The organism is Sphingomonas sp. STIS6.2, assembly GCF_000732685.2.
Taxonomy (GTDB): Bacteria; Pseudomonadota; Alphaproteobacteria; order Sphingomonadales; family Sphingomonadaceae; genus Sphingomonas; species Sphingomonas aerolata.
Map to the genome: position 1 here is coordinate 15,321 of NZ_JPDP02000056.1, position 55,236 is coordinate 70,556.

A 55,236-nucleotide genomic window follows, 5' to 3' on the forward strand; every position below is an offset into this window, starting at 1 on the left:
ATGGACTGGACGCGGGCGGAGATCGCGGCGCTGTTCGACTTGCCGTTCGACGACCTCATGTACCGGGCGCAGACCGTGCACCGGGCGCATCATGCGGTGAGCGAGGTGCAGCTGTGCACGCTCTTGTCGATCAAGACCGGCGGCTGCCCCGAGGATTGCGGCTATTGTTCGCAGTCGGCGAGCGCGGACACGCAGCTGAAGGCGGAAAAGCTGATGGACGTCGATGCCGTGCTCGCCGACGCCGCGCACGCCAAGGCGGCGGGATCGCAGCGCTTCTGCATGGGGGCGGCGTGGCGCAACCCGAAGCCGCGCGACATGCCGAAGGTCGTCGCGATGGTCGAGGGCGTCCGCGCGATGGGGCTGGAGACGTGCATGACGCTCGGCATGCTCGATGCGGAGCAGGCGCGGCAGCTCGCCGATGCGGGGCTCGATTACTACAACCACAATATCGACACCTCGCCGGAGAATTACGGCAACGTGATCACCACGCGGACGTTCGAGGACCGGCTGGAGACGCTGGCCAACGTGCGCGATGCGGGGATTTCGGTGTGCTGCGGCGGGATCGTCGGGATGGGTGAGACCCGCGGCGACCGCGTCGGCTTCGTCCATGCGCTCGCCACGCTGCCGCGGCATCCCGAGAGCGTGCCGGTCAACGCGCTGGTGCCGGTCAAGGGGACGGTGCTCGGCAACATGCTCGCCGACACGCCGCTCGCGAAGATCGACGATATCGAGTTCGTGCGGACCGTCGCGGTCGCCCGGATCACGATGCCGCTGAGCATGGTGCGGCTGTCGGCGGGGCGCGAGAGCATGTCCGAGGCGACCCAGGCGCTGTGTTTCATGGCGGGGGCGAATTCGATCTTCACCGGCGACACGCTGCTGACGACGGGCAATGCGGGCGACAGCGCGGATGCGGCGTTGCTGGCCAAGCTGGGGATGACGCCGATGGTCGGGCCGGAGCCGATGCGCGAGGCCAAGACATGCTGCTGATCGCACTTTTGATGGCCGCCGCGCCGATGCAGCCCCAGTCGCAGGCGCAGGCGCAGGCGCAGATGACCCGGTCCGCGGGCAGCAGCTATGCGCAGGCGGATGCGGCGATGACCGCGCAGTGGAAGCGGACCTATGCCTATATGAAGCGGCGCGATGCGCAGGACACGTCGCGTGGCGGTGGCTTCGGGTTTGCGGGATCGCTGCTCGAAAGCCAGCGCGCGTGGCTGAAGTTCCGCGATACGCAGTGCGTGATCGAGGGCGGGCAATATGCCGGCGGGTCGGCGCAGGGGATGACGATCGCCGGCTGTCGCACCGGCCTGACCAAGGCACGGACCGCGCAGCTCAAATCGATGATCTGGTACCAGTAAATACACGTCCGCACCCGGCGCCAAGCCGGGGAGACGGCACAGTTTAGGGCGAGAGATGTTCAAGAAAATCCTGGTCGCCAATCGCGGCGAGATCGCATGCCGCGTGATGCGCACCGCCAAGGCGATGGGGATCAAGACCGTCGCGGTCTATTCCGACGCCGACGTGCGCAGCCCGCACGTGTTGATGGCGGACGAGAGCGTGCGGCTGGGGCCCGCGCCCGCGGCGGAGAGCTATCTCAAGGCCGAACTGATCCTGCTGGCGGCGAAGGAGACGGGCGCGGACTGTATCCATCCGGGCTATGGCTTCCTGTCCGAGCGCGAGAGCTTCGCGCGGGCGTGTGCGGAGGCGGGGATCGCCTTCGTCGGGCCGCCGCCCGCGGCGATCGCGGCGATGGGCGACAAGATCGAATCGAAGAAGCTCGCCAAGGCGGCGGGCGTCAACGTCGTGCCGGGCTATCTCGGCGAGATCGACAGCACCGATCACGCGGTCGAGATCGCCGGCGGCATCGGCTATCCGGTGATGATGAAGGCGTCGGCGGGCGGCGGCGGCAAGGGCATGCGGCTGGCCTATAGCGAGCAGGACGTCCGCGAAGGCTTCGAGGCGACCAAGCGCGAGGGGCTGGCGTCGTTCGGCGACGACCGCGTGTTCATCGAGAAGTTCATCGAAAGCCCGCGGCATATCGAGATCCAGCTGATCGGCGACCAGCATGGCAACATCGTCTATCTCAACGAGCGCGAATGCTCGATCCAGCGGCGGCACCAGAAGGTCGTCGAGGAGGCGCCGTCGCCGTTCGTCACGCCCAAGATGCGCAAGGCGATGGGCGAGCAGGCGGTCGCGCTGGCGCGGGCGGTCGGCTATTATTCGGCCGGGACGGTCGAGCTGATCGTGTCGGGCGCGGACACGAGCGGCGAGGGGTTCTACTTCCTCGAGATGAACACGCGGCTCCAGGTCGAGCATCCGGTGACCGAGGAGATTACCGGGCTCGATCTGGTCGAGCTGATGATCCGGGTCGCGGCGGGCGAGCCGCTGGGGTTCGCGCAGGACGAGGTGAAGCTGAACGGCTGGTCGATCGAGAACCGGGTCTATGCGGAGGATCCGTATCGCGGGTTCCTGCCGAGCATCGGGCGGCTGGTGCGGTATAATCCGCCCCTCCCGTTCGCCCTGAGCGAGGGTGCTTCGACTTCGCTCAGCACGAACGGGGGAGGGGATGTGGACTCCGCCGAACCCCGCGTGCGCGTCGACGATGGCGTGCGCGAGGGGGGCGAGGTCAGCATGTTCTATGACCCGATGATCGCCAAGCTGATCACCTGGGCGCCGACGCGCGAGGGGGCGGTCGCGGCGCAGATCGCGGCGCTCGACGCGTTCGAGCTGGAGGGGCCGGGGAACAACATCGATTTCCTGTCGGCGATCATGCAGCATCCGCGCTTCCAGTCGGGGGCGCTGACGACCGGGTTCATCGCCGAGGAATATCCCGACGGGTTCCACGGCGCGCCTGCGGATGCGGCGTTGCTGACGACGCTGGCCGCGGTTGCCGCCTTTGCCGCGACGGCAGAAGCCGACCGCGCGCGGCGGATCGACGGGCAGCTCGGGCGGCGGTTGCGCCCGCCTGCGGACTGGGTGGTGACGATCGGCGGGACCGATCACGACGTGCGCGTGTCGACCGACGGGATTTCGGTCGATGGCGTCGAGCTCGACCTGTCGCTCGAATATACGCCGGGGGACCGGATGGTGATGGTCGAGGGCGACGAGCATCTGACGATCCGGATCGCGAAGGCGCGTGCCGGGTTCAGGCTGACGACGCGCGGCGCGAGCCATGTCGCGCGCGTGCTGCCCGCGCGGGTCGCGCCCTATGCCGCGCACCTGATCGAGAAGGTCGCGCCCGATCTGTCGAAATTCCTGATCTGCCCGATGCCGGGGCTGCTGGTGCGGCTCGACGTCGCGGCGGGGGACCGGGTCGAGGCGGGGCAGGCGCTTGCGGTGGTCGAGGCGATGAAGATGGAGAATATCCTGCGCGCGGAGAAGACCGGCGTGGTGAAGTCGGTATCGGCCGCGGCGGGGGACAGCCTGGCGGTGGATCAGGTGATTTTGGAGCTGGAATAGGTTTCAGCTCTTGTGTCCCCGCGCAGGCGGGGACCCAGACTGGGCTCCCGCCTTCGCGGGAGAACAAGGGGTCCACCACCCCGGCGGAGGCCGGGGTCCAGTTGGGGGACGTGGCTAGGCTAGCGCTGCGCGTCGTTACTCGAGCCTTCCCATCTGGGCCCCGGCCTTCGCCGGGGTGGTTTGGTTTGTGGTGGGGTGGGGCTACCGCCGCACGCATTGTGCGCCACCCCGGCGGAGGCCGGGGTCCAGTTGGGGGACGTGGCTGGCTAGCGCTGCGCGTCGTCACTTCAGCTTTCCCAACTGGGCCCCGGCCGACGCCGGGGTGGTTCGTAGGGGTGGGGCAGCGTAGGGGTGCGCCATCCGGGCGGGGAGCCATCGCGGCGGGCTCTCCCGTTTTTGGCTGTGACGCTGTAGAGCCGGGCGGATGATCGTTCCCCGCTATTTCGCCGCGTTGCTGCTGCTCGTGTCCGCTCTGCCTGCCGTCGCGCAGGACGAGGCGAAGGTGGCCTCGGTGGCGGCGGGGCTGACGCGGGCGTCGGCGGAGTTGCAGGCGGTCGACGATGCCGCGGTCGAGGCGCGTGACGATGCGGCGCGGCAGGCGTTGCGGACGCGGGCGGAGGCGGTGCAGGCGACCGCGGCGGAGGCGGTGCGCGTGCTGACGCCCGAAATGGCGCTGGTCCAGGCGCGGGTGACCGAGCTGGGCGCGGCGACGCCGGGGGTGGTCGAGGCGCCCGAGATCCGCCAGCAGCGCCGGCTGCTCGCGCAGAGCCAGTCGGCGATCGATTCGGCGATCAAGCGCGCGCGGCTGATCGGGGTCGAGGCCAAGCAGCAGATCGACGATATCGGTGCGGCCGAGGCGGAGGAGCTGGGCCAGCAATTGTCCGAGCGCAGCGCGTCGCCGCTGTCGCCGACTTTGTGGACCGCGATCGTCGATCACCTGCCGCGCGACACCGCGCGGCTGAACCGGTTCGCGGCGACCGGCGCGCGCCAGTTCGTCCAGCGGTTCGACATGCAGGCGGCGATCATCGCGCTGACCGGGCTGCTCACAGCACTGGTGCTGCTCGTGCCGGTGCGCGGTGCGCTCCACCGGCTGGGGCGCGGCTATGCGACCGATCATGCGCCGGGGGGGCGGATCCGGCGGTCTGCCTATGCGCTGTGGCTGGTGGTGATCGGCACGATGTTGCCCGGATTCGCCGCGCTGGCGTTCGTCCAGTCGCTGCGCTGGTCCGCCCTGCTGTCGCCCGCGTTCGACCAGATCGCGACGCGTTTCGTCGGATTGTCGTTCTTTGCGGCCTTCCTGTCGGCGTTGGGCGGCGCGTTGCTGTTGCGCGCGCAGCCGAGCTGGCGGCTGTTGCCGATCGGCGACAGCGCAGCGCAGACGCTGCGCCCCTTCACCTGGGCGGCGGCGGGGTTGGTGTTCTTCGGCCAGCTGCTGATCACGGCCAACGCGCTGGTCGGCGCGAGTGCGGCGGCGTCGACCGCGGCGAACGCGCTGATCGCGCTGCTCCACCTGGCGCTGATCGCCGGCGTGCTGGTCGCGCTCGGGCGGCTGAGGGCGGCGGCCCAGCCCGATCCCGAGAAGCCCGCCCGCAACAGCCTGCTCGCGATCGTCGCGCTGGTCGTGTGGCTGGCGGTGCTGGTCGCGTTCGTCGCGACGCTGACCGGATACGTCAATTTCGCGCTGAAGACCGCGCAGTGGATGGTGTGGGGGGCGATCGTCGGCGCGACGCTGTACCTGATGATGACCTTCACCGACGACGCCTGCCGTGCCGCGCTGTCGAGCAGCAACCGGATCGGCCGCAGCGCGAACAGCGGCTTCGGGGTCGGCAACCGGACGGTCGACCAGATCGGCGTCCTGCTGTCGGCGGTGCTGCGGCTGATGCTGATCATGCTGGCGTTCGGCGCGGTGATGGCGCCGTTCGGGGCGGGCGTGACGTCGGTGTTCGAGCTGTTCGGGACGCTTGCGGGCGGGATCACGGTCGGCGAGATCACGATATCGCCGGGCGCGGTGCTGCGGTCGATCGCGGTGCTGTTCGTTGCGCTGGCGATCATGCGCGGGCTGCAGCACTGGCTGGTCAACAGCTACCTGCCGACGACCGCGATGGACGCGGGCGCGCAGAATTCGGTGACGATGGTCGCGCGCTACGCGGGGATCATTGCCGCGGTGCTGTGGGCGCTCGCCGCGCTCGGGATCGGGATGGAGAAGCTGGCGGTGGTGCTCGGTGCGCTGTCGGTGGGCATCGGCTTCGGCCTGCAGGCGATCACGCAGAATTTCGTGTCGGGGCTGATCCTGCTCGCCGAGCGGCCGGTCAAGATCGGCGACTGGGTGCGGATCGGCAACCAGGAGGGTGACGTCAAGCGGATCAACGTGCGGTCGACCGAGATCCAGGTCGCCGACCGATCGACGCTGATCGTCCCCAATTCGGAGCTTATCACCAAGACGATCCAGAACATGACGCTGGCCGCGCCGATCGGGCGGATCCAGCTGCAATTCTCGGTCCCGATCGAGAGCGATCTCGACGCGGTGCGGACGATGCTGTTCACCGCCTTTGCCGACCAGAGCGAGGTGCTCGACGATCCCGAGGTGAAGGTGTTCATCGATTCGGTCGATGGCGGGCGCGCGAAGCTCAACTGCTTCGCCTATGTCGCGAGCCCGCGCGATGCCTATCCGGTGCGCAGCGCGCTGCTGTTCACGCTGTTGCGCCAGTTCCGCGAGGCGGGGATCGATCTGGGCGCGACGACGACGCGGATGGAGCTGATCGGGACGCCGCCCGCCGTCGGGGCTGCCGGAATCATGGCCGGACCGACCGACGCGGCGCGGTGAAGCGGCATAATCCTGCGACAATTGGCCCCTAGGTGCCGGGGTCAGGTCGATGGGATGTCAGGGTTATGCGTACACTGGGTTTGATGCTGGCGGTGAGCCTGCCGGCGATGGCGGCGGCGCAACAGGCGCCCGCGCCGGTGCCGGCGACAGAGGCCGCGCAGACGGACGGCGCCGCAGCCGAGCCGGAGGATAGCGTCGAGGGCGAGGAGATCGTCGTCACCGGATCGCGCAAGCTGCCCGGATCGGTGGTCGGCGACATTCCGCCCGATCAGACTTTGGGGCAGGCGGACATCCGCTCCTACGGCGTCAGTTCGGTGTCCGACCTGCTCGCCGAACTCAGCCCGCAGACGACGAGCGGGCGCGGCAGCGGGGGCGCGCCGGTGGTGCTGCTCAACGGGCGGCGCATCTCGAGCTTTTCCGAAATCCGCGACATCCCGACCGAGGCGATCCAGCGCGTCGAGATCCTGCCCGAGGAGGTCGCGCTGAAATATGGCTATCGCGCGGACCAGAAGGTCGTGAACTTCGTGCTGCGCCGCCGCTTTCGCGCGGTGACCGCGGAGGCGATCGACCGGATGCCGACCGAGGGGGGGACGAATACGCCGCAGGCCAAGCTCGACCTGCTGACGATCGCGCGCGACCGGCGGGTCAACCTGCATGCCGAATATACGACGAGTTCGGCGCTGACCGAGGCGGAGCGCGACATCGTGCCGATCGCGGGGGGCAACGGCAGCGGGGCGGTGGGAGCGGGCGGCACGGTCGTCGATCCGACGCCGTTCCGCACGCTGCAGGGCCAGACGAGCACCTTCACCGCGAACAGCGTCTATGCGCGCAACATCTTCGGCAATGTCGGCGCGACGATCAACGGACGGCTCGAATCGACCGACAGCCGCAGCCTGAACGGCCTGCCCGTCGCCGCGCTGACGCTGGCGGACGGGAGCGTGATCAACCGCGCGCTCGACGATCCGGGCTTCCTGCCGCTGGCGCAGCGCGCGTCGTCGATCGCGGCGCATCTGGGCACGACGCTGAACGGCGATGTCGGCACGTGGCGCTGGACAGTGACGGGCAATTACGATCGCAGCGATACGCAGACCTTCACCGATACCGGCGTCGATGCGAGTGCGTTCAATGCGCGGCTGGCGGCGGGTGATCCGACCGCGGTGCCGCTGGGCGCGCTGACCGCGGCGGATATCGGCGCGGCGGCGGGCAACCGTGCCTATGCGACGCAGAGCATCGGCGGGATCGACGCGGTCGCCAATGGCCGGCTGTTCGCGCTGCCTGCGGGCGACGTGTCGACGACGCTCAAGCTGGGCGCGGAGACCGCCGATTTCGACAGCCGGTCGGATCGCGGCGGGTTCGCGCAGCGCGGGCAGGTGGCGCGCGACACGGTCAACGGCCAAGTCAATGTCGACCTGCCGATCGCGAGCCGGTCGAAGGACGTGCTGCCGTTCCTCGGCACGCTGTCGGCGAACTTCAACCTGGCGCAGGATCATTTGTCGGATTTCGGCACGCTGACCACGCTTGGTTACGGCGCGAACTGGGCGCCGATCCCGGCGGTGCGGCTGATCGCGTCGGTGACCGACACCGACCAGGCGCCGACCGCGCAGCAGCTGGGGAATCCGTCGATCACGACGCCCAATGTCCGCGTGTTCGATTATGTCCAGGGCACGACCGCGACGGTGACGACGATCAGCGGCGGCAATCCCGGGCTGAGCGCGGACAATAACCGCGTGACCAAGCTGGGGCTGACGGTGAAGCCCTGGGCGGGGCGCGAGGTGACGCTGACCGCCAATTATGTCGACAGCCGGACCGACAATCCGATCGCCGCCTTCCCGGCCGCGACCGCGGCGATCGAGGCGGCGTTCCCCGACCGGTTCGTCCGCGATGCGACGGGCGCACTGTTACAGGTCGACCGGCGGCCGATCAATTTCGCGCGCAGCGAACGCTCCGAACTGCGCTGGGGGATCAATTTCTCCGCGCCGCTGAAGTCGAAGATCCAGCGCGAGCTCGAGGCGTTTCGCGCGGGGACGGGGCCCAATCCGTTTGCCGGGATGCAGCCGCCGGGCGGCGGGCGGCCGCGTGGTGAAGGCGGGCGGGGTGAAGGCGCGCGGGGTGAAGGACCGCGGAGCGAAGGCGCCGGGCCGGGTGAAGGACGTGGCGGCGGTGGCCCGGGTGGTCCGGGCGGCGGGGGCGGCGGCTTCGGGCGCGGCGGGCGCGGGCAGGGCGGCGGGCGTGTCCAGTTCGCGCTGTATCACACCTGGCGCTTTACCGACCGCGTGCTGGTCGCGGAGGGCGGGCCGAGCCTGAACCTGCTCGACGGCGATGCGATCGGCAATAATGGCGGGTCGGCGCGGCACAGCCTCGAGGCGCAGGCGGGCTATAGCAACAACGGCCTCGGCGCGCGGCTGTCGGCGAATTACGCGGCGGGGACCCGGGTCGATGGCGGGACCGCGGCGGCACCCGAGACGCTCAATTTCGGCGGGCTGGCGACCGCAAATATGCGGCTGTTCGCGGATCTGGGGCAGCGGCTCGAATGGGTGAAGGCGCGGCCGTGGCTGCGCGGGATGCGCGTCACGCTGTCGGTCGACAATGTGTTCAACACGCGGCAGCGGGTGACGGATGCGAGCGGGGCGGTGCCGAATACCTATCAGCCGGATTATCTGGATCCGCTGGGGCGGACGGTGCGGCTGAGTGTGCGGAAGCTGTTTTTCTGAGGCTCGCGTCATCCTGACGGAAGTCAGGATCCAGGGTAACGGAGCGCTGTTCTGCTTGGCTCTGGATCCTGACTTTCGTCAGGATGACGGAAGGCCGATCTTGCTCGCGAGCCAGCGGGCGGCGGCTTCGGGGGTCTGTTTGTCGGTGTCGCGGTCGACCTGGTAGTTGGCGGTGCGCATCGCCTCGACCGGGATGCGGCCGACAAGCGGGCGGAGCGCGGCGGTGAAGCGCGCGTCGTTCGCGCGGGCGGGGGCGACCATCAGGATCGCGTCATAGCCGGGGATCGCGTGGCGCGGGTCGGTGAGCACGGTCAGCGTGTCCGCGGCGATCCGGCCGTCCGAGGAAAAGGCGGAGATGACGTCCGCCTTCCCGCTCTGCAGCGCGCGGTACATGAAGGTCGGGCTGTACGGCGTGGTGCGCGCGAAGCGGAGCGGATAGGCGCGTTTCACCGCCGCCCATTCGGGGCGTTCGAGGAATTCGAGGTCGCTGCCGAGCGTCAGGCCGGGCGCGGCCTTCACCAGATCGTCGAGGCTCGCGATGCGCTGGCGGCGCGCAGGCTCCGCCTTCATCGCAAAGGCATAGGCGTTCTCGAACCCGAGCGAGCCGACCAGGCCGACGCCGTGCGTGCTCTTCGCCCAAGCGCCGATATCGGCGACCATCTTCGTGCGCTCGGGCACGTCGCTGCGCTTCATCTCATTGGCCCAGATCGTGCCGGCATAATCGACATAGACGTCGATATCGCCGCCTGAGAGCGCACCGAAGACGAGCGCTGAGCCCAGCCCGTCGCGATAGGTGACGGTGTAGCCCGCGCGTGTCAGCCGGTCGCCGATCAGCCGCGCGAGGATATATTGCTCGGAAAAATTCTTCGCGCCGACGACGACCGTCCGGTCGCCGCCGCCGCCGCGCGGCCAGAGCGGCGCGGTGGCGAGCGCGGTCCCTGTGACCAGCATCGCGGCGCTCGCGATCCAGAGCCAGCGGCGGCGCGCGCGGATGCCCTGTTCGATCCCGCCGATCAGCGCGTCGACGATAAGCGCGAGCGCCGCTGCGCTGACGCAGCCGGCGAGGACCAGCGCCCAGTTCTGCGTCTGGAGCCCGGCGAAGATCAGGTCGCCCAGACTCGGCTGGCCGACCGTGGTCGACAGCGTCGCCGCGCCGATCGTCCAGACCGCGGCGGTGCGGATGCCGGCGACGACGACGGGGGCGGCGAGCGGGGCCTCGACGAGGCGGAGCTTCTGCGCGGGCGTCATGCCGACCGCGTCGGCGGCCTGCGATACCGCGGGATCGAGCCCCTGCAGCCCCGCGACCGCGTTGCGGAGGATCGGCAGCAGCGCATAGAGCGTGAGCGCGATCAGCGAGGGGAGGAAGCCCAAGGCCGGGATCCCGCCGCCGACCAGCGCGGACAGGCTGAGCAGCAGCGGATAGAAGAGCGCGAGCAGCGCGAGGCTGGGGACCGTCTGGACGAGGCTGGCGAAGCCCAATGCGACGCGCGCGACCGCGGCGTTGCGCGCGGACCAGATGGCGAGCGGCAGGCTGATCGCGACGCCGAGCAGCAGCGCCGCCGCGGAGAGCAGGACGTGGCTGGCGAGCAGCGGCGGCACGCGGGTCAGCGCGTCGAGGAACGCACTCATGCGACGAGCGCCCGGAGGCGGTCGGCCTGCGCGCGCGGGACCTGGACCAAAGCCTGGGCGTCGTCGCCGCCCTCACCCGCGACGAGCGCGGCGGGGGTCGCATCGGCGACGATCCGCCCGGCCTTCATGACGAGCACGCGGTCGGCGAGCAGCAAGGCCTCCGCCATGTCGTGCGTGACGAGGATGGTGGTGAGGCCCAGCCGGTCGTGCAGCTCGCGGATGCGCGTGCCGAGCGCGTCGCGGGTGACGGGATCGAGCGCGCCGAACGCCTCGTCGAGGAGCAGGAGCCTTGCCCCCGGCGCGAGCGCGCGGGCGATGCCGACGCGCTGGCGCTGGCCGCCCGACAGCGCGTCGGGCAGACGTCCGGCGATGTCGCGCGGCAGGTCGACGAGATCGAGCAGCGCGCCGACATCGGCCTCGTCGCCGCGGCCGGCGATGCGCAGCCCGATCGCGATGTTCTCGGCGATCGTCATGTGCGGGAACAGGCCGATATTCTGGAAGACATAGCCGACCCGGCGGCGCAGCGCGGGCGCGGGGCCGTGCGTGACGTCGGTGCCGTCGAGCAGGACGCGGCCGTCGCTGGGCTCGACGAGGCGGTTGATCGTCTTGAGGAGGGTCGACTTGCCCGATCCCGACGTGCCGACGAGCGCGACGAAGCTGCCGCCCGCAATGTCGAGCGAGACCGCATCGACCGCGATCGTCGCGCCGTAAGCCTTGGTGACGCGTTCGAAAGCGAGCGCTGGAGATTGATCTGGCATCTGGGCGCAGGATGCGGGAAACATACCGCAAAATCAAACGGAGAGGATCGGCCATGAGCCAGCAGAGCATATTCATCACCGGCGGCGGATCGGGGATCGGCCGCGCGACCGCTTTGCTGTTCGCGCGCAAGGGCTGGCGGGTTGGGTTGGCCGACGTCAGCGCCGCGGGGCTGGCCGAGACCGCGGCGTTGCTGCCCGAGGGGGCGTCGACCTATGTGATGGACGTGCGCGACCGCGAGGCGTGGGTGGCGTCGCTCGATGCGTTCACGACCCTGACGGGCGGGCGGCTCGACGTGCTGTTCAACAATGCCGGGATCGGCTCTGGCGGGCCGCTCGCGACGACCGACTTCGCCGAGATCGACCGGGTGGTCGGCGTCAACCTGGTCGGCGTGCTGAACGGCGCGAAGATCGGTCATGGCTATCTGAAGCGGACGCCGGGATCGTGCCTGCTCAACACCGCATCGGCGTCGGCTATCTATGGCTCGTCGGGGCTGGCGCCCTATTCGGCGACCAAGTTCGGGGTGCGCGCGATCACCGAGGCGCTCGACGGCGAATGGGCGGGCGACGGGATCAAGGTGCGCGCGATCGTGCCGAGCTTCATCGACACGCCGCTGTTGAACACGACCGCGGGGGGATCGAACCGGTCGATCCGCGAGACGGTGACGGGCGCGGGGCTCGAGCTGACCGGGGTCGAGGCGGTCGCCGACGCGGCCTGGGCGGCGGTGCACGGCAATGCGGTCCACACCTATGTCGGCAAGACGGCGCACCGCATGGCATTCGCCGCGCGCTGGATGCCGGGGTCGCTGCGCAAGCGGATGCGGCGGAGTGTGAAGCGCTAGGGGGGCTTCCGTCATCCCGGGTTTGATCCGGGACCCAGAGTCACGGGCGTTGCCGTTTGGGGCTCTGGGTCCTGACTTTCGTCAGGATGACGGGGGGGGCGTCAGGATGACGGAAGGGGTCAGGATGACGGTTCGGCGGTCAGGAGTCGCCGACGATGGCGTCGATCGCTTCGGCCATTTCGATGTCGCGGGGGGAGAGGCCGCCGGCGTCGTGGGTGGTGAGCAGGATCTCGACGCGGTTCCAGACATTCTTCCATTCGGGATGATGGTTGGCGCGCTCGGCGATCAGCGCGACCTGGGTCATGAAGCCGAATGCCTCGACGAAATCGGCGAACACGATCGTCCGCGTGATCGCGTCGCGGCCATCGTCATAATCCCACTCGTCGAGCCCATCGAGCGCCTCGGCCCGCTCGGTCTCGTTCAGTGCCTCGATCATTCGCGTACCCTTGCAGCTATGGATCGCCAACGCGTATGGCTGGAGCCATGAGCGGGCAAGCGACAATCCATGGTGATACGCAGGGGCTCGCGCCCGATGCGGCTGCGATCGAGGCGATCGGGCGCGCGACGATCGCGCGGCTGCCCGCCGAATTCCGCGTGCATCTGGGCGACGTCGTCTTCGCTATCGAGGAATTCGCCGACGAGGAGACGCTGGCAGAGCTCGGCATCGAGCATCCGCTCGACCTGTCGGGGGTGTATCAGGGGCGGCCGCTGGGCGAGAAATCGTCGATGGATAGTGGCGCGATGCCCGACCGCATCACCTTGTACCGGCGGGCGATCCTCGAGGAATGGATCGAGACGGGGGTGCGGCTCGACGATCTGGTCGCGCATGTCACGATCCACGAGATCGGGCATCATTTCGGGCTGAGCGACGACGACATGCATGCGCTGGAAGACGCCGCGGCGTGAGCCTGGCGTTTCGCCGTGTCGCCTGCGACCGCGGCGGACGGCGGCTGTTCGACGACGTGTCGTTCGCGCTGGCGGCGGGCGAGGCGGCGGTCGTCGCGGGGCCGAACGGTGTCGGCAAATCGAGTCTGATCCGGATCGCCGCGGGGCTGTTGCCGCCCGCCGAGGGTGCGGTGACCGCGACCGGGCGCATCGCGCTGCTCGCCGAGGCGGCGGCGCTGGATGCGGAGCGCACAGTGAGCGAGGGGCTGACATTCTGGGCGGCGCTCGACGGGGCGGACGCGGCGGCGGTGGCGCAGGCGCTCGACGCCGTCGGGCTCGCGGCGCTCGCGGGGGTGCCGGGGCGGATGTTGTCGACCGGGCAGCGGCGACGGGTGGCGATGGCGCGCGTGGTCGCGTCGGGCGCGCCGATCTGGCTGCTCGACGAGCCGGGCAACGGGCTGGATGCGGCGTCGCTCGCGCGGCTCGAGGCGCTGATCGCGCGGCACCGGGATGCTGGCGGGATCGTGCTGGCCGCGACGCATCTGCCGCTGGCGATCCCGGGGGCGCAGACGATCGTCCTGTCGGGTGAGGAGGCGGCGTGATGCTGGCGCTGACCTTGCGCGACGTGCGGCGCGGCTATGCGGGGGGCGGGGCGGCGCTGGTCGTCGCGTTCTTCCTGCTGGTCGCGGTGCTGTTTCCGTTTGCGATCGGGCCCGATGCGGCGGTGCTCGCGCGGGTCGGGGGCGGGGTGATCTGGGCGGCGGCGTTGCTCGCGGCCTTGCTGCCGGTCGAGCGGCTGGTGGGGCCGGATCTGGAGAGCGGGGTGCTCGATCAGTTGCGGGTGCGCGGGGTGTCGCTGGCGCTGGTCGCGGCCTGCAAGATCTTAGCGCATTGGGTGGCGTTCGCGCCGCCGCTGATGCTGGCGGCGGTGATCGCGGCGGGGTTGCTCGACCTGTCGGGGGCGACCTTGGTGCGGGTCGAGATCGGGCTGGCGATCGGGACGCCGGGGCTCGCCGCGCTCGCGGTCGCGACGGGGGCGCTGGTCGCGGGGTTGCGCGGCGGGAGTGCGGTGGCGGGGCTGGTGATGCTGCCGCTCGCGGTGCCGTTGCTGATCTTTGGCGCGGGGGCGCTCGATCCGGTCGGCGGGGCGGGGGCGTTCAAGCTGCTCGGCGCGGTTAGCCTGGTGCTGGTGGCGGGGGCGCCGTTCGTGGCGGGGGCGGCGATGCGGGCGGGGATGGAGTAGGTTGGTGTTGGGGCTGGTGCTTCGACTTCGCTCAGCACGAACGGATCTTGGGGTTTGGGGCGGGGGTGTGCTTCGACTTCGCTCAGCACGAACGGTTTGGGGGTGGTCCCGCGTCAGTCGCGGGACCAGCGGGCCCAGATGGCGGTGGGGAGGGTGAGGCCGCGGGTTTCCTCGCGGACGCCGAGTTCGCCGGCCTCGACCTTGCCCGGCAGGTCGGCGAAGACCTGGTTCAGCAGTTCGCCGATCGCGAGCGCGGACATGCGGACCGCGTAGACGGTCAGGAACAGGAAGCGCGAATTCTCGTCGAGCAGCTTGCGGCAGTCGGCGATGAGGCGGGGCACGTCCTCCTCGAGCCGCCAGACCTCGCCCTCGGGACCGCGGCCATATTTGGGCGGGTCGAGCAGGATGCCGTCATAGCGGCGGCCGCGCCGCACCTCGCGCGCGACGAACTTGGCGGCGTCGTCGGTCATCCAGCGGATCGGCGCGTCGGCCATGCCCGACAGGCGCGCATTGGCCTTGGCCGCCTCGACCGATTTCTTCGACGCATCGACATGGACCATGCGGACGCCCTTGGTCGCCATCGCGAGCGTGCCGACGCCGGTATAGCCGAACAGGTTCATGCATTCCGGACTGTCGAGCCCGGCGACGCGCTCGCGCATCCAGCTCCACACCGGCGCCATGTCGGGGAAGAAGCCGAGATGGCGGAAGGGGGTGGTCTGCGCGGTGTAGGACACCTCGTTCCACTTGAGCGTCCAGCCTTCGCGGGGCACGGATTCCGAGAATTCCCAGCGGCCGCCGCCATCCTCGTCCGAGCCGGGGACGAACTCGCCTTGCGCTTTCCAGTCGGTCGAGGCGGGGGCCCACATCGCCTGTGGTTCGGGGCGGATGAAGCGGAAGCGGCCATAGCGTTCGAGCTTCTTGCCGTGCCCGGAATCGATCAGGCCGTAATCCGCCCAGGGTTCGCCGATGAGGGTGTCGAGCGTCTTCATGCCGACGGCTTTGCGCGGTCGGCGATATAGGCGGTGATCGCGTCGAAGGTGGCAGGCAAGGTGACGTAGCGTTCCTCGCGCTGGAACAGGTCGCCGACACGTGCGGGGAGCGACGGCCGGACGCCGGTCGCGCGCTCGACCGCGTCGCGGAACTTGGCGGGATGCGCGGTGGCGAGCGTGACGATCGGAGTGCCGGGCGGAACTTCGGTGCGCAGCGCGGCGGCGAGGCCGATCGCGGTGTGCGGGTCGATCACCTGCCCGGCATGCTCGTGCGCCCAGCGCATCGCGAGCGTCATGTCGTCGAGATCGACGCGGTCGCTCTGGAACAAGGCCGCCGCGCCCTGCGACTGCGCGTTGGTCAGCCGCATCGCGCCCGAGGATTCGAAGCCTGCCATCTGTGCGGCGAGTGCTGCGCCGTCGCGGCTGCCGAGGTCGAACAACAGGCGTTCGAAGTTCGAGCTGACCTGGATGTCCATCGACGGGGTCGGGGTCTGTTCGACGCCGGTCTTCGAATAGTCGCCGCTGCTGAGCGCGCGGTGGAGGATGTCGTTGACGTTGGTCGCGACGACCAGCTTGGCGACGGGGAGGCCCATCCGCGCGGCGACATAGCCCGCGAAGACGTCGCCGAAATTGCCGGTCGGCACGGAGAAGGCGACCTCGCGGTCGGGCGCGCCGAGGCGGACCGCGGCGTAGAAGAAGTACACGACCTGCGCCATCAGCCGCGCCCAGTTGATCGAGTTCACCGCGGACAGCGCGAACCGGTCGGAGAAGCCGGGGTCGTTGAACATCGCCTTCACGAGCGCCTGCGCGTCGTCGAAGCTGCCTTCGATGGCGATGTTGTAGACATTGGGGCTGAGCACCGTCGTCATCTGGCGGCGCTGCACGTCCGAGATGCGGCCGGCGGGGTGGAGCATGAAGATGTCGATGCCCTCGCGCCCCGCGACCGCGTCGATCGCGGCCGAGCCGGTGTCGCCGCTGGTCGCGCCGACGATCGTCAGGCGCTTGGTGGTGCCCGCGAGGAAGCGTTCGAAGAAGAGGCCGAGCAGCTGGAGCGCGACGTCCTTGAACGCGAGCGTCGGGCCGTGGAAGAGTTCGAGCAGCCACTGGTCGTGGTCGAGCTGGACCAGCGGGACGACCGCAGCGTGCGAGAAGCGGCCATAGGCCTGGTCGCAGAGCGCCTTCAGCTCGTCGCGCGTCATCGCGTCGCCGACGAACGGCGCCATGACGGCGACCGCGGTGTCGACATAGGAGAGCCCGGCGAGCGCGGCGATCTCGTCGCGGGTCATCGTCGGCCATGTCTCGGGGAGGTAGAGGCCGCCATCGGATGCGAGACCGGCGAGCGTCGCCGCTTCGAAATCGAGGACGGGGGCCGAGCCGCGGGTGCTGATGTAACGCATGGCCAAGCCGGTTAGCGGGACGCAGCTTTCGACACAACCTTGCCGCGTCTGCCCAGCGCCAGGACATAAATGATCGCGGCGATGGCGGCGAAGAAGAACCACTGGCCGGCATAGGCGAGATGGTTGTTCGGGACCGATGCGATGTCGGGCTTGCCGTTGGGGGTGAGGCCGGCGGGCGGCGTGTCGGCGACGAGCATCAACCGCGCCGGGGTGGGGTCGAACAGCGAACCGATCAGCGAGCGGCCGTCGGGGGCGTGGGTGATATAGCCCGAGACCGCGCCGCCGGGCCATTGGGGCTTTAGCTTCGGATCGCGCGTGGTGCCGAGCTGGACGATCATGCCGGGGCCCTCGGCGCCAGTGCGGCAGTCGGCGATGACGCGAAAGCCCGCCTTGCCCGCGCCGGCGAGGCGGATCGCGGTCGGCTCGAGGCAGACGCCCGTCGCGCGGCGGAACAGCAGGGTCTCGTCGGGCAGGCGCGGGAACGCCATGGGCGGGCGCGCGGGGTTGGCGGCGAGCTGGGCGAGGAACGCCTCCTTCTTCGGGAGGCGGTCGAGCAATTGCCACAGGCCGAGCGCGATCATCGCCGCGACCGCGAGCGCGACGAGGAGGGTCGGGAGGACGGGGAAACGCCGGGTGGTCGTCACGGCTGGCTGCGACCCTCGCGCGCGGCGTTGCGATATTCGGCGGACATGAGCGCACCCTTGGCGGCGCGGAGCGACAAGATGACGCCCGCGGCGGTAAACGGGATCCAGACCAGCATGTGCACCCAGAGCGGCGGGTGCAGCGTCAGCTCGAGCGTGATCGCGAGCGCGACGACGATCGCGCCGAGGATCAGCGTCAGGAACGCGGCGGGGCCGTCACCGACGTTGAACTTGCTGAAATCGAGGCCGCAATTGGAGCAGCGGTCGGCGAATTCGGCCCATTTGGCGAAGAGGGTGGGCTTGCCGCAGCGCGGGCACAGGCCCTTGAGCGCGACCTGGGCGATCGGGGGGGCGGAGGCGAGGGGGTCGGGGTCGGGGGTCATGCGGTCAGCGGGTCCGTCCGTGTTTCCCCGCGAAGGCGGGGATCCAGACTGGGCTCCCGCCTTCGCGGGAGAACAGATTGGGGAGGGCGGGCGGTTCGCCAGATGCCACCTCCCCGGCGGAGGCCGGGGCCCAGTTGGGGGACGTTGCTGACGCAGGGCAGTGCTTCGTTACTGCGGCCTTCCCAACTGGGCCCCGGCCTTCGCCGGGGTGGTGCCTACCGGGGTGGGGCCTACCGGGGTGGTGCCTACCGGGGGGGAGGCTAGTGGAGCGGGCGGTGCTCAACCGCCGTGGACGGGGGCGCCCCAGCCGCCCCAGACATAGACGGTGACGAACAGGAACAGCCAGACGACGTCGACGAAATGCCAGTACCAGGCGGCGGCTTCGAAGCCGAAATGCTGGCGCGGGGTGAAGTCGCCGCGATATGCGCGGACGAGGCAGACGATCAGGAAGATCGTGCCGATGAGGACGTGGAAGCCGTGGAACCCGGTCGCCATGAAGAACGCCGCGCCATAGTTGATCCCCTTGAACGGGAAGGGCGCGTGCATGTACTCATAGGCCTGGATCGCGCTGAACAGCGCGCCGAGGATCACGGTCAGCCACAGGCCCTTGAGCACGCCGTCGCGGTTGCCGACGCCGATCATGCCCCACAGCCCGGTCTTCTCGCCGCCACGCTGGTTGTGGATCAGCGCGTGGTGCGCCCAGGTGACGGTTGTGCCCGACGTCAGCAGGATCAGCGTGTTGAGCAGCGGAAGCTCGAACGGGTTGATGACGGTGAGGCCCTTGGGCGGCCACTGTGCCGCGACCGCGGCCGCGCCTTCGGCGGCGCGTTCGACCTGGCCGTCGACGATGCTCATCGCGGTCGGGAAAAGCGAGAAGTCGAAGAACGCCCAGAACCAGCCGACGAAGAACATGACTTCGGAGGCGATGAACAGGATCATGCCATAGCGGAAATGGAGCTGGACGACGGGGGTGTGATCGCCCGCGCGCGCCTCGGCGATGACCTGTGCCCACCAGCTGTAGAAAGTGAAGAGCAGCCCGGCGAGGCCGATGAAGAAGATCCAGCCGCCGCCATTGGGCTTGTCGACATGGCCGCCATGCATCCACATGACGCCCCCGACCGCCATCACGAGTGCGGACATCGACCCGACCAGCGGCCAGACGCTGGGCGGCAGGATGTGATAATCGTGGTTCTTGGCGCCGGCCATGTTACTCCCCTATGTTCTTTACGACTGTCCTAGCTTGCGTTTTTCGCGGAATCCACCGGGTAAAACGTGTAGCTGAGCGTGATCGTCTGGATATCCGCCGCGTCGGGATCCTTCAGGATCTTCGGATCAACGAAGAAGATCACCGGCATCCGCGCGGTCTCGCCGGGCTTGAGCGTCTGCTCGGTGAAGCAGAAGCACTGGATCTTGGTGAAATATTTGCCGGCCTGCGCGGGCGTTACGTTGAACGTCGCGGTGCCGGTGATCGGCCGGTCCGAGGTGTTGGTCGCGGTGAAGAACGCCATGTCGCGCGCGCCGACCGCGATCGTGTCCGACGGGTTTTCGGGCGCGAACTTCCACGGCAGCTTCGGGTTCACATTGGCATCGAAATCGACGCGGATCTGGCGATCGGTCCCGCCCGGGGCGACGAGCCCGCGCTGCGTCGTGCCGTTGAGCCCGGTGACCTGGCAGAACAGGCGGTAGAGCGGCACGCTGGCAAAGGCGAGCCCGGTCATGAAGCAGATGCCGAGCACCGCGAGCAGGGCGGTTCGCGTGGTGCGCTCGATCCGCATCAGTGCGGCATCCCCGCCTGGATCTTGGCGATCGAGATGGCGAAGACGAGGATGACGAACGCGCCGAGCAGCAGCGCCATCACCTTGGCCCGGCCCATCTGGCGGCGGCGGATCAGGTCTTCGCGGGTCTTGTCGTCGTTCATGCCAGCCACCTATCGACGACGAGCGCGCCGAACATCGCAAAGAGATACAGGATCGAATATTTGAACAGCCGCCGCTCGGGCTTCATCGCGTCGTCGGTGCCGGTCGTGCGCGTCGCGACGACGACCACAAGCCAGGCGAAGATCCCGGTCAGGACGGTCGCGACGACGCCGTAGAAAGTGCCGACCAGGCCGAGCGGCCAGGGGAGCACCGCGGCGAGCGCCATCGGGATGGTGTAGAGGCCGATCTGAGTCCGGGTGACGCGCTCGCCCGCGACGACGGGGAGCATCGGCACGCCCGCATTGGCGTAATCGGTCTTCACGAACAGCGCGAGCGCCCAGAAATGCGGCGGCGTCCACAGGAAGACGAGCCCGAACAGCAGCAGCGGGAGCAGCGCGACGTCGCCGGTCGCCGCCGCCCAGCCGATCAGCGGCGGGAAGGCACCCGCCGCACCACCGATAACGATGTTCTGCGGCGTGCGGCGCTTGAGCCAGACGGTGTAGACGAGGACGTAGAACAGGATCGAGACGGTCAGGATCGCAGCCGCGGCGAGGTTGACCGCGAGCCCCATCAGCAGGACCGAGAAGCTGGCGAGGCCGACGCCGAAATGCAGCGCGGCCTGACGGTCCATCCGGCCGGCGGGGAGCGGGCGCTTCTGCGTGCGGCGCATCACCGCGTCGATATCGGATTCATACCATTGGTTGAGCGCCCCCGCCGCACCCGCGCCGAGCGCGATGCACAGGATCGCGGTGAAGCCGATCACGGGATGGATGCCGACGGGCGCGGCGAGCATGCCGCACAGCCCGGTGAACACGACGAGCGTCATCACCCGGGGTTTGGTCAGCGCCAGAAAGTCGCGCCATTCGGCGGGGGGAAGCAGGGGCGTCGCAGTGGTCATGGTTGCGCAGGCCTATACGCGACCCGGCGGTTCGGGGAAAGCCATGGTTCTGCTGGGGTTCTGCTGGACAAATCGAAACCCGGGTATGGTGGCGGGCGCCGATCAGGCGGCGGTGATGGGCTGGCCGAGGTCGAGTCGCTCGCCATCGGTGACGATCACTCGGTCGCCGAGCTTCACCGCGTCGAAGATCCGCTTCGCGAACGCCCTGGGCACGCCGATACAGCCATGCGTGGCATAGCCGTCGCCGACATCGCTGCCATGAATCGAGATGCCGTCATCGGTCAGCCGCAGCATGTACGGCATCGGCGCATTGTAGAGGTTGGAGACGTGGTCCGCATCCTTCTGCGTGATCGGGAAGACGCCCAAGGGAGTCGGCTTGTCGTCCGCGCCGTAGATGATGACCGCGGTGCCGATCTCATAGCCCGCGCGGAAGACCGAGACGGTCTGCGCGGCGAGGTCGACGGTGACGATGACGGGGCCCTGGGGGGCGCCGGTTTCGTCCCAGTAATGGTCCCCCTGACGCATCGGCCCCGGGATCTGGAGGATGCGCTTGACGGTGTAGGCGGCGGGATCCGGGGCGGCCCGTTTCGGCGCGGGGGCCGCTGGGCGGGCCTTCGGCGCGGTGCGGGGTGCGGCGGGGGCCTGGGTGGCGGTCACGGGGCGGGCGCCGGTGAGCGCGATCGCCGTCCCGCCGGCGAGGGTCAGGCCGAGAATCGAGACGGCGAGGTGCTGGAGCGTCGGCATGCGCGGTGTTTGGGGACCCGCGCCGGGTTTGGCTAGCGGGGGATTTCGCGGCGTGCCGGGGTGGGACGATTTTCGGGCGAGCGCTGTCCGGCCGGGCTCTGGGTCCTGACGTTCGTCAGGATGACGGTTTGGGGGACGGCGAATATGAAAAACGCCCCGGGTTGCCCCGAGGCGTCTTCTGGCTGGCCCCGACACGGGAGCAAGTCCCGTGTCGTCGGACGCGGCGTTGCCGCGCCGGCCGGGGGCCTGATGGCCCTTGTCCGCCCTCAGTCGATCTTCGGCAGGGTCTCGAACTGGTGATAGGGCGGGGGCGAGGAGATCGTCCATTCGAGCGTCGTCGCGCCCTCACCCCAGGGATTGTCCGCCGCCTTCTTGCCCGCGATCAGCGACCAGATCAGGTTGACGAAGAAGATCGCCATGCCCGCGGCCATGATCATGTAGCCGACCGTCGCGACATAGTTCCAATGCGCGTAGGCGTCGGGATAGTCCGGATAACGGCGCGGCATGCCCTGGAGGCCGAGGAAGTGCATCGGGAAGAACATGACGTTCACGCCGATGAAGAACACCCAGAAGTGGAGCTGGCCGAGGAACTCGTTGTACATCTTGCCCGACATCTTCGGGAACCAGTAGTAGAAGCCCGCGAACAGCGAGAACACCGCGCCGAGGCTGAGCACGTAGTGGAAATGCGCCACCACGTAATAGGTGTCCTGCATGTAATCGTCGATGCCGCCGTTGGCGAGCACGACGCCGGTCACGCCGCCGACGGTGAACATGAAGATGAAGCCGATCGACCAGACCATCGGCGTCTTGAAGCTCATCGAGCCGCCCCACATCGTCGCGATCCACGAGAAGATCTTTATGCCGGTGGGGACCGCGATGACCATCGTCGCGGCGGTGAAGTACATCTTGGTGTTCACCGACAGGCCGGTGGTGAACATGTGGTGCGCCCACACGACGAAGCCGACCACGCCGATCGCGACCATGGCATAGGCCATGCCGAGATAGCCGAAGACGGGCTTGCGGCTGAACGTCGAGATGATCTGGCTGACGATGCCGAAGCCCGGCAGGATCATGATGTAGACTTCGGGATGGCCGAAGAACCAGAACAGATGCTGGTAGAGGACGGGATCGCCGCCGCCGGCCGGATCGAAGAACGTCGTGCCGAAGTTGCGATCGGTCAGCAGCATCGTGATCGCGGCCGCGAGGACCGGGAGCGCGAGCAGCAGCAGGAACGCGGTGACGAGCATCGACCACACGAACAGCGGCATCTTGTGCAGCGTCATGCCCGGCGCACGCATGTTGAAGATGGTGGTGATGAAGTTGATCGCACCGAGGATCGACGAGGCACCCGCGAGATGGAGCGCGAGGATCGCCATGTCGGTCGACGGCCCGGGCTCGCCGTAGGTCGAGAGCGGAGCGTAGAGCGTCCAGCCGTTACCTGCGCCGCCGAAGAAGGGCGAGGCGAGCAGCAGCGTGAAGGCGGGGATCAGCAGCCAGAACGACACGTTGTTCATGCGCGGGAACGCCATGTCGGGCGCACCGATCATGATCGGCACGAACCAGTTGCCGAAACCACCGACCATCGCCGGCATGACCATGAAGAACACCATGATCAGGCCGTGCGCGGTGATCAGCACGTTCCAGAGGTGGAGCGATTCGTCGAGGCTGGCGCTGCCGCCGTGGAGCATGCCGGCCCAGCCCTGCAGATACTGGATGCCGGGCTCGGCGAGCTCGGCGCGCATGAGGCCCGAGACCGAGCCGCCGATGATCCCCGCGACGATCGCGAAGATCAGGTAGAGCGTGCCGATGTCCTTGTGGTTGGTCGACATGAACCAACGCGCGAAGAAACCGGGCTTGTGATCGGCATCGTGATGATGCGCATGCGCATCATGGGCGACGAACGCCGACGGGTTGAGAGCGGTGTCGGTCATCTTACAGTCCCGCGTTGCCGGCGCCGGCCGGGTTGGAGGTGGCGCCCTGCGTCGTCGCAGGCGCTGCGGTGGTCACGTTTTCGACCGGGCCGGTGGCGTTGGCGGTTTCCGCCGCCTCCTCGACCTTGGCCGCGGAGCCGTCGGCGCCGGGCTGCGGAATGACCTTGTCGGAGGCCTGGCCCGGGGTCGGCATCGAGCCGCCCTTGGCCCGGACCCACGCCGCGAACTGCGCAGGCGAGACGGCCTGGACCGCGATCGGCATGAACGCGTGACGCGCACCGCATAGCTCGGAGCACTGGCCGAAATAGAGGCCGGGCTTGTCGATCGTGAAGCTCGTCTCGTTCAGGCGGCCGGGGATCGCGTCGAGCTTGATCCAGAAGGCAGGGACCGCCCAGCTGTGGATCACGTCGTTCGCGGTCGTGATGAGGCGGATCGGCACGCCGACCGGCAGGACGATGCGGTTGTCGGTCGCGAGTAGGCGCGGGCCGTCTGCATCGGTGCGTGCGCGTTCGCCCGCGCCGACGTCCTTGGCCTCCTTCAGCATGTTCGCGGTGACTTCGAAGCCGCCATTATCGGGATACTGGTAGGTCCAGTACCACTGGTTGCCGATCGCCTTGATCGTCACCGCGCCCGCGGGCGCCGGCTTGAACTGGGCGGAGAGCAGGCCGATCGACGGGACCGCGATCAGCACGAGGATGATCACCGGGGCGAGCGTCCAGATGATCTCGATCACGGTGTTGTGGCTGGTCTTCGACGGCACCGGGTTGGCGGCGCGGCGATAGCGGAAGACCACCCAGAAGAGCAAAGCGAGCACCAGCAGCGAGACCGCGGTGATCGTCGGCATCAGGATCGCATTGTGCATCCAGTGCGCGAAGACGCCGTTCTTGGTGACCTGTGGCTGGAGGCCGACGGTGCCGGGGGTGGGCTGGCCCACGCCGGGGGTCGGGGCCATCGCATAACCGCCATCCTCGGCGAGCGCCGGGCTGGAGGGATTCGCGGTCGCCGGGGCGGCAGCGCTGGTGGGTGCGGTGTTCGACACGCCGGCCGGGCCGGCCGCGGCCTGTGGTGCAGCGCCCGCGGCGCCGGTGTCAGGCGCGGTCGCGGCGGCCTGCGAAGCCGGTGCAGCCTGCCCGGCGACGCCGCCAAGACTCGCCAGTGCGAGCCCCGCTGCGATCGCCAATCCTCTCATCCCCAGTATGCGCATCGTTTTTCTTGACCCCGGTTTGGTGCGAACCCGTATCACGGACGCGCGGATGTCTGCTTATCATTTTGACATTCGGCTATAGGCGGCGGCGGGGCGAGCCTCAACCCCGGTGCGGGCTTTGTTGAATTTGTTGCACGCGCCGGCAAATTTTTCGGGGCGTATGGCGGCCGGCGCGGGGGTGGTGGCGGGGGCGGTGGCGGTTGTCATTGCGTGGACTTTGCCGCGATCGTACAGCGCGACAGATTTCATTGGAGCGATGACCCGCGATGACTGAAGACGACGTGCTCGCCGAATTCCGCGCTGCCGAGGCGCTGCTCGAGGGGCATTTCATCCTGTCCTCGGGCCTGCGCAGCTCGCGCTATCTGCAATGCGCGCGCGTGCTGATGGACCCGAGGCGTGGCGCGCGGCTGGCGGAGGCGCTGGTCGCGCGGATCCCGGAGAACCTGCGCGCGTCGATCAGCGCGGTGGTGTCGCCGGCGATGGGCGGGGTGATCTGCGGTCATGAGATGGCGCGCGCGCTGGGTGTCGAGGCGATGTTCCTCGAGCGGCCCGACGGCGTGTTCGAGCTGCGCCGCGGCTTCCGGCTCGCGCCGGGGCAGCGCGTGCTGATGATGGAGGACGTGGTGACCACCGGGCTGTCGTCGAAGGAGGCGATCGCGGCGATCGGGCGCGCGGGCGGCGAGACGGTCGCGGCGGCGGCGCTGGTCGACCGGTCGAACGGCGCGGCGGACCTTGGCGTGCCGTTCTTCCCGCTGATCCGGCTCGATGTGCCGACCTATGCAGCGGATGCACTGCCCCCCGAACTCGCGGCGATCCCGGCGATCAAGCCCGGCAGCAGGGCGGCAGCATGAGCCCCCCCGGCACCGCGCATCTGCGCCTGGGCGTCAACATTGATCACGTCGCGACGGTGCGCAATGCGCGCGGGGCGGGCTATCCCGATCCGGTCCGCGCGGCGCTGGTCGCGGCGGCGGCGGGGGCGGACGGGATCACCGCGCATCTGCGCGAGGATCGCCGGCACATCACCGACGACGATATCGCGCGGCTGTCGACCGAGCTTGCGATCCCGCTCAACCTGGAGATGGCGGCGACCGACGAGATGCTCGGCATCGCGCTGCGCCACCGGCCGCATGCGGCGTGCATCGTGCCCGAAAAGCGCGAGGAGCTGACCACCGAGGGCGGGCTCGACGTCGCGGGGCATTATGACCGGATGGCACGGCTGGTCGACGCGCTGGCGGGGGCGGGGATCCGCGTGTCGCTGTTCATTGAGCCCGACGCGCGGCAGATCGAGGCGGCGGTGCGGCTGAAGGTGCCGGTCGTCGAGCTGCACACGGGGCGTTATGCCGAGCTGTCGGGCGATGCGCGCAGCGTCGAGCTGCGGCGGCTCGAGGATGCGGCGGCGCTGGCGGCGAAGAACGGCATCGAGGTGCATGCGGGGCACGGGCTCACCTATGACAATGTCGCGCCGATCGCGGCGATCCGGCAGGTGCGCGAGCTGAACATCGGGCATTTCCTGGTGGGCGAGGCGCTGTTCGTGGGGCTTGGCGAGGCGGTGCGGCGGATGCGCGAGGCTATGGATGCGGCGCGGTAGTTTTAAGGTTTTGTTCGCGCGGAGGCGCGGAGGCGCGGAGGAGAAGAGGGGGGCGGTGCTCGCTGCGACCCATCCGTTCCCTCACGTCATCCTGCCGCCCTTGCGGCCTTCATACTCTCCGCGCCTCCGCGCCTCCGCGCGAACAGACTCTTCTGTCTTCCGACTCCAGGCGTCGCGATGATCATCGGGCTGGGGTCGGACCTGTGCAATATCGAGCGGATCCAGGCGTCGGTCGACCGGTTCGGCGAGCGGTTCGAGCAGCGGGTGTTTACCGAGGTGGAGCTGGCAAAGGCGGCGCGGCGGCCGTTCACCAAGGCGGGGACGCTCGCCAAGCGGTTCGCGGCGAAAGAGGCGTTTTCGAAGGCGGTCGGCACCGGGTTTCGCGCGGGCGTGTTCATGAAGGACATCGGCGTCGTCAACGCCGCGAGCGGTGCGCCGACGCTGGCCCTGACCGGCGGGGCCAAGGCGAGGCTTGACGCGTTGACCGCACTCGGCCACGCCGCACGCGTGCACCTGACCATGACGGACGATCATCCCTGGGCGCAAGCCTTTGTGATAATCGAAGCGATACCCCTGTTATCCGCGGATAAAGATCGATGAAGGAAGCGGCGTTGGACGGCAAAGAGTCGCTCGAGAATCCGGCAGCATCGCGGGTCGGCGCCACACCCGTCCCGCCTCCGGGCAACGACGGTTCCCCTCCCACCACGACGACGGCACCCGCGCGGCGCGGGACCGACTGGTGGGGCGAGGTGAAGGGCATATTCTGGCTGGTGCTGGTGGTGCTCGGCTTCCACAGCTTCATCGCCAAGCCCTTCTACATCCCGAGCGAATCGATGCTGCCGGGCTTGCGGATCGGCGACCGGCTGGTCGTAACGAAATTCGCCTATGGCTGGTCGTTCGTGTCGCCGACGATCCCGAACCCGGTCGCGATCTTCAAGAGCGTCGTGCTCCGCCAGCAGGAAGACAGCTGGAGCGTGCAGATCCCCTTCATCAAGGGGCGGCTGTTCGGGTCGCTGCCGACACGCGGCGACGTGGTGATCGTGACGCCGCCGGGAACACAGAACGATTATATCAAGCGCGTGATCGGCCTGCCGGGCGACCGGCTGGAAGTGCGCGGCGGGACGGTGATCCTGAACGGCGTGCCGGTGAAGCGCGGTCCCGTCCACGACACGCTAATCCCGGTCGACACCAACAGCCCGTGCAGCGAGGACGAATATCCCGGCGCACGCGAGACGCGGGCCGACGGCGCGATGATCTGTCGCCTGCCGACGATCACCGAGACGCTGCCCAATGGCCGGCGGTTCGACACCATCGAGATGGGCTGGAGCCCGGGCGACGATTACGGGCCGATCACGATCCCGGCGGCTCATGTCTTCCTGATGGGCGACAATCGCGACCGGTCCGCGGACAGCCGCTTTGCGCTGACGCAGCTCGGCCTTGGCGGGCCGGTGCCGTACGAGAATCTGGGCGGGCGCGCGGAGTTCATTACCTTCAGCCTCGACGGCGATGCGACCTACAACCCGCTGACCTGGTGGGGATCGCTCCGGTCGGATCGCGCGGGTACGTCGCTGCATCCCGTATCGGCGAACTGAGATGGCCGACGATAGCGGCGCGACCAAGCGCGTCGACGAGGCCAGCCCGGTCGAGATGCGCGACCCGGCGCTGCGCACCGAAGTGCGGCGCGCGACGATCTGGCTGGGGCTCGCCTGCCTGATCGCACTGGCGATCGTGCTGGTGCAGCCGTTGCTGCTGATCTTCGCCGCGGTGGTGTTCGCATCGCTGCTCGACGGCGGCGTCCGGTTGCTCGGGCGGGTGCTGCCGATCAGCCGCGGATGGCGGCTGCTGATCGTCGTGGTGCTTGTGCTGGTGTTCATGATCGGCACGTTCGTGCTGACCGGCGTGCAGGTAACCGAACAGGTGACGCAGCTGCGCTCGACGCTCGAGCTGCAGGCGAACCGGTTCACGGGCTATCTGGCGTCGCAGGGGCTGATGCCGGGCGTGTCGGACGTGAGCGGGATCGCCAAGCAGGCGCTGGGGTCGGTCGGGCGCGTGACATCTTGGGTCGGCACCGCGATCGGCGCGCTGACCAGCCTGTTCATGATCCTGGTGCTCGGGCTGTTCATCGCGATGGACCCGGGCACCTATGCGCGCGGCGTGCAGTGGATGGTGCCGACCGACCTGCGCGACGAATTCGCCCGGACGATGGTGACGATGGGTGAGACGATGCGGCGGCTGCTCGCTGGGCGCCTGCTCGGCATGGCGGTCGAGGGCGTCGCGACGGGGATCGCACTGGCGATCGGCGGCGTGCCGATGGCGATGCTGCTCGGGATCATCGCGGGCATCCTTGCCTTCATCCCCAATATCGGTGCGATCGTTACCGGCGTGCTGATGGTCGCGGTCGGCTTCAGCGCGGGCGTCGACACCGGCTACTGGGCGATCGGCACCTATTTCGTGGTGCAGACGATCGACGGCTATGTGATCGTGCCGATGGTTGCCAAGCGCACCGTCGACCTGCCGCCCGCGCTGACGCTGGGCGCGCAGATCCTCGCGAGCGCGCTGTTCGGGATCCTTGGCCTCGCGCTTGCCGATCCGATGACCGCGATGCTCAAGACCGTGCTCGAGCGTCGGTCGGACCGCGAGGATGAGAAGGCCGCGGACTGACGAGCGTATCGAACAGCGCGAGATAGCGCTGGGCCGAGTCGTTGCCGGGTTGCGGGACAGGTGCGGGCCGCGAAATGCCGGGCGCGAGCCAGGCGTCGAGGGCTGCGACGAGTGCGGGGCCGTCGTCGCGCGCGACGATCGTGCCGCGTGCGGGGGTGTCGACGATCTCGGCGATCGCATGGCTCGAATCGGTCGCGACGACGGGCGTGCCGACCGACAGTGCCTCGCGCAGGACGCCCGGCACGCCTTCGAAATCCGACGTCAGCGCGACGACCTGTGCGCGGGCCATTGCCGGGAGCGGATCGGCGACATGGCCGGGCAGGTGCACGCGGGCGGCAAGGCCGAGTGCGGTCGCCTGAGCCGCGAGCGCACCGCGACATGCGCCCTCGCCGAGGATGACGAGCGTGATGTCGCGATCGGCGAGTGCTGCGACCGCGGCGAGCAGCCGGTCCCAGCGCTTCTGCGGTTCGAGCCGGCCGACGCCGAGGATGAACCGCGACGGCAGCACGGGGAGCGTCGCGCCCGGCGCCGCGCGTGCCGGCGGGTTGGGGATGACGCTGACCCGGCCCGGCATGCGCGTTGCAGCGGCGGCCTGGACCGCGGTGCCGGGGGTCATCGCGACGAGGTGATCGAGGAACCGGCCGTGCCGCGCGAGCCAGATGCGGTGTGCGGCGTGGAGCAGGCGGCCATGGTCGCCGCGGTCGGGCGCGTTCGACATCTTGGCGACGATCGGCGGACAGGCCCGGCCGAGCCTGAGCCGGATCCAGGCGGCGATGCCGGTATAATGATTGCCGGGGCAGAAGACGATGTCGGGGGCCATGCGGCGGACGAGGCCGGGCAATGTGCGCGCGGTGCCGGGGATGACCTCGAGCCCGTCGGGAAGCTCGGCGGCGAGCGGGCCGGTCGGGTCGCCGATCACCAGCGTGACGCGGCGCCCTGCGGCGAGCCAGCCGCGCGCGAGCCGTAGCTGCGCGCGTTCGACGCCGCCGCCGGACAGGTCGTCTGCATAGGTGAGGATGTGGTGCGCGCCGGGCATCGCGCACAGATGGCGCGGCCGGGGCGCGATGGCGAGAGGGTAAGCGGCGGCGAACCGCGCGGGTTCGGGGACGGATGACTCGATCTTCACGTGCAAGCCGGCGGCGGGGCGGCTATTGGCGCGGCGTGATGGCATGCCCGGAAAGGCCGGGTGCGCGGTACAGGACGAGGATCGTTCGATGCGTACGCGTATGACGGGCTCCGCGCTGACGGCCGGGAACCCGCCGGGTCGTTCCGCGGGCGGGGTGGTGCAGGCGGGAGCCGATATCGTCGGGCTCGAACCGCTCAAGACCTTCCGCAGCCGGTGGCCAGCGATCATCGGCGCGGTGCTGACGCTGGCGATGATCGCGGGGCTCGCGCGCGAGCTGTTCGCGCACGGGCTGGCCGGACTGTCGCGGTCGGTGCCGTCCGATCCCCGATTCTACCTCTGTTTCGCGCTGCTCTACATGTCGCCCCCGACGGGGGATTACGTGATCTTCCGCCGGTTATGGGGCATCCCGGTCGCGGGGCTGGTCGCGCTGATCAAGAAGCGGATCGCGAACGAGGTGGTGTTCGGCTATTCAGGCGACGCCTATTTCTATGCCTGGGCGCGGGCGCGGGCACGGATGGTGGCGTCGCCGTTCGGCGCAGTGAAGGACGTGACGATCCTGTCGGCGATCGCGGGCAACGCGATCACGCTGGCGATGGTCGCGATTGCGCTGCCGCTGAGCCGCGACCTGTTGCCGCCCGACCTGTTCAAGACGGTGCTGGGGTCGGCGGCGATCACCTTTGCGATCTCGCTGCCGTTCCTGATCTTCTCGCGGCGCGTCTTCTCGCTGCCGCGCGCGACCTTGTGGTGGGTGTTCATGATCCACTGCATCCGGTTGATGTGCGGATCGCTGTTGATCGCGCTCGCCTGGCATTTCGCGCTCCCCGGCGTGTCGATCGCGATGTGGCTGTTCCTCGCGGCGGGGCGGCTGCTGGTGTCGCGGCTGCCGCTGGTGCCGAACAAGGACCTGCTGTTCGCCAATTTCGCGATCCTGCTGATCGGCCAGGACCAGGCGCTGTCCGAGCTCGTCGCGTTCACCGCGGCGCTGACGCTGCTCGTCCATGTCATTCTGATTGTCATATTCAGCGGGCATGCGATCGCGATGAGGACGCGTGCGTGAACCGATTTATTGGGGCGGGACTGATGCTGGCGGGGCTGGTCGCGGGTGCCGCCCCGGCATGGGCCGGCGGCCGGGCGGCGATCCAGGAGCCGATGCTCGGCAGCGACGCGCAGGCGTGCGAGCGCGACGAGGGGCCGGCGATCGCGGCGACGATCGTCGGACTGAAGGATCGCAAGGGCAATCTGAAGCTCGAACTCTATCCGCCCGACGAGGCCGATTTCCTGCGCGGCGACCGCGACCTGATCGCGGCGGGCAAGACGTTTCGCCGGATCAGCGTGCCGGCCCCAGCGACTGGTCCGACCGCCTTGTGCATCCGCGTGCCGCACCCGGGCCGCTACGCGCTGCTGTTCACGCACGACCGTGACGGCCGGGCCAAGTTCAGCGTCTGGTCGGACGGCGCGGGGTTCGTGAAGGGCGACCGGCTCGGCCGATCGCGACCCAAGGTCGACCAGGCGATCGTCGAGGTCGGGCCCGGACTCACGCATGTCACGATCCGCGCGCAATATCTGCGCGGGCTGGGCGGGTTTGGCCCATTGGACGGCAAGTGAGGGGGCGGGCGGGCTGAGATGCGGATCGTCGACGTCAACGAATTCTACTCGCCGACCGGCGGTGGCGTGCGCACCTATATCGACCGGAAGATGGGGATCCTCGCCGATCTGGGGCACGAGCTGATCGTCGTCGCGCCGGGTCGCGAGGACCGCGTCGATGAGCGGCCGGGTGGCGGGCGCGTGATCTATCTCAAATCGCCGGGCATGCCGTTCGATCGCAACTACGGGCTGTTCTGGGACCGTGCGGCGATTCACCGGGTGCTCGACGAGCTCGATCCGGATGTGGTCGAATGCTGTTCGCCGTGGCGGCCCGCCTGGTTCGTCGGCGACTGGATGGGGCCTGACGGGCAGCAGCGCGCGCTGAAATCCTTCTTCATGCACAACGACAATATCGCCGCCTATGCGCAGCGCTGGTTCGCGGGGTTCGCCAGCCACGACCGGATCGAGCGCGCGTTCGGCTGGTACAGCCGCTACATGAACCGGTTCCTGACGCGGTTCGATACGGTCGTCACCAACGGACCCGCACTGGAGAAACGGTTGCGCGCGCGTGGGGTCCGGATCGATGCGGCGATGCCGCTGGGGATCGAGCGCGGCCATTTCTCGCCGCGGCTGCGCGACGAGGCGCTGCGGGCGCGGCTGTTGCAGCAATGCGGTTTGCCGGCGGACGCGATGCTGCTGATCGGGCTGGGCCGGCATCACGGCGAGAAGCGCTGGCCGCTGGTCGTCGACGCGGTCGCGCGCGCGGGCACCGACCTGCCGATCGGGCTGATCCTGTTCGGCACGGGCAGCCAGAGCAAGGCGATCGCGCGGCGGATCGGCGGATCGCCGCATATCCGGATGTTCGCACCGGTCTATGACCGCGAGCGGCTGGCCGCGATCATGGCGAGCTGCGACGCGCTGATCCACGGATCGGAGGCCGAGCCGTTCGGGCTGGTCGCGTCGGAGGCGATGGCGTCGGGGCTGCCGCTGATCGTGCCCGATACGGGCGGGTGCGCCGAGATTGCGGACCGGCATGCCAGCGAGCTCTATACGGCGCGCGATGCGACCTCGGCGGCGGCGGCGATCGCGCGGCTGTTCGCGCGCGACCGTGGGATGCTCAGGCGCGCGGCGGTCGTGGCGTCGGCGCAGGTCCGCTCGGATCATGCGCATGCGGTGGAACTGGTGGACTATTATGCCGGGCTGATCGCGGCGCGACGGGGGCGGCTGGCGGCGTGACCGACAGCCGGAAGCGGGTGCCGGGGACGGCGACCGCTCCGGATGCCACCTTCTCGAGCGCGGCGTCGAGCCGGGAATCGCCCGCGGTCGCGGATTCGCCACCGGTGAGGATGACGGTGCCCGGGGCGAGGTGTAGGCGATCGCGCGCGACGAGGTGGAGCCGGGCCTCGGCGGCAGGGTCGAGCAGGGTGCGGCTGCGGAAGTAGAAGGGGCCGGCGGCGAAGCGGGGATCGGGCAGGCGGCCGGTGGCGGGCAGGATCTGCGGCGACAGCGTGACGATCGGGCCGGCGATCCGGCGCGCGTCGAGCGTTCGCCTGAGCGTGGCGGCTTCGCGCATGGCGGTGACGAGCGAAAGGCGGCCGGATTCGACGAGTGCTGTGAGCGTCGGTGCGAGGCCGAGCAGCGCGAAGACGGCCATGATCCGGGTGGTTGCGCGGGTCGGCGGTTGCGCGGTCCAGGCGGCGGCGAGCGCGACGAACAGCGGGGGCAGCATCGGCAGCAGATATTGTCGCCAGGTCGGCACCGGGAGCAGCGCGGCAACCAGTCCGGCGAGGACGAGCAGGTCGAGCAGGGTGACGCGCCGCCGTCGGATCGCGGCCCGCGCGACGAGGGCGAGGGCGGGCAGCGCGGCGCCGAGCGCGAGGAACTTCAGCGTATCGAGCGCCTTGGCGGCAAGCGAGAGCTTCCAGGGCCGGGCCGCGTAATATTCCGCGGGCGCCTGGGCGGGGAAGTGCAGCGTGCCGAACAGGAAGCCTTCGGGCGACAGCGCGAAGGTCCAGCCGACGAAGGCGACGATCGGGACCGCGCCGAGCGCGACCAGCCAGACGCGGTGGCGGGGATGGACCAGCGCGTAGAGGCCATAGGCGGCGGCGGGGAAGGCGTAGGAGATCTTCGCGGCGACCGCGGCGGCGAGCAGAAGGCCGATTGTCAGCGCGCCGGCGCGGGTCCGGTCTTCGCGGACGATCAGCCAGAGCGCAGCGGCGAGGCAGGCGGCAGGAAGCGCGTCGTTGCGCGCGGTGCCGATGCTGAACAGCAGGATGTCGGTGGTCGCGAACAAGGCGGCGCAGAGGCGCGCGGTAACGGGGCCGGCGCCGGTGCGGCGCGCTGCGGCGTGGACGAACGCGACGGTTGCGAGGCCGAGCAGCGCGTTGGTGAGGCGTAGGGCGGGCCAGGTCCAGGCGCCGGCGATCAGCGCTACAGGTGCGAGGAGGAAGGGCTGGAGCGGGGTCTGGAGATAGGCGAAGTCGCGATAGGGGAGCAGGCCGTGCGCGGTGAGGACGGCCGCGGCGACATACTGGCTTTCGTCGTGGTCGACGGGGCGGAGGAGGGCGAGCGCGATGTAGAGCGCGGCTAAACCCCCTAGAAGAAGGATGTTCACCCGCGAAGGCGGGTGGCCAGTTTGGGCACCCGCCTTCGCGGGTGAACAGGGGTGGGGAGGGCTAGGCTCCATTATTTGGTCCACCCCGGCAGGATTCGGTTCCACACCGGCGGAGGCCGGGGCCCAGTCGGGGGGCGGTCATGGCTGAGGGTCGCGCTTCGTTACCCTGGCCTTCCCAACTGGGCCCCGGCCTTCGCCGGGGTGGTGTGGGAGGGGGCAAGGGTCAGGCTTTTACCGCGGTCAGGAAATAGTCGAGGCTGGTCGAATCGCTGAGCGTGAAGCCGGTTGCCGGCGAGAAGCCGAGGCCTTGCGTGTGGACGACGTGGAGGCCGGCGTCGCGCAACAGCGCGGTCAGTTCTTCGGGGGTGAGGAACTTGTTCCAGTCATGCGTGCCGCGCGGGATGCGGCCGGTGCCTTCCGCGATCGTGATCATCGCGAGCCGCGACAAGGGCGTGCGGTTGGGGGTGGACAGGATCAGCAGGCCATTGTCGGCCAGCACGCGCGCGAGCCCGCGGACAAAGCCGGCAGGGTCGCTGACATGCTCGATCACCTCGAGGCTGGTGACGAGGTCGAACTGGCCGTCGAGCCCCTCGACGCCGCCCGCGCGATAGTCGATCGCGAGCCCGCTCTGCGCTGCATGTATTTCTGCCGCGGCGATATTTTCGGGCGCGGCGTCGATCCCCGTCACGCTGGCGCCGAGCCGCGCGAGCGGTTCGCAGAGCAGCCCCGCGCCGCAGCCGACGTCGAGCGCGGTCCGGCCGGCGAGCGGGGTGAAGCCCGTGCCGTCGCCGTGCCAGTGCGTATCGACCCGGTCGCGGATGTAGCGCAGGCGGGGCGGATTGAGCTGGTGGAGCGGCGCGGACGAGCCCCTGGGGTTCCACCAGTCGGCCGCCATCGTGCCGAAATGCGCGGCCTCCCGGGGATCGATTGTTGCGCTTTCGTTGCGGTCACTTGCCAGTATCATGCGCGCTACCTATCAGGGCCGCCGCTTCGACCCAAAGGGATTTACGCTGCCCATGGCCCGTATCGTGATGAAATTCGGCGGGACGTCGATGGCCGGGATCGAACGTATCCGCAACGTCGCGGCGCGCGTGAAGCGCGAGGTCGATGCAGGCAACGAGGTCGCGGTCGTCGTCTCCGCAATGGCGGGCGAGACCGACCGGCTGGTCGGCTTCTGCCGCGAGGCGTCGTCGCTGTACGATGCGAAGGAATATGACGTCGTCGTCTCGGCGGGCGAGCAGATCACGAGCGGCTTGCTCGCGATCGCGCTGCAGGCCGCGGGCTGCAAGGCGCGGTCGTGGCTGGGCTGGCAGCTGCCGATCAACACTTCGGACGCGCATGGCTCGGCACGTATCGGCGAGATCGACACGGTCGCACTCGATGCGAGCCTTGCGGACGGGGTTGTCGCGGTGATCCCGGGGTTTCAGGGCGTGGCGGAAGGCCAGCGCGTCACCACGCTGGGGCGCGGCGGGTCGGACACGTCGGCGGTCGCGATGGCGGCGGCGATGAAGGCCGATCGCTGCGACATCTATACCGATGTCGACGGCGTCTACACGACCGATCCGAGGATCGTGCCGCGCGCGCGCAAGCTCGGCAAGGTGACGTATGAAGAGATGCTGGAACTCGCCAGCGTCGGCGCCAAGGTGCTGCAGACGCGGTCGGTGGGCCTGGCAATGAAAGAGAATGTGCGCGTGCGCGTGCTGTCCTCGTTCGAGGATGGCGATACGACCGATGGTCACCGCGGCACGCTGATCGTGGGCGAAGAGGAAATCGACGATATGGAACGCCAGCTCATCACCGGCATCGCGCATGACAAGAACGAGGCAAAGATCACGCTGACGCAGGTCAGCGATCGCCCGGGATCGGTCGCGGCGATCTTCGCGCCGCTCGCCGATGCGGGGATCAACGTCGACATGATCGTCCAGAACGTCGCGCATTCGACCGGGTCGACCGACGTGACGTTCACCGTGCCCTCGGCGGATCTGGCGCGGACGCTCGACGTGCTCGACAAGGCGAAGGACGCGATCGGTTTCGCGAGCCTGGTCCACGACACGCGCGTCGCCAAGGTGTCGGTGGTCGGCGTCGGGATGCGCAGCCATGCGGGCGTCGCCTCGACGATGTTCACCACGCTCGGCGAGCGCGGGATCAACATCCAGGCGATCGCGACGTCGGAGATCAAGGTCAGCGTGCTGATCGAAGAGGATTATACCGAGCTGGCGGTGCGCGTGCTGCATACCGCTTACGGGCTCGATGCCGAGGATGCGGCTTGACGGACACCGTCCGTTCGTTTCGAGCATTGTCGGGAAATATGTCACGGATACTGCGCGGGGTTTCTCGACTTCGCTCGACACGAACGGGAGTTTTGTAATGACCATCGGCAGCGACCGGCTTCAGCGTCGCATGGCGCGCGGCGCCGCATTCCTCGGGTCCGAGGTCGCGATCCTTGGCGGGGCGATGTCGTGGGTGAGCGAGCGCAACCTCGTCTCCGCGATTTCGAACGCGGGCGGGTTCGGGGTGATCGCGTGCGGGGCGATGACGCCCGCGCTCCTCGATGCCGAGATCGCCGCGACTCAGGCGATGACCGACAAGCCGTTCGGCGTGAACCTGATCACGATGCATCCCGACCTGGTCGAGCTGATCGCGGTGTGCACGCGGCACAAGGTCGGCCATGTCGTGCTTGCGGGCGGATTGCCGCCCAAGGGCAGCCTCGAGGCGATCAAGGCGGGCGGCGCCAAGGTCATCTGTTTCGCGCCGACGCTGGCGCTGGCCAAGAAGCTGATCCGCAGCGGCGTCGATGCGCTGGTGATCGAGGGCATGGAAGCCGGCGGGCATATCGGCCCGGTGTCGACGAGCGTGCTGGCGCAGGAGATGCTGCCCGAGATCGCCGAGCTGGTGCCGGTGTTCGTCGCGGGCGGGATCGGTCGCGGCGAGGCGATTGCGGGCTATCTCGACATGGGGGCTGCGGGCGTCCAGCTCGGCACGCGGTTCGTCTGCGGGACCGAATCGATCGCGCATGCCAATTTCAAGAAGGCGTTCATCCGCGCTTCGGCGCGCGATGCGATCGCCAGCGTCCAGCTCGACGCGCGGCTGCCGGTTATCCCGGTGCGCGCGCTGAAGAATGCGGCGGGCGAGCTGTTCTCCGCCAAGCAGCGCGAGGTCGCGGGGCATCTCGACGAGGGGCGCGTGGCGATGGGCGAGGCGCAGTTGCAGATCGAACATTACTGGGCAGGCGCGCTGCGCCGCGCGGTGGTCGACGGCGATGTCGAGCACGGGTCGGTGATGGCGGGCCAGTCGGTCGGCATGGTCACGAAGGAAGAGCCGGTCGCGGACATCATCGCCGAGTTGATGGCACAGGCGGCGGCGGCGCTGGAGGCGCGCGCGGCCTGATCCTTCCCGGCCTAACACGCTGCGATCGTGCCGTTCGTCGCATTAGGGTTGCAGTCGCGTACGCGTTTTATACCCTGTTAACCTTATCGCGGCAGGTCTGTCTCGGTCGGGGGACAGCGAGGACTTGAGTCGATGAAGCGTCAGTTTGCGATGATTGCGGTGACCGCAGCCCTGCTCGCCGGGTGCGCGCGGAAGCCGGTCGAGGTCGCGGCGCCCGCACCGGCGCCGGTCGCGCCGGTACCGGTCGCCGCCCCGCTGCCCAAGGGTGCGTTCCCGGGGATGAAGATCCCCGCGGTGCTCGCCGACGGCACCTATCCGACGCCGAACCGCAACCTGACCGAATCCGCGAAGATCTGGCACCTGCGCGCTGCGCTGAACGTCGCGGCGCTCGCGTGCCGCGGACCGGACGAGGCGGTAATCGTCGCGGGCTACAACGCGATGCTCGCCGCGCAGAAGCCGGTGCTGGCCAAGGCCGAGGCGACCTATTCGGCGGAATATCGCGCGGGCGGCGGCGACTGGCAGGATCGCTACGACGATTCGATGACGCGGCTGTACAATTTCTTCTCGCAGTCGCCGTCGCGCGATGCCTTCTGCGAAGCGGCAGGGCGCGTGCTGGCGGAGGGCGCGAGCGTGCCGGGGCCGATGCTGGCGAGCTTTGCCGCGACGCGGCTGCCGATGCTGGAGCAGCCCTTCACCGATTTCTACCGTGCGTTCGACGCCTGGCGCGGCACTGCGGTGCAGCCGCTTCCGGCACAGCGCGTGATCTTTGCGAGCAACGGCGCGGTCCCGGTCGGCAGTTCCGGCGTGGCACCGCTGCCGTCTGCCCCGCCCGCCACGCCGGGATTGCAGGCGCAGCTCCGGCCCGTCACACAGCCCCCGCTTCCCGTCGCGCCGCGTCCGCAGCTGCAGGTCGATCCGGGCGTCCTGCAATAAGACGAGTCGTATCCGCTTGCGCCGGTGCGAAACGCGGGCCGGGCGACGCGAATGCTTTCTTCGCGGCGATGCTTGGGTTAACAGCCCCCGGAATGGCTGACGCAGAGCAGGATCAACCGGCGGGAGGGCGCTTTGCGGGGCGCGAGCACCGGTTCGCGCTGCGCGTGTACTTCGAGGACACCGACCTGTCGGGCGTCGTCTACCACGCCAATTACCTGCGCTACATGGAGCGCGCGCGGTCGGACATGCTGCGCGTCGGCGGGATCGACCAGCGCGCGGCGTTCGAGGCGGGCGAGGGCTCCTATGCGATCGCGAGCCTCGCCATCCGCTATGCCGCGCCCGCGCGGCTCGACGATGCGCTGGTGATCGTCTCACGGATCACGCAGGTCCGCGCGGCCAGCGTCGCCATTCATCAACGAGTCATGTGCGGCGGGCTTGTCTTGGCCGAGGCGGACGTGGTGGCGGCGCTGATCGCCCCCAACGGCCGGCCGCGACGCCAGCCGCGCGCATGGACTGACATCTACGAACGCCTTGTCTGGCAGGGGGAAGCATGAATCCGGTTCTGACTATGGATAGCGCGACATTGTCGCCGATCCACTTGTTCCTACAGGCCGATCTGGTCGTGAAGGGCGTGATGATCGGGCTGCTGCTCGCCAGCGTCTGGACCTGGGCGCTGATCGTCGCGTTCTGGCGGCGGCTGGGCAAGACGCGCAAGGGACTGGTGCGGTTCGAGCGCGACTTCTGGAAGGCCGAGGACATCGACGTGTTCTACAAGGCCGAGAGCGAGACCGACCTGCCATCGGCGCGCGTGTTCGCGGCCGGGGTGACCGAGTGGCGGCGGTCGACCGCGGGCGGCACGATCGACAAGGCCGGGACGCGCGAGCGGCTCGCCACGACGATGGGCGCGGCGGTCGCGCACGAGATCGACACGCTGTCGGACCGGCTGAACGTGCTGGCGACGGTCGGATCGGTCGCGCCGTTCGTCGGGCTGTTCGGCACCGTCTGGGGCATCATGCGCAGCTTCACGAGCATCGCGGCGGCGCAGAACACCTCGCTCGCGGTCGTCGCGCCGGGGATCGCCGAGGCGCTGTTCGCGACCGCGATCGGCCTGTTCGCGGCCATCCCGGCGGTGATCGCGTACAACCGCTTCAGCCACGGCATCAACCGGATCGAGGCGAGCCTCAACCGTTTCGCCGACGGCTTTCATGCGACGCTGTCGCGGCAGCTGGACGGCGCGCGATGAGCGGCCGGCCGGTGCTGTGCACGGGAGGCGCGTAGATGGCGATGAACCTTCCTTCGGGTCGCGGTCGCGGGCGGCGCGCGCCGATGGCGGACATCAACGTCACGCCGATGGTCGACGTGATGCTGGTGCTGCTGATCATCTTCATGGTGACCGCGCCGCTGATGACCGCGGGCGTGCCGGTGAACCTGCCCGATGCGCGTGCCAAGGCGCTGGACCAGGAGCAGAAACCCGTCGAGATCTCGATGGATGCGACGGGTGCGGTGTTTATCGACCAGGATCAGATCGGCGAGGACGCGCTGCCGGTACGGCTCGCCTCGATCGCGGCGAGCCGGGCGGTCGGCAACGAGCCGCAGGTGCTGCTGCGCGCGGACCGCAAGCTCGATTACGGCCGGGTGATGCGCGTGATGGGCGAGCTCAACCGCGCCGGGCTGAACCGCGTCGCGCTGGTGACGGTCGAGGGCACACCCAACTGATGTCGCGGCGGTGATGGGCCCTTGGTGATGGATCGCTCCGAAAAGATCGGGTTCGGCGTCGCGCTGGTCGGGCATGTCGTGCTGTTCGCGCTGTTGTCGGTCGGGTTTCTCGACACGCCCGAGCCGCCCAAGATCGTCCAGCAGCCGATCGACATCAGCCTGGTGCCCGACGTGGCGCTCGAGGCGACCGCGCCGCAATCGGCGGAGACGCCCGCCGAATCGGTCGCGCCCGACGAGGGCACGCCCGAGGATGCGGCACCGCCCGCGCCGCAGGAGGCCGAGCCCGAGCCGCAGCCGGATCCGGTGCCGCCTGCGCCGCAGCCGGCCCCACCAAAGCCTGCGCCCAAACCTGCGCCCCCCAAACCGGCGCCCAAGCCCGAGCCGAAGCCCGAGCCCAAGCCGGTGGCCAAGCCCAGGCCCGCGCCGCCCAAGCCGGTGGCGAAGCCTGCGCCAGTCCCGAAGCCGGTGGCCAAGCCTGCGCCGGCCAAGCCGAGCCCGGCGAAATCCAAGCCTGCGCCCGCGAAACCGGCGGCCAAGCCATCGCCTGCCAAGGCGGCACCGGCGAAGAGCGCGGCCAAGTCGAGCGCGGCGCCCGCCAAGAGTGCGGCGTCCTCGGCAAAGCCCGCCAAGCCGTCCGCGACCAAGGGCAGCGGATCGACTGCGGACGCGAAGGCGGCGCGGCCGCGCGGGTCGCGGCTGGGGGACAACTTCCTGAAGGGCCTGTCGGCGGATCCGTCGCCGAGCAAGTCGGAAGCGCCCAAGGCGGCCAAGCTCGGCGCGCAGGCGGCGGCCAATATCGGCTCGGCGATCCTGCGACAGGTGCAGCCCTGCGCGAACCGGCAGGTGACGCCGGGGCCGGGCGCGGAGCGGATCCGCGTGACGATCAACCTGAAGCTCAACCGCGACGGGACGCTGAAGTCGCGGCCGACGATCACCGGGCATGCGGGCGTCGACGACGAGAACAGGCGCTATGTCGACCGCGTCGACGATCTGGCGATCGCGACCTTCACGGGCTGTTCGCCGCTGCGCGGTTTGCCCGACGACCTGTATGACGTGCAGAATGGCTGGAGCAATTTCAGCCTGCGTTACAAGCTTCCCGGATGAGGATGTCCGTTATGTTCCGATCGCTGTCCCCCCGCCGGCCTGCCATGATCTCCAGCCTCTTCCCCGGCGAAGGCCGGGGCCCAGGTGGAGAGGTTTTCGTGACGGCGCGCACCGTGCTTGCAGCAGCGTCTCCCAGCTGGGCCCCGGCCTTCGCCGGGGTGGGGTCTGGGGTGAGGGCGGTGCTTGCTTCGGTCGGCGTGTTGGCACTCGTTGCCGGCGGTGCGGCCAGTGCGCAGGATGCGCCGGCGCCCGTTCCGCAGGCGGGCACGCCGGCGGCGGAGGATCAGTCCGGCGGGCTGGTGGTCGACGTGACGGGCGGGATCTCCGCGCCGATGCCGATCGCGGTGCCGGTGATGCCGACGTCCGCGGTGGTGTCGACGCCGGCGGGGTCGACCGACGTGCTCGGCCGGCAGCTTGCCGATATCGTCACCAACGACCTGCGCAATTCGGGTCTGTTCACGCCGCTCGCCCCCGGGCAGCTGCGCGCGATCGGCTTTCCCGAGGTTACCGCACCGGGGTTCGATTACTGGGGCAGCACGGGTGCGCAGGCGCTGGTGCAGGGCTTCATCCGCGCGAATGGCGACGGGAACCTGACGGTCGGCTGCTATCTGTACGACGTGTCGTCGCGCGCCGAGCTGACGCGGCAGGGGTTCGTCGTGCCGCCGTCGGACTGGCGGCGTGCCGGGCATAAATGCGCGGACATGGTCTATACGCGGCTGACCGGCGAGGGCGCCTATTTCGACAGCCGCGTCGTCTATGTCTCTGAAACCGGACCCAAAAACCGGCGTATCAAGCGGCTGGCGATCATGGACCAGGACGGTGCGAACCACCGGTTCCTGACCAATGGCCAGTCGATCGTGCTGACGCCGCGGTTCGCGCCGAACCAGCAGTCGATCGTGTATATGAGCTATGTGAACAACCGGCCGGCGATCTATGTCTATGACATCGGCACCGGGCGGCAGCGGCTGGTGGTGCAGAATGCCAGCCTGACCTTTGCGCCGCGCTTCTCGCCCGATGGCCGCAACATCCTGTTCTCGATGGCGCAGGGCGGCAATACCGACGTGTACCGCGTGTCGAGCCAGGGCGGCGCGCCGCAGCGGCTGACCAATTCGCCGGGGATCGACACGGGCGGAAGCTATTCGCCCGACGGATCGAAAATCGTGTTCGAGAGCGACCGGTCGGGCGGGCAGCAGATCTATGTCATGAACGCCGACGGATCGAACCAGCAGCGGATCAGCTTTGGCGGCGGGCGCTATGCGACGCCGGTGTGGAGCCCGCGCGGCGACTTGATCGCGTTCACCAAGCTGGGCGGCGGGTTCCGGATCGGGATCATGAGCCCGAGCGGCGGTGGCGAGAAGCTGCTGACCAACGACTGGCAGGACGAGGGGCCGAGCTGGTCGCCGAACGGCCGCGTGATCAACTTCTTCCGCTCGGGACGCGGCGGCGGGGGCAAGGCGGACCTGTGGTCCGTCGACCTGACGGGCGTCAACGAGCGCAAGATTCCGACCCCGCTCGACGGGTCGGATCCAGCCTGGGGCCCGCTGCGGCCCTAGACCGATTATGTAATCTATGTTGGAATATGTTCCGACCACGGGAGAAGATGTGATGGCCAAGTTTACGACAACGCTGCTGTGCGCGACCGCGCTGATCGCCGTCGCGGGCTGCGCCAAGAAGCGCCCCGAGACCCTGCCGCCCGCCCCCGTCGATTCGTCGGCGGGCGTCGACCCGACCGGCGGGCTGGCCAATGGCGGCGCGAACGGCGCGATCGTGCCCGGGTCGGACGCCGATTTCCGCCGCTCGGTGCAGAGCAACACGGTCAATTTCGCGCTCGACATGTACGATATCGATCCGACCGCGCGCGCGATCCTCGACAGCCAGGCCGAGTGGCTGGCGCGCAACCCCAATGTCCGGATCACGATCGAGGGGCATTGCGACGAGCGCGGCACGCGCGAGTATAACCTGGCACTGGGCGACCGACGGGCCAATTCGGCGAAGAACTACCTGGCGGCACGCGGCGTGTCGGCGTCGCGGATGACGACGATCAGCTATGGGTCGGAGCGGCCGGTGGCGCAGGGGTCGGACGATGCGGCCTGGGCGGAGAATCGCCGGGCGGTCACGATCGTGCTGAACTGAGGGCCGGGGGCGGGCTCGTTAGGAGCCTTGCCCCGTCCTTCGTCATCTCCGCGGAGGCGGGGATCCAGATGGGCTGACGGTCGGGCATGGTCGCGAGGGTAGCCGGTCTGGGTTCCCGCCTTCGCGGGAATGACGGCGGGGGCTTGAGCCTCGTGCCCTCACCCTCCCATGCGCAAGGGCGCATGGGCCCCTCCCTCTCCCCCGAGGGGAGAGGGGTTTTAGGTCAGGGCCTTGTCTAGGAGTTTTGCCAGGCGGAGGCCGCCTTTGCGGACTTCTTCGCGGGAGACGGGGGCGATGCGGGCGATCGTGGCTTCGTCGAGCTTCACGCGCGGGGGGACGGGGGCGCAGGCGTCGCCGCCGAGCGCCGAGGCGTAGGTGACGTCGTGTGCGATCTGCCAGCTTTCGCGGCTCCAGTCGGCGACGGTGCCGGCCGCGATGCGCGCGCGTTCGGCGGCGGGGTAGCGGCGGACGAGCGAGGGCGGCGCGGAGATCGCGCGTTCGGCGAGCGTGCCGTCCCAGACCGAGTGGAGATTGAGCCGCGCGGGGGCGTAGATGCCGTAATCGGTCTTCACGTCGTTGCCGCCCTTGTCGTGGCGATCGCCCGCGTGGAGCGGCTGGTGGAGGTCGCCGACGAAGTGGATGAGGAAGGCGAGCGCCTGGACGCGGTCGTGCGGCGAGGTCCTGCGGTCGCGGAGCAGGGTCACGTCGCGGTCGATCTGCGCGGAGACGCAGTCGCCGTCCTTGCAGGCAGGCGTCAGGTCGAACGGCGCGCAGACATCGACATTCTGGTAATGCCAGCTGTACGCAAAGCCGAAGCGCGACTTGCCGTCGGCGGTCTTGAGCGGCTTTATGCAATCCGCCCAGACACTTGCCTCTTCGATCGTGCCGGCCGGGCATTCGGGGGTGTCGAGCAACGCCTGCTGCGCGAGGAGGCGGCGGATCGCGACCTTGGTGCGCGGCGCGACATTGGCATAGGCGATCTGCGCGACCGTCTCATGCCCATATTCCCAATAGGCGGTGGCGGGGGCGGCGGTCAGCGCGGTTGCGGCGAGCAGGCCGAGCGCGGTCAGGGACGTGCGAATCATGGCTGCTCACTAGCGTAGATGGCGACGCTGCGCGCGCCCTTTGCGGATGCGGTACCGCGGTACATGCCCGGCGTGGTGAACGACCAGGCCATGCTGCCATCGGGGGCGACGACGATCGCGCCGCCGGTGCCGCCGAGCGCGCGGACTTCGGCGAGGACCGCCTCGGTCGCGGCCTGGAGCGGTTCGCCGGTCAGGCGGACGCGCGCGGCGATCTCATGCCCGACGCCGACGCGCAGGAAGAACTCGCCCGAGCCGGTGCATGACACTGCGCAGGCACGATCGTCGGCAAAGGTGCCCGCGCCGATGACGGGCGAATCGCCGATCCGGCCCCAGCGCTTGCCGGTGACACCGCCGGTCGAGGTGGCGGCGGCGACATGGCCGTTACCGTCGCAGGCGACCGCGCCGACGGTGCCGTATTTCATGTCGACGTCGAACATGTCGCCGCTCGCCTGAAGCTCGGCGAACTGGCGGCGGCGCTCGTCGGTGGCGAACCAGTCCTGATCCGCCTGTTCGAGGCCGTGCTCGCGCGAAAACGCGTCCGCGCCGGCACTTGCGAGGAAGACGTGGCGGCCGTCGTCGAGGATCGCGCGGGCGAGGCCGACCGGGCTGCGAGTCGCGGTGGCGGCGGCGACGGCGCCCGCGGCGCGGGTACGGCCGTCCATGATCGCGGCGTCGAGCTCGATCCCGCCGTCATGCGTGAACACCGCGCCGCGGCCCGAATTGAAGTGCGGATCATCCTCGAGCACGCGGACGGCGTTCTCGACCGCGTCGAGTGCGGTGCCGCCGCCCGAAAGCACCGCGGCGCCGGCGTCGAGCGCGCGCGACAGGCCGGCGCGCGCGCCCGAATCCTGGTCGGCGGAGAGCATCTCGCGGTCGAGCTTGCCCGCGCCGCCGTGGATGACGAGGGTCCAGTTGGGTTGGGGCATGGGGGCTTTCACAAGGTTGGCGGGGTGGGACGAAGGTGGAGACGCAGCCCGATCAGCGGGCGCAAGGGGGCGACCCTGCGGCCGATCCGGTAGAAAGCGAAGCAGCCGATCAGCGTCGCGGCGAGCAGCATCAGGAACTCCGCCCAGCCGGGAAGGCCGGCGGGGAGCAGCACGTACATGACGAGGACGATGATCGTCTGGTGGATCAGGTAGAAGGGGAACACCGCCTCGGTCAGCATCGGCCGCCAGCGATGGTCGCGGTTGAGATGGCGTTCGGCGAGCCCGATCAGCGCGACGATTCCGCCCCATTGCTCAAGCGCATGCGCGATGCCGTAGGCGGTATAGACCCAGTGCGGCTTCGCAACCCCGGCGGGCAAGCCAAGCTCTATGCCGAGGATCGTCGCATAGCCGAGCAGCGCGAGCCCGGCGCCGATCTTCCACAGCCGCGCGATCGCGGCGATCGTGGGTTCGGAGCGCGCGAGGCCGAAGCCGAACAGGAAGGCGGGGAAATAGGTGATGTGCGCGATCCAGTCGCCGAGCAGCGCCTGGCTCTCGGCCGCCATCTGGAACCACCAGCCATGCACGAAGATGAGCCAGGCGAGCGGCAGGAGCAGCACCAGCCAGCCGCCGAAGACACGGTCGAAGAGCCGCTGCGCGCCGCGGCTGCGGACATTCTGGTGGCTGCGCAGGCTGCGCGGGCCCCGGACCAGCGCGACGCCGAGCGTCAGGACTGCGGTGTAGACAAAGAGATAGACGACGAACCAGAGGTGGTTCCAGGCGGGCAGCCACAGGCCGTCGAGCGGGCCGAAGCGGAAGGCATCGTGCGTCCAGAAGGTCCAGTAGCTGCCCGCATAGCCGTGCCGGGTGACGAGCTCGACCCAGGGTTGCGGGGGGACGATGACGAGGATGCCGAAGGCGAGCGGCACGAGCAGCCGGTAGCAGCGCGTCGCGAAGAAGCGCACCGGTCCGCTCGACCGGCGGAGCAGCGCGCGGCTGGCATAGCCCGAGACGACGAACAGCAACGTCAGCCGCCACGCATTGGTGGCGAGCATCGGCAGCCGCACCCAGTCCTCGACATGCGCCGATTTCACATGGAAGTTCCACGGCACGAAGACCATCGCGATATGGTAAAGGATCAGCAGGGCGAAGGCGCCGATCCGCAGCCAGTCCATGCCGTAATGCCGGGTCATCGCAGCGCCCTAGGCGGCGGGTGACGGGGCTGCAAGCACGCGCTGCCCCGTCACGCCGGCGCGGGCCCGCCCGGCCCGGCCCGGTCAGGCGGCCATGCGGGGGACGCCGAGGAAGTCGCGTTTACCGAGCGGGACGCCCTGCGCGCGCAGGATCGCGTAGGCGATGCTGGCGTGGAAGTAGAAATTGGGCTGCGAGAAGGACAGCAGGAAGTTCGCGCCGGTGAAGGGCATGACATAGCTGCCGAATTCGAACTTCGTCGCGGTGGTGGCGAGCGTGTCGAACTCGGCCGGGTCATAGCCCTCGAGCGTCGCGATCGCGCCCTGTACCGCGGCGTGGAGCCCGGCGAAATCGGTCGGCCAGGCGCTGCGGTCGGGGGAGAAGACGCTGTCACGGACGCCCTGCACGCCGCCCGCCGAATGCGCGACGCACGACTTCACCTGATAGCCGAAGGGGAGCATGTCGTCGGCGAGCTTTGCATCGATCAGCGTGGCGGGGGCGATCCCGCGCTCGGTGGCGAAGGCCTCGGCCTTGTCGAGCAGCGCGTCGAGCGCGCGCAGGACCTGGAGGTTGGAGGGGATCGTCGCATCGTAGAGGGACAGGGTCATCGATCGGGCTCCGCTGAGATGCGGCAACCTATGGCCGTGCGGCGGCATGTGCCAGCGTTGTTTCGCTCGCCGCGTCCAGCCGCTATATACGGCGGTGAACCCACGAGGAATCTTCATGTCCCTTCGTCCCTGGCGCGATATCACCCGCCGTACGAGCCGCCAGATCATGGTCGGCAACGTCCCCGTCGGCGGCGATGCGCCCGTCACCGTGCAGACGATGACCAACACGCCGACCGACGACATCAAGGCGACGGTCGACCAGATCCGCCGCTGCGAAGAGGCGGGCGTCGACATCATCCGCGTCAGCTGCCCCGATGTCGAATCGACCAGCGCGCTGAAGCAGATCGTCCGCGCGAGCCGCGTGCCGATCGTCGCGGATATCCATTTCCACTATAAGCGCGCGCTCGAGGCGGCGGATGCGGGCGCGGCGTGCCTGCGGATCAACCCGGGCAATATCGGGTCTGCGGCGCGCGTGAAGGAGGTCGTCGACGCGGCGAAATCCAATGGCTGCGCGATCCGGATCGGCGTGAACGGCGGGAGCCTCGAGCGGCATCTGCTTGAGAAATATGGCGAGCCGTGCCCCGATGCGCTGGTCGAATCGGCGCTCGATCACATCAAGTTGCTGCAGGACCATGACTTTCACGAGTTCAAGGTCGCGGTGAAGGCGTCCGACCTGTTCCTCGCGGTGGCGGCCTATCAGCAGCTCGCCGAACAGGTCGACTGCCCGCTGCATCTCGGCATCACCGAGGCGGGCGGGTTCGTCGGCGGCACGGTCAAGTCGGCGATCGGGATGGGCAGCCTGCTCTGGTACGGGATCGGCGACACGATCCGCGTCTCGCTGTCGGCCGAGCCCGAGGAGGAAGTGCGCGTCGGGTTCGAGATCCTGAAGGCGCTGGGTATCCGCAACCGCGGCGTGCGCGTCGTGTCGTGCCCGAGCTGTGCGCGGCAGGGGTTCGACGTGATCCGCACCGTCCAGGCGCTGGAGGAGCGATTGCAGCATATCCGCACGCCGATGTCGCTCAGCGTGCTCGGCTGCGTGGTGAACGGGCCGGGTGAGGCGCGCGAGACCGATATCGGGATCACCGGCGGCGGCAACGGCAAGCACATGGTGTATCTGTCGGGGGTCACCGATCATCATGTCCAGGATGCGGACATGGTGAACCATATCGTCAAGCTGGTCGAGGCCAAGGCGGCGGAGATCGAGGCGGCGGACGCGGCGGTCGCGGCGCTGGTGCCGGAGATGGCGGCGGAATAGGTCCGGTGCTATGCGTCGGGTACTGGAGGCTCGGCCATGACCTATCATGCCAAAGTGATTACTGGCGGCAAGATCGTGATTCCGGCGGACTTGCGCCGGGAATTGGGCATCAAGGACGGTGACTCGATCGTCCTCGAAGCGAACGCCGACGGCATCCTGCTTCGCCGTGAGGACCCCGATGCGGCGCTGGCGCGTCTGCGTCGCGGGCTGAGCGGATATAGCGTCGACCAGTTTCTTCACGAGCGACGCGCCGACTGGGGCGAATGAGACAGGTCATCGATGCGTCGGTCGTGCTGGCCTATCTTCGTGGTGAGCCGGGCGGCGATATTCTGGTTCGCGACATTGGCCCGTTCTGCCTGTCGAGCGTCAATCTGGCCGAGATCATGACGAAGGTAATCGACCTCGATCTTTCGGCGGAAGACGTGACCAGTGTGCTCAAGACGCTGCCGATCGAGAGCTTCGCCTATGGCACGGAAGACGCGGTGCGGACGGCGACGTTGCGCACGGCAACGCGGCCGCTGGGTCTCTCGCTCGGCGATCGGGCGTGCCTTGCGCTCGCGGCGCGCCTGGCGGTGCCGGTGTTGACGGCAGATACCGCGTGGGCCGGGCTCGATCTGGATATCGAAGTCCGCCTGATTCGATGACAGCCCGGCTCGTTTCGCCTGCTCTGGCCTTTGCTGTCGCGGCGCTCGGGATCGGGTTGTTCTCGGTGATGGACGCGGTGATGAAGTCGCTGGTGCTGGGGATCGGGGTGTATAACGCGCTGCTCTGGCGGCAGATGGCGAGTGTCGGGCTGGGGGCGGTCGCCTGGAAGCTCGGGCGGAGCGGGCGGCCGAGCGGGCGGGCGCTGAAACTCCATCTTGCCAGAGGGTTGGTGACCGCGGCGATGGCGCTGCTGTTCTTCTGGGGGCTGGCGCGCGTGCCGATGGCGCAGGCGATTTCGCTGACCTACATCTCGCCGATCCTCGCGCTGCTGCTCGCCGCCGTCACGCTCGGCGAACGCGTCGGGCGCCGGGTCGTGGTCGCGTCGGTCGTGGCGCTGGGCGGGGTCGGGATCGTGATGATCGGGCATGGCCGCGAGGGCGCGGCGGGGGCGGCGAGCCTGACGGGGGTCGCCGCGGTGCTGGGATCGGCGCTGCTCTATGCGGTCAATCTGGTGATCGCGCGGGTGCAGGCGCAGGCGGCGCGGCCGGGCGAGATCGCGTTCTTCCAGGCGCTGGTGGTGACCGCGACGCTGGCGCTTGCGGCGCCGTGGCTGGCGGTGGTGCCCGATGCCGCGACATGGCCGCGGCTGCTGCTGGCGGCGGGGCTGGCGACCGCGTCGCTGTGGCTGCTCGGCTGGGCCTATGCCCACGGTGACACGGGATTTCTGGCGACGACCGAATATAGCTCGTTCGTCTATGCCGCGGGGCTTGGCTATCTGGTGTTCGGCGAGCGGGTGTCGGCGTTTACCGCGTGCGGCGCGGGTGTCATCGTCGTCGCATGCCTGTATGCGGCGCGGCGGCGCGATATCGCGCAGACGTCGATGGAGGCCGCCGCATGACCCAGATCCGTTCCGCCACCCGCGCCGATACCGGCACGATCCTGCGCTTCGTGCGCGAGCTTGCGGCGTTCGAGCGCGAGCCCGATGCGGTCGAGGCGACCGAGGCGACGCTGGGCGAGGCGCTGTTCGGGGATACCCCCGCCGCCGAGGCGGTGATCGCGGAAGGGCCGCAGGGACCGGTCGGTTTCGCGGTGTTCTTCCACAATTTCTCGACCTGGACGGGCAAGCGCGGGGTGTATCTGGAGGATCTGTACGTGACGCCCGAGGCGCGCGGGCAGGGGGTCGGCGGTGCGCTGCTCGCGCATCTGGCGGGGATCGCGATCGACCGGGGCTGTGCGCGGTTCGAATGGTCGGTGCTCGACTGGAATGCGGATGCGATCGCGGTCTATCGCAAGCTGGGTGCGGTGGGGATGGAGGACTGGACGATCCAGCGGTTGACGGGGGATGCGCTGGTGAAACTGGCGGGGCGGTAGGCCTGCCGTCAGCCGCGGGCGCCGTCATCCTGACGGACGTCAGGATCCAGAGCCAAACAGGTTGGCGCTGAGTAACTCTGGATCCTGACTTTCGTCAGGATGACGGAAGAAGAAGAGGATGACGGAAGAAGAAGGGGCGTCAGTTGCGGGCGACCGTCGTGCGCCAGATGACGGGCCAGGTGATCGCGCCGCGGCATTCGCCCATCATGCGCATTTCGGCGAGGCGGAAGCGGGTACCGTCCCAGACATAGTCCTGGCCGACGCCGCAATCGCCGATGCCGCGGCCCTTGGCGTAGGAGCTGAGCAGCCCGGTCTTCGGGTCGTAGCCCGCGTTGACGAGTGCGGGTTTCGCGCCGGGTTCGCCGAATTGCGGGGGCAGGTCGAACGGCGCTTCGCTGGCCTTGCCGTCGCGGACGATCAGCGCGCGGGTGATGACATTATACGCGCCGGATCCGCAGGATAGCAGGACGAGATCGGTGGTGGCGTCGAGCGCATAGGTCTCGTTGGTGACGGGGCCGAACTGGTCCGCGGCACAGCCGGTGCGCTGGCGCATCTGCGCGACGAGCGGCGCGGCGGGGGCCTGCGCGCTGCGGTCGGTGAGCGGGGCGGCGAGGATCGTCGGGAGTGCGGGCGGGGTGGTCGCGGGCGGCTTGTCGCCGGTCGCGACAAGCGCGCCGGGGGTGTCCGCGCGGCCCTGTTGCGCGTCGGCATAGCGGAGCGCGGCGGCGGCGCCGGTGATGACGACGGGGATCGTCCGGCCGTCGAGTCGCGCGGTCATCGCGGTGCCGGTGGCGAGGCGGCGGGCGAGCGTCATCGCGACCGGGCCGGTGACGGTGAAGCGCCGGTCGTCGCCCGGATTGCCGCTGGCGAGCGGGGTGCCGTCGATCGCGACGACGACACGGCGGAGCGCGCTGCCCGGCGTGCCGATCGTCACCGATACGGGGGCGTCGGCGGCGGGGCCGCGCTCGACCACGATCGAGAGTTCGGCGATGCTCGAATCGTCGGGCGCCATCGAGACCGCGGTGCAATAGGCACCGTTATCGCAGGCAATTCCCCAGGCGCCGAAGGTCTTTACGCTGGTCGGGCGGGGGCGTGCCTTGGAGTCGACGGCGGGCTCCGCGGGGGCCTGCGGGGCGGCGCCGCGCACGACGGGGCGCGGCTTGGGGCGCGCGGGGGTTTCGAGCGGGACCGTGGCGTCGTTGGGCGCGCCGGTGTTGCCGCTGGGGCTGCAGGCCGTCGCGGCCACCAGAACCGAAACGGGCAGAAGCGAAACGAGAACTGGATAGCGCATGCGACCTCCTGACCGGTCTGGCGGCGACGGTCCCGCTTCGATAGGGGCGAGGCCATAGTCGAACAACCATCAATGGTAAGGGGCGGCAATGGAGATGGAGAGTGCGATGCAGACGATCGGCGTAATCGGCGCGGGACAGATGGGCGCGGGGATCGCGCAGGTCGCCGCGCAGGCGGGCTACCGCGTGCTGCTGGCCGATATGGGCCTGCCCCAGGCCGAGGCGGGCAAGGCGGGAATCGGCAAGGCGATGGCGCGGCTGGTCGAGAAGCAGAAGATCACCGCCGACTTCCGCGAGACGACCTTGGCCAATATCGAACCGGTCGCGAGCGTCGCCGAGATGGGCGACTGTTTCATCGTCGTCGAGGCCGCGACCGAGCGCGAGGCGATCAAGCGGACGATCTTTGCCGAGGTCGGCAAGGTGTTGAAAGCGGACGCGATCCTGGCGTCGAACACCTCGTCGATCCCGATCACGCGGCTGGCGCAGGCAGCGCCCGATCCGGCGCGGTTCATGGGGGTGCATTTCTTCAATCCCGTCCCCGTCATGCGGCCGATCGAGCTGATCCGCGGGCTCGCCACGTCGGACGCGACGGTCGCCGCGGTCGAGGCGTTCGCCGAAAAGCTCGGCAAGCAGGTCGTGCATGCGAACGACGCGCCGGGGTTCATCGTCAACCGCGTGCTGATGCCGATGATCAACGAGGCGTGCTTTGCGCTCGGCGAAGGCGTGGCGGGGGTGCGCGACATCGATCTGGCGTGCCAGCTGGGGCTCAATCACCCGATGGGGCCTTTGACCCTGGCCGATTTCATCGGGCTCGACACCTGCCTGGAGATCACCCGCGTGCTGTTCGAGGGGACCGGCGATCCGAAGTTCCGGCCCGCGCCGCTGCTGGTCAAATATGTCGAGGCCGGGTGGTTCGGCCGCAAGACCAAGCGCGGCTTCTACGACTATTCGGGTGCGGAGCCGGTGCCGACGCGCTAACCAGATCGGTTATTCACCCTTGACATCGTCACGCTGTTCTGGCACATAACGGGAACGATGACGAATTGCGAGTCGGGCCGGACGCGGTCGGGGTGATCCCCCGGCGGCGGACCGGCCCGATCCATTTGGGGGATGGCGCATGGCGGCGGGTGTGGCGGCGGGTGGCGGGAAAGCAGGGGGCCGGTTGCAGGTGCGCAAGGCCGCCAAGGGCGGCTGGACGCCCGCCAAGCGCGCGGCGTTTCTCGAGCATCTGGCGGCGACGTGCAACATCGCGGCGTCGGCGCGCGCGGTGGGGATGGCGCCGCGCGGGGCGCATGCGCTGAAGGCGCGCGACGCGGTGTTCGCGGCGGACTGGGCGGGGGCGATCGAGGCGGCGTACGAGACGCTCGAGGCGCGGTTGCTGGCCTATGCTTTGGGGGAAGCTGAGGGGGAAGCTGAGGCGGAGTCTGAGGGGGAAGCTGAGGGGGAACCTGACGGGGTCGTTGACGGGGATGCGGAGGCGGAGTCGCGCGGGGCGCATTTCGATCCGCGGGTCGCGGTGCAGGCGCTGGGATTTCGCAAGCGCGGGGGGGCTGCGGGTGGCGCGGCTGGCGGATCGGGGGCGGGGACGCTGTGCAAGCGCGTGTCGCTGGCCGAGCTCGAGGCGGTGCTGGTCGCGCGGCTCGATGCGCTGGACGCGCAGGCTTCGTCCGTCACGGGGGATGCGTGATGGCGGATACCGAAGGCGCAACGTTCGATCCTGCCGTGCTCGCGCGGTTGCGGGGGTTGCCGCGGGGGCAGCTGGTGACGCTGTTGCGCGGGCTGTCCGAGGCGGAACTCAGGACGCTGCACGAGAGCTGGGCGATCTGGGCGTTGCCGGGGCAGCGCGAACCCGCGGGCGACTGGCAGGTCTGGCTGATCCGCGCGGGCCGCGGTTTCGGCAAGACGCGCGCGGGCGCCGAATGGGTGAGCGCGCTGGCCCGCGCGATGCCGGGCGCGCGGATCGCGATGGTCGGCGGCACGATGGACGACGTCCGCAAGGTGATGGTCGAGGGCGAGAGCGGGCTGATCGCGGTGGCGCAGGCGGGCGAGACCTATCGCTGGCGGCGCGACGCGGGCGAGTTCGTGTTCGACAGCGGCGCGCGCGCGTTCGTCTATTCGGCGGAGGCGCCCGAGAAACTGCGCGGGCCCGAGCATCATGCGGCGTGGTGCGACGAGCTGGCCAAGTGGCGCTATGGCGACGCGACCTGGGGCAATCTGATGATGGGCCTGCGGATCGGCGACCGGCCGCGCGTGCTGGTGACGACGACGCCGCGGCCGGTGCCGCTGATGCGGCGGCTGCTCGCGCTGCCGGGGCTGTTTGAATCGCGCGGGGGGACGGGGGAGAATCCGTTCCTGCCCGCGTCGTTCGTCGCGGCGATGACCCAGACCTATGCGGGGACGCGGCTGGGGCGACAGGAGCTGGACGGCGAACTGATCGACGATGTCGAGGGCGCGCTGTGGACGCGCGACCTGCTCGAGCGGCAGCGCGGCGGGGCGGTGCCGGCGCTGGTGCGCGTGGTCGTGGGGGTCGATCCGCCGGCGGGGACGGGGGGCGATGCGTGCGGGATCGTGTGCGTCGCGCTGGGCGAGGACGGGCTCGCCTATGTGCTGGAAGATGCGAGTGTTGCGGGCCTGTCGCCCGAGGGCTGGGCGCGCGCGGTGGCGGACTGTGCGGCGAAGCACGGTGCGGACCGGGTGGTCGCGGAGTGCAACCAGGGCGGGGAGATGGTCCGCAGCGTGCTGATGGCGGCGGACTGTGCGCTGCCGGTGCGGCTGGTCCATGCGAGCCGCGGGAAGGTCGCGCGGGCGGAGCCGGTGGCGACGTTGTACGAGGGCGGGCGGGTCTTTCATGTCGGGGCGTTTCCGGCGCTGGAGGACGAGCTCTGCGGGCTGGTGAGCGGGGGGTATGTCGGGCCCGGGCGCTCGCCGGATCGGGCGGATGCGCTCGTGTGGGCGTTGACGGAGTTGTGCTTGCGGCGGCGGGTCGAGGTGGGGGTGAGGGTGGTTTGAGGTGGGGCTTTGGGGGCCCGTACCCCTTCTCCGTCATCCTGACGAAAGTCAGGATCCAGGGTCGCATGGGGTGACGCTGCTTGGCTCTGGATCCTGACTTTCGTCAGGATGACGGGTGGGGGTGGGGTTGAGTTTCGAGCCTCACGTGCCCTCACCCTCCCACGCTTCGCGCGGGCCCCTCCCTCTCCCCCGGGGGGAGAGGGTTTTTGGGTCCCTCTTCCCCCGGGGGAGAGGGGTTTTTGTTACGGTTTTCGGGAGGATTCTATGGGGTTGTTCGGGTGGAAGTCCGGGCGGGAGGGCGCGCGGCCGGCTTTGTCGGGGGCGGGGAGTCTTGGCTGGGCGGGGGCGGGCGGAGTCGCGGGGGCACGGGGGTATGAGGCGCAGGTGCGCGAGGCGTATCTGGGGAATGCGGTGGCGCAGCGGGCGGTGAAGCTGGTCGTCGAAGGCGTCGGGTCGGCGCCGCTCGACGGGTCGGATCCGGCGCTGGTCGCACTCGTCACCGCGCGGTCGGGGGGGCAGATGCTGATCGAGACGGTGGCGGCACAGCTGCTGCTCCACGGCAATGC

At 69.3% G+C, this 55,236-nt stretch carries 57 protein-coding genes (1 of these 57 cut by a window edge); 35 read left to right on the forward strand and 22 right to left on the reverse strand.

Going from position 1 to position 55,236, the window contains the following annotated elements; all coding sequences use genetic code 11:
• The 5 genes from bioB to sphst_RS10325 all read left to right on the forward strand — a co-directional run bounded on the left by bioB (position 1) and on the right by sphst_RS10325 (position 8,991).
• Entirely contained in the window at positions 1–987 is a 987-nt protein-coding gene (gene bioB / locus sphst_RS10305) for a biotin synthase BioB (RefSeq protein WP_107045490.1), read from the forward strand.
• Positions 978–1,355, forward strand: a complete 378-nt coding sequence (locus tag sphst_RS10310; RefSeq protein ID WP_031396130.1) for a lysozyme inhibitor LprI family protein — start codon at positions 978–980, stop codon at positions 1,353–1,355. Before bioB ends, sphst_RS10310 begins: the two co-directional genes overlap by 10 nt.
• Before the next feature lie 55 nt (positions 1,356–1,410).
• Positions 1,411–3,456 (forward strand): acetyl-CoA carboxylase biotin carboxylase subunit, encoded by a 2,046-nt coding sequence (locus sphst_RS10315; protein WP_107045491.1) that lies wholly within the window; start codon positions 1,411–1,413, stop codon positions 3,454–3,456.
• A gap of 424 nt (positions 3,457–3,880) precedes the next feature.
• Positions 3,881–6,280, forward strand: a complete 2,400-nt coding sequence (locus sphst_RS10320) for a DUF3772 domain-containing protein (RefSeq protein WP_107045492.1) — start codon at positions 3,881–3,883, stop codon at positions 6,278–6,280.
• Positions 6,281–6,345: 65 nt separating this feature from the next.
• A complete protein-coding gene (locus tag sphst_RS10325; protein ID WP_107045493.1) occupies positions 6,346–8,991 on the forward strand; it encodes a TonB-dependent receptor plug domain-containing protein in 2,646 nt (881 codons plus the stop codon).
• Between the two features lie 78 nt (positions 8,992–9,069).
• On the opposite strand, the gene sphst_RS10330 is transcribed toward sphst_RS10325, so the two are convergent.
• The gene (locus sphst_RS10330; RefSeq protein WP_107045494.1) at positions 9,070–10,620 is read right to left on the reverse strand and encodes an ABC transporter permease/substrate-binding protein; all 1,551 of its coding nucleotides are present in this window, start codon (positions 10,618–10,620) and stop codon (positions 9,070–9,072) included.
• Positions 10,617–11,378 (reverse strand): ABC transporter ATP-binding protein, encoded by a 762-nt coding sequence (locus sphst_RS10335; RefSeq protein ID WP_107045526.1) that lies wholly within the window; start codon positions 11,376–11,378, stop codon positions 10,617–10,619. Before sphst_RS10335 ends, sphst_RS10330 begins: the two co-directional genes overlap by 4 nt.
• Positions 11,379–11,431: 53 nt before the next feature.
• Between sphst_RS10335 and sphst_RS10340 the strand changes: the two genes are divergently transcribed.
• Positions 11,432–12,217 (forward strand): SDR family oxidoreductase, encoded by a 786-nt coding sequence (locus sphst_RS10340; RefSeq protein ID WP_031394517.1) that lies wholly within the window; start codon positions 11,432–11,434, stop codon positions 12,215–12,217.
• A 139-nt stretch (positions 12,218–12,356) separates the two neighbouring features.
• Here the strand turns inward: sphst_RS10340 and sphst_RS10345 are convergent, their stop codons facing one another.
• Positions 12,357–12,653, reverse strand: a complete 297-nt coding sequence (locus tag sphst_RS10345; RefSeq protein ID WP_031394518.1) for a 4a-hydroxytetrahydrobiopterin dehydratase — start codon at positions 12,651–12,653, stop codon at positions 12,357–12,359.
• Between the two features lie 47 nt (positions 12,654–12,700).
• Here sphst_RS10345 and sphst_RS10350 point away from each other — a divergent pair, with 47 nt between their 5' ends.
• Genes sphst_RS10350 through sphst_RS10360 form a run of 3 tightly spaced genes read left to right on the forward strand, consistent with a single transcriptional unit; the run spans position 12,701 to position 14,345 of the window.
• Entirely contained in the window at positions 12,701–13,123 is a 423-nt protein-coding gene (locus sphst_RS10350) for a metallopeptidase family protein (RefSeq protein WP_234387565.1), read from the forward strand.
• On the forward strand, positions 13,120–13,704 hold the full coding sequence (gene ccmA / locus sphst_RS10355; RefSeq protein WP_199848950.1) for a heme ABC exporter ATP-binding protein CcmA: 585 nt from the start codon (positions 13,120–13,122) through the stop codon (positions 13,702–13,704). Before sphst_RS10350 ends, ccmA begins: the two co-directional genes overlap by 4 nt.
• A complete protein-coding gene (locus sphst_RS10360) occupies positions 13,704–14,345 on the forward strand; it encodes a heme exporter protein CcmB (RefSeq protein ID WP_107045495.1) in 642 nt (213 codons plus the stop codon). The genes ccmA and sphst_RS10360 overlap by 1 nt, the downstream gene beginning before the upstream one ends.
• A 113-nt stretch (positions 14,346–14,458) precedes the next feature.
• Here the strand turns inward: sphst_RS10360 and sphst_RS10365 are convergent, their stop codons facing one another.
• The 11 genes from sphst_RS10365 to coxB form a co-directional block, all read right to left on the reverse strand.
• Complete coding sequence (locus sphst_RS10365; protein ID WP_107045496.1) at positions 14,459–15,334, reverse strand: class I SAM-dependent methyltransferase; 876 nt, start codon at positions 15,332–15,334, stop codon at positions 14,459–14,461.
• Positions 15,331–16,731, reverse strand: coding sequence for a threonine synthase (gene thrC / locus sphst_RS10370; RefSeq protein ID WP_107045497.1), 1,401 nt, complete (start codon positions 16,729–16,731; stop codon positions 15,331–15,333). Before thrC ends, sphst_RS10365 begins: the two co-directional genes overlap by 4 nt.
• A gap of 11 nt (positions 16,732–16,742) precedes the next feature.
• Complete coding sequence (locus sphst_RS10375) at positions 16,743–17,375, reverse strand: SURF1 family cytochrome oxidase biogenesis protein (RefSeq protein WP_267895113.1); 633 nt, start codon at positions 17,373–17,375, stop codon at positions 16,743–16,745.
• Complete coding sequence (locus sphst_RS10380) at positions 17,372–17,755, reverse strand: DUF983 domain-containing protein (protein WP_107045498.1); 384 nt, start codon at positions 17,753–17,755, stop codon at positions 17,372–17,374. The genes sphst_RS10375 and sphst_RS10380 overlap by 4 nt, the downstream gene beginning before the upstream one ends.
• A gap of 279 nt (positions 17,756–18,034) precedes the next feature.
• Complete coding sequence (locus sphst_RS10385) at positions 18,035–18,961, reverse strand: cytochrome c oxidase subunit 3 (RefSeq protein WP_031395435.1); 927 nt, start codon at positions 18,959–18,961, stop codon at positions 18,035–18,037.
• 29 nt (positions 18,962–18,990) lie between these two features.
• A complete protein-coding gene (locus sphst_RS10390) occupies positions 18,991–19,530 on the reverse strand; it encodes a cytochrome c oxidase assembly protein (RefSeq protein ID WP_031395434.1) in 540 nt (179 codons plus the stop codon).
• Positions 19,530–19,673 (reverse strand): hypothetical protein, encoded by a 144-nt coding sequence (locus sphst_RS20905; protein WP_166746380.1) that lies wholly within the window; start codon positions 19,671–19,673, stop codon positions 19,530–19,532. Before sphst_RS20905 ends, sphst_RS10390 begins: the two co-directional genes overlap by 1 nt.
• Positions 19,670–20,569: a heme o synthase gene (locus sphst_RS10395; protein WP_107045499.1), complete on the reverse strand. Its 900-nt coding sequence runs from the start codon at positions 20,567–20,569 to the stop codon at positions 19,670–19,672. Before sphst_RS10395 ends, sphst_RS20905 begins: the two co-directional genes overlap by 4 nt.
• Positions 20,570–20,671: 102 nt before the next feature.
• Complete coding sequence (locus tag sphst_RS10400) at positions 20,672–21,313, reverse strand: L,D-transpeptidase family protein (RefSeq protein ID WP_107045500.1); 642 nt, start codon at positions 21,311–21,313, stop codon at positions 20,672–20,674.
• 266 nt (positions 21,314–21,579) lie between these two features.
• Positions 21,580–23,244: a cytochrome c oxidase subunit I gene (ctaD, locus tag sphst_RS10405; RefSeq protein ID WP_031393246.1), complete on the reverse strand. Its 1,665-nt coding sequence runs from the start codon at positions 23,242–23,244 to the stop codon at positions 21,580–21,582.
• Position 23,245: 1 nt separating this feature from the next.
• Positions 23,246–24,448: a cytochrome c oxidase subunit II gene (coxB, locus tag sphst_RS10410; protein WP_107045501.1), complete on the reverse strand. Its 1,203-nt coding sequence runs from the start codon at positions 24,446–24,448 to the stop codon at positions 23,246–23,248.
• Positions 24,449–24,714: 266 nt separating this feature from the next.
• On the opposite strand from coxB, the gene pyrE reads away from it, so the two are divergent.
• The 5 genes from pyrE (at position 24,715) to sphst_RS10435 (ending at position 28,697) form a co-directional block, all read left to right on the forward strand.
• Positions 24,715–25,299, forward strand: a complete 585-nt coding sequence (pyrE, locus tag sphst_RS10415; RefSeq protein ID WP_107045502.1) for an orotate phosphoribosyltransferase — start codon at positions 24,715–24,717, stop codon at positions 25,297–25,299.
• The gene (locus tag sphst_RS10420; RefSeq protein ID WP_107045503.1) at positions 25,296–26,036 is read left to right on the forward strand and encodes a pyridoxine 5'-phosphate synthase; all 741 of its coding nucleotides are present in this window, start codon (positions 25,296–25,298) and stop codon (positions 26,034–26,036) included. Before pyrE ends, sphst_RS10420 begins: the two co-directional genes overlap by 4 nt.
• A gap of 177 nt (positions 26,037–26,213) precedes the next feature.
• The gene (gene acpS, locus sphst_RS10425) at positions 26,214–26,636 is read left to right on the forward strand and encodes a holo-ACP synthase (protein ID WP_107045504.1); all 423 of its coding nucleotides are present in this window, start codon (positions 26,214–26,216) and stop codon (positions 26,634–26,636) included.
• A complete protein-coding gene (gene lepB / locus sphst_RS10430; RefSeq protein ID WP_031396114.1) occupies positions 26,633–27,628 on the forward strand; it encodes a signal peptidase I in 996 nt (331 codons plus the stop codon). Before acpS ends, lepB begins: the two co-directional genes overlap by 4 nt.
• A 1-nt stretch (position 27,629) precedes the next feature.
• Positions 27,630–28,697: an AI-2E family transporter gene (locus sphst_RS10435; RefSeq protein ID WP_031396113.1), complete on the forward strand. Its 1,068-nt coding sequence runs from the start codon at positions 27,630–27,632 to the stop codon at positions 28,695–28,697.
• Here the strand turns inward: sphst_RS10435 and sphst_RS10440 are convergent.
• Positions 28,642–29,823, reverse strand: a complete 1,182-nt coding sequence (locus sphst_RS10440; RefSeq protein WP_325049469.1) for a glycosyltransferase — start codon at positions 29,821–29,823, stop codon at positions 28,642–28,644. The two genes, sphst_RS10435 and sphst_RS10440, sit on opposite strands and share 56 nt — an antisense overlap.
• Before the next feature lie 88 nt (positions 29,824–29,911).
• Here sphst_RS10440 and sphst_RS10445 point away from each other — a divergent pair, with 88 nt between their 5' ends.
• The 3 genes from sphst_RS10445 to sphst_RS10455 are packed head-to-tail and all read left to right on the forward strand — an operon-like array spanning position 29,912 to position 32,643.
• Entirely contained in the window at positions 29,912–30,880 is a 969-nt protein-coding gene (locus tag sphst_RS10445) for a hypothetical protein (RefSeq protein WP_234387567.1), read from the forward strand.
• Positions 30,881–30,903: 23 nt separating this feature from the next.
• Positions 30,904–31,428: a DUF2141 domain-containing protein gene (locus tag sphst_RS10450; RefSeq protein ID WP_107045505.1), complete on the forward strand. Its 525-nt coding sequence runs from the start codon at positions 30,904–30,906 to the stop codon at positions 31,426–31,428.
• An 18-nt stretch (positions 31,429–31,446) separates the two neighbouring features.
• Positions 31,447–32,643 (forward strand): glycosyltransferase, encoded by a 1,197-nt coding sequence (locus sphst_RS10455; protein ID WP_107045506.1) that lies wholly within the window; start codon positions 31,447–31,449, stop codon positions 32,641–32,643.
• Here sphst_RS10455 and sphst_RS10460 read toward each other — a convergent pair.
• Positions 32,525–34,021 (reverse strand): glycosyltransferase family 39 protein, encoded by a 1,497-nt coding sequence (locus sphst_RS10460; RefSeq protein ID WP_199848948.1) that lies wholly within the window; start codon positions 34,019–34,021, stop codon positions 32,525–32,527. The two genes, sphst_RS10455 and sphst_RS10460, sit on opposite strands and share 119 nt — an antisense overlap.
• 223 nt (positions 34,022–34,244) lie before the next feature.
• Positions 34,245–34,985, reverse strand: coding sequence for a bifunctional 2-polyprenyl-6-hydroxyphenol methylase/3-demethylubiquinol 3-O-methyltransferase UbiG (gene ubiG, locus sphst_RS10465; protein ID WP_082446908.1), 741 nt, complete (start codon positions 34,983–34,985; stop codon positions 34,245–34,247).
• 52 nt (positions 34,986–35,037) lie between these two features.
• Here ubiG and sphst_RS10470 point away from each other — a divergent pair, with 52 nt between their 5' ends.
• From sphst_RS10470 to pal, 9 genes are all read left to right on the forward strand, one after another.
• On the forward strand, positions 35,038–36,291 hold the full coding sequence (locus tag sphst_RS10470; RefSeq protein ID WP_056407466.1) for an aspartate kinase: 1,254 nt from the start codon (positions 35,038–35,040) through the stop codon (positions 36,289–36,291).
• Between the two features lie 97 nt (positions 36,292–36,388).
• Entirely contained in the window at positions 36,389–37,408 is a 1,020-nt protein-coding gene (locus sphst_RS10475; protein ID WP_031440024.1) for an NAD(P)H-dependent flavin oxidoreductase, read from the forward strand.
• A gap of 132 nt (positions 37,409–37,540) precedes the next feature.
• The gene (locus sphst_RS10480) at positions 37,541–38,341 is read left to right on the forward strand and encodes a hypothetical protein (protein ID WP_107045507.1); all 801 of its coding nucleotides are present in this window, start codon (positions 37,541–37,543) and stop codon (positions 38,339–38,341) included.
• A 92-nt stretch (positions 38,342–38,433) separates the two neighbouring features.
• On the forward strand, positions 38,434–38,895 hold the full coding sequence (locus sphst_RS10485) for a YbgC/FadM family acyl-CoA thioesterase (protein ID WP_031440026.1): 462 nt from the start codon (positions 38,434–38,436) through the stop codon (positions 38,893–38,895).
• Positions 38,892–39,584: a protein TolQ gene (gene tolQ / locus sphst_RS10490; protein WP_031440027.1), complete on the forward strand. Its 693-nt coding sequence runs from the start codon at positions 38,892–38,894 to the stop codon at positions 39,582–39,584. The genes sphst_RS10485 and tolQ overlap by 4 nt, the downstream gene beginning before the upstream one ends.
• 35 nt (positions 39,585–39,619) lie before the next feature.
• Positions 39,620–40,057, forward strand: coding sequence for a protein TolR (gene tolR, locus sphst_RS10495; protein WP_037531582.1), 438 nt, complete (start codon positions 39,620–39,622; stop codon positions 40,055–40,057).
• 27 nt (positions 40,058–40,084) lie between these two features.
• A complete protein-coding gene (locus tag sphst_RS10500) occupies positions 40,085–41,161 on the forward strand; it encodes a cell envelope biogenesis protein TolA (protein WP_107045508.1) in 1,077 nt (358 codons plus the stop codon).
• Between the two features lie 170 nt (positions 41,162–41,331).
• On the forward strand, positions 41,332–42,714 hold the full coding sequence (tolB, locus tag sphst_RS10505; protein ID WP_107045509.1) for a Tol-Pal system beta propeller repeat protein TolB: 1,383 nt from the start codon (positions 41,332–41,334) through the stop codon (positions 42,712–42,714).
• A gap of 52 nt (positions 42,715–42,766) precedes the next feature.
• Positions 42,767–43,294: a peptidoglycan-associated lipoprotein Pal gene (gene pal / locus sphst_RS10510; protein WP_031395926.1), complete on the forward strand. Its 528-nt coding sequence runs from the start codon at positions 42,767–42,769 to the stop codon at positions 43,292–43,294.
• Positions 43,295–43,512: 218 nt separating this feature from the next.
• Here pal and sphst_RS10515 read toward each other — a convergent pair whose 3' ends face one another.
• From sphst_RS10515 to sphst_RS10530, 4 genes are all read right to left on the reverse strand, one after another.
• Positions 43,513–44,379, reverse strand: a complete 867-nt coding sequence (locus tag sphst_RS10515; protein WP_107045510.1) for a S1/P1 nuclease — start codon at positions 44,377–44,379, stop codon at positions 43,513–43,515.
• Positions 44,376–45,305, reverse strand: coding sequence for an isoaspartyl peptidase/L-asparaginase family protein (locus tag sphst_RS10520; protein WP_107045511.1), 930 nt, complete (start codon positions 45,303–45,305; stop codon positions 44,376–44,378). Before sphst_RS10520 ends, sphst_RS10515 begins: the two co-directional genes overlap by 4 nt.
• 8 nt (positions 45,306–45,313) lie before the next feature.
• Complete coding sequence (locus tag sphst_RS10525; protein WP_031394853.1) at positions 45,314–46,495, reverse strand: acyltransferase family protein; 1,182 nt, start codon at positions 46,493–46,495, stop codon at positions 45,314–45,316.
• An 84-nt stretch (positions 46,496–46,579) separates the two neighbouring features.
• Positions 46,580–47,101: a DUF1993 domain-containing protein gene (locus sphst_RS10530; RefSeq protein ID WP_107045512.1), complete on the reverse strand. Its 522-nt coding sequence runs from the start codon at positions 47,099–47,101 to the stop codon at positions 46,580–46,582.
• 115 nt (positions 47,102–47,216) lie between these two features.
• Between sphst_RS10530 and ispG the strand changes: the two genes are divergently transcribed.
• From ispG to sphst_RS10555, 5 genes are read left to right on the forward strand one after another with little or no spacing between them, the layout of a single operon-like run.
• Positions 47,217–48,356 (forward strand): flavodoxin-dependent (E)-4-hydroxy-3-methylbut-2-enyl-diphosphate synthase, encoded by a 1,140-nt coding sequence (gene ispG, locus sphst_RS10535; protein WP_107045513.1) that lies wholly within the window; start codon positions 47,217–47,219, stop codon positions 48,354–48,356.
• A 36-nt stretch (positions 48,357–48,392) separates the two neighbouring features.
• Positions 48,393–48,623, forward strand: a complete 231-nt coding sequence (locus sphst_RS10540) for an AbrB/MazE/SpoVT family DNA-binding domain-containing protein (RefSeq protein ID WP_043156878.1) — start codon at positions 48,393–48,395, stop codon at positions 48,621–48,623.
• Entirely contained in the window at positions 48,620–49,000 is a 381-nt protein-coding gene (locus sphst_RS10545; RefSeq protein WP_031394175.1) for a type II toxin-antitoxin system VapC family toxin, read from the forward strand. Before sphst_RS10540 ends, sphst_RS10545 begins: the two co-directional genes overlap by 4 nt.
• Positions 48,997–49,899 (forward strand): DMT family transporter, encoded by a 903-nt coding sequence (locus sphst_RS10550; protein WP_107045514.1) that lies wholly within the window; start codon positions 48,997–48,999, stop codon positions 49,897–49,899. Before sphst_RS10545 ends, sphst_RS10550 begins: the two co-directional genes overlap by 4 nt.
• On the forward strand, positions 49,896–50,372 hold the full coding sequence (locus tag sphst_RS10555; protein ID WP_107045515.1) for a GNAT family N-acetyltransferase: 477 nt from the start codon (positions 49,896–49,898) through the stop codon (positions 50,370–50,372). Before sphst_RS10550 ends, sphst_RS10555 begins: the two co-directional genes overlap by 4 nt.
• A gap of 139 nt (positions 50,373–50,511) precedes the next feature.
• Here sphst_RS10555 and sphst_RS10560 read toward each other — a convergent pair whose 3' ends face one another.
• Positions 50,512–51,663: a DUF1176 domain-containing protein gene (locus tag sphst_RS10560; protein ID WP_107045516.1), complete on the reverse strand. Its 1,152-nt coding sequence runs from the start codon at positions 51,661–51,663 to the stop codon at positions 50,512–50,514.
• 106 nt (positions 51,664–51,769) lie between these two features.
• Between sphst_RS10560 and sphst_RS10565 the strand changes: the two genes are divergently transcribed.
• The 4 genes from sphst_RS10565 to sphst_RS10580 form a co-directional block, all read left to right on the forward strand.
• Entirely contained in the window at positions 51,770–52,639 is an 870-nt protein-coding gene (locus sphst_RS10565) for a 3-hydroxyacyl-CoA dehydrogenase NAD-binding domain-containing protein (protein WP_031396609.1), read from the forward strand.
• 139 nt (positions 52,640–52,778) lie between these two features.
• Positions 52,779–53,348 carry a hypothetical protein gene (locus sphst_RS10570; protein ID WP_107045517.1) on the forward strand — a complete coding sequence of 190 codons (570 nt, stop codon included), beginning with the start codon at positions 52,779–52,781 and terminating at the stop codon, positions 53,346–53,348.
• Positions 53,348–54,670: a DNA-packaging protein gene (locus sphst_RS10575; protein ID WP_107045518.1), complete on the forward strand. Its 1,323-nt coding sequence runs from the start codon at positions 53,348–53,350 to the stop codon at positions 54,668–54,670. Before sphst_RS10570 ends, sphst_RS10575 begins: the two co-directional genes overlap by 1 nt.
• Positions 54,671–54,934: 264 nt before the next feature.
• On the forward strand, positions 54,935–55,236 hold the 5' end (the start) of the coding sequence (locus sphst_RS10580; RefSeq protein WP_107045519.1) for a phage portal protein. 820 nt of this gene lie beyond the right edge of the window; 302 of the gene's 1,122 nt are visible here — the first part of the coding sequence; the start codon lies at positions 54,935–54,937; its stop codon lies beyond the right edge, outside the window.

Coding starts and splice junctions, on each gene's coding strand:
- sphst_RS10515 (WP_107045510.1), bottom strand. CDS start 44,379: ATGATTCGCACGTCCCTGACCGCGCTCGGCCTGCTCGCCGCAACCGCG.
- sphst_RS10340 (WP_031394517.1), top strand. CDS start 11,432: ATGAGCCAGCAGAGCATATTCATCACCGGCGGCGGATCGGGGATCGGC.
- sphst_RS10540 (WP_043156878.1), top strand. CDS start 48,393: ATGACCTATCATGCCAAAGTGATTACTGGCGGCAAGATCGTGATTCCG.
- sphst_RS10570 (WP_107045517.1), top strand. CDS start 52,779: ATGGCGGCGGGTGTGGCGGCGGGTGGCGGGAAAGCAGGGGGCCGGTTG.
- sphst_RS10565 (WP_031396609.1), top strand. CDS start 51,770: ATGCAGACGATCGGCGTAATCGGCGCGGGACAGATGGGCGCGGGGATC.
- sphst_RS10380 (WP_107045498.1), bottom strand. CDS start 17,755: ATGACCCCCGACCCCGACCCCCTCGCCTCCGCCCCCCCGATCGCCCAG.
- tolQ (WP_031440027.1), top strand. CDS start 38,892: ATGAATCCGGTTCTGACTATGGATAGCGCGACATTGTCGCCGATCCAC.
- sphst_RS10325 (WP_107045493.1), top strand. CDS start 6,346: ATGCGTACACTGGGTTTGATGCTGGCGGTGAGCCTGCCGGCGATGGCG.
- sphst_RS10390 (WP_031395434.1), bottom strand. CDS start 19,530: ATGCGGATCGAGCGCACCACGCGAACCGCCCTGCTCGCGGTGCTCGGC.
- sphst_RS10480 (WP_107045507.1), top strand. CDS start 37,541: ATGAAGCGTCAGTTTGCGATGATTGCGGTGACCGCAGCCCTGCTCGCC.
- sphst_RS10310 (WP_031396130.1), top strand. CDS start 978: ATGCTGCTGATCGCACTTTTGATGGCCGCCGCGCCGATGCAGCCCCAG.
- sphst_RS10360 (WP_107045495.1), top strand. CDS start 13,704: ATGCTGGCGCTGACCTTGCGCGACGTGCGGCGCGGCTATGCGGGGGGC.
- sphst_RS10525 (WP_031394853.1), bottom strand. CDS start 46,495: ATGACCCGGCATTACGGCATGGACTGGCTGCGGATCGGCGCCTTCGCC.
- lepB (WP_031396114.1), top strand. CDS start 26,633: ATGAAGGAAGCGGCGTTGGACGGCAAAGAGTCGCTCGAGAATCCGGCA.
- bioB (WP_107045490.1), top strand. CDS start 1: ATGGACTGGACGCGGGCGGAGATCGCGGCGCTGTTCGACTTGCCGTTC.
- sphst_RS10435 (WP_031396113.1), top strand. CDS start 27,630: ATGGCCGACGATAGCGGCGCGACCAAGCGCGTCGACGAGGCCAGCCCG.
- sphst_RS10400 (WP_107045500.1), bottom strand. CDS start 21,313: ATGCCGACGCTCCAGCACCTCGCCGTCTCGATTCTCGGCCTGACCCTC.
- sphst_RS10335 (WP_107045526.1), bottom strand. CDS start 11,378: ATGCCAGATCAATCTCCAGCGCTCGCTTTCGAACGCGTCACCAAGGCT.
- sphst_RS10365 (WP_107045496.1), bottom strand. CDS start 15,334: ATGAAGACGCTCGACACCCTCATCGGCGAACCCTGGGCGGATTACGGC.
- thrC (WP_107045497.1), bottom strand. CDS start 16,731: ATGCGTTACATCAGCACCCGCGGCTCGGCCCCCGTCCTCGATTTCGAA.
- sphst_RS10555 (WP_107045515.1), top strand. CDS start 49,896: ATGACCCAGATCCGTTCCGCCACCCGCGCCGATACCGGCACGATCCTG.
- pal (WP_031395926.1), top strand. CDS start 42,767: ATGGCCAAGTTTACGACAACGCTGCTGTGCGCGACCGCGCTGATCGCC.
- sphst_RS10330 (WP_107045494.1), bottom strand. CDS start 10,620: ATGAGTGCGTTCCTCGACGCGCTGACCCGCGTGCCGCCGCTGCTCGCC.
- coxB (WP_107045501.1), bottom strand. CDS start 24,448: ATGCGCATACTGGGGATGAGAGGATTGGCGATCGCAGCGGGGCTCGCA.
- sphst_RS10575 (WP_107045518.1), top strand. CDS start 53,348: ATGGCGGATACCGAAGGCGCAACGTTCGATCCTGCCGTGCTCGCGCGG.
- sphst_RS10395 (WP_107045499.1), bottom strand. CDS start 20,569: ATGACCACTGCGACGCCCCTGCTTCCCCCCGCCGAATGGCGCGACTTT.
- sphst_RS10320 (WP_107045492.1), top strand. CDS start 3,881: ATGATCGTTCCCCGCTATTTCGCCGCGTTGCTGCTGCTCGTGTCCGCT.
- ubiG (WP_082446908.1), bottom strand. CDS start 34,985: ATGATACTGGCAAGTGACCGCAACGAAAGCGCAACAATCGATCCCCGG.
- sphst_RS10450 (WP_107045505.1), top strand. CDS start 30,904: ATGCTGGCGGGGCTGGTCGCGGGTGCCGCCCCGGCATGGGCCGGCGGC.
- ispG (WP_107045513.1), top strand. CDS start 47,217: ATGTCCCTTCGTCCCTGGCGCGATATCACCCGCCGTACGAGCCGCCAG.
- sphst_RS10560 (WP_107045516.1), bottom strand. CDS start 51,663: ATGCGCTATCCAGTTCTCGTTTCGCTTCTGCCCGTTTCGGTTCTGGTG.
- sphst_RS10345 (WP_031394518.1), bottom strand. CDS start 12,653: ATGATCGAGGCACTGAACGAGACCGAGCGGGCCGAGGCGCTCGATGGG.
- tolR (WP_037531582.1), top strand. CDS start 39,620: ATGGCGATGAACCTTCCTTCGGGTCGCGGTCGCGGGCGGCGCGCGCCG.
- sphst_RS10455 (WP_107045506.1), top strand. CDS start 31,447: ATGCGGATCGTCGACGTCAACGAATTCTACTCGCCGACCGGCGGTGGC.
- sphst_RS10420 (WP_107045503.1), top strand. CDS start 25,296: ATGAGCCCCCCCGGCACCGCGCATCTGCGCCTGGGCGTCAACATTGAT.
- sphst_RS10520 (WP_107045511.1), bottom strand. CDS start 45,305: ATGCCCCAACCCAACTGGACCCTCGTCATCCACGGCGGCGCGGGCAAG.
- pyrE (WP_107045502.1), top strand. CDS start 24,715: ATGACTGAAGACGACGTGCTCGCCGAATTCCGCGCTGCCGAGGCGCTG.
- sphst_RS10550 (WP_107045514.1), top strand. CDS start 48,997: ATGACAGCCCGGCTCGTTTCGCCTGCTCTGGCCTTTGCTGTCGCGGCG.
- sphst_RS10315 (WP_107045491.1), top strand. CDS start 1,411: ATGTTCAAGAAAATCCTGGTCGCCAATCGCGGCGAGATCGCATGCCGC.
- sphst_RS10530 (WP_107045512.1), bottom strand. CDS start 47,101: ATGACCCTGTCCCTCTACGATGCGACGATCCCCTCCAACCTCCAGGTC.
- sphst_RS10350 (WP_234387565.1), top strand. CDS start 12,701: ATGAGCGGGCAAGCGACAATCCATGGTGATACGCAGGGGCTCGCGCCC.
- ctaD (WP_031393246.1), bottom strand. CDS start 23,244: ATGACCGACACCGCTCTCAACCCGTCGGCGTTCGTCGCCCATGATGCG.
- sphst_RS10485 (WP_031440026.1), top strand. CDS start 38,434: ATGGCTGACGCAGAGCAGGATCAACCGGCGGGAGGGCGCTTTGCGGGG.
- sphst_RS10470 (WP_056407466.1), top strand. CDS start 35,038: ATGGCCCGTATCGTGATGAAATTCGGCGGGACGTCGATGGCCGGGATC.
- sphst_RS10545 (WP_031394175.1), top strand. CDS start 48,620: ATGAGACAGGTCATCGATGCGTCGGTCGTGCTGGCCTATCTTCGTGGT.
- sphst_RS10475 (WP_031440024.1), top strand. CDS start 36,389: ATGACCATCGGCAGCGACCGGCTTCAGCGTCGCATGGCGCGCGGCGCC.
- sphst_RS10445 (WP_234387567.1), top strand. CDS start 29,912: ATGCGTACGCGTATGACGGGCTCCGCGCTGACGGCCGGGAACCCGCCG.
- sphst_RS10500 (WP_107045508.1), top strand. CDS start 40,085: ATGGATCGCTCCGAAAAGATCGGGTTCGGCGTCGCGCTGGTCGGGCAT.
- acpS (WP_107045504.1), top strand. CDS start 26,214: ATGATCATCGGGCTGGGGTCGGACCTGTGCAATATCGAGCGGATCCAG.
- sphst_RS10385 (WP_031395435.1), bottom strand. CDS start 18,961: ATGGCCGGCGCCAAGAACCACGATTATCACATCCTGCCGCCCAGCGTC.
- sphst_RS20905 (WP_166746380.1), bottom strand. CDS start 19,673: ATGAACGACGACAAGACCCGCGAAGACCTGATCCGCCGCCGCCAGATG.